Source organism: Mesorhizobium sp. M0051 (genome assembly GCF_040323235.1).
Classification (GTDB): domain Bacteria; phylum Pseudomonadota; class Alphaproteobacteria; order Rhizobiales; family Rhizobiaceae; genus Mesorhizobium.
This window is the reverse complement of sequence record NZ_JAMYUT010000037.1, coordinates 1-57,671: the sequence shown is the minus strand read 5'-3', so window position 1 is coordinate 57,671 and position 57,671 is coordinate 1. Positions and strand designations below refer to the sequence as shown.

At 58.8% G+C, this 57,671-nt stretch carries 50 protein-coding genes and 1 pseudogene (1 of these 51 running past the window's edge); 36 read left to right on the top strand and 15 right to left on the bottom strand.

All coding sequences use genetic code 11. The annotated features are described in order from the left end of the window. The 3 genes from ppdK to NKJ90_RS28715 all read left to right on the top strand — a co-directional run. Positions 1–802, top strand: the 3' portion of a protein-coding gene (gene ppdK / locus NKJ90_RS28725; RefSeq protein WP_023760595.1) for a pyruvate, phosphate dikinase. It extends 1,883 nt beyond the left edge of the window; the window shows 802 of its 2,685 coding nt (coding positions 1,884–2,685); its start codon lies beyond the left edge, outside the window; its stop codon occupies positions 800–802. Positions 803–1,044: 242 nt separating this feature from the next. Further along, positions 1,045–2,148 (top strand): glycosyltransferase family 9 protein, encoded by a 1,104-nt coding sequence (locus NKJ90_RS28720; protein WP_023760594.1) that lies wholly within the window; start codon positions 1,045–1,047, stop codon positions 2,146–2,148. A 164-nt stretch (positions 2,149–2,312) separates the two neighbouring features. Then, entirely contained in the window at positions 2,313–3,059 is a 747-nt protein-coding gene (locus NKJ90_RS28715; RefSeq protein ID WP_023760593.1) for a polysaccharide deacetylase family protein, read from the top strand. A 174-nt stretch (positions 3,060–3,233) separates the two neighbouring features. Here the strand turns inward: NKJ90_RS28715 and NKJ90_RS28710 are convergent, their stop codons facing one another. Further along, complete coding sequence (locus tag NKJ90_RS28710) at positions 3,234–3,623, bottom strand: DUF427 domain-containing protein (protein WP_023760592.1); 390 nt, start codon at positions 3,621–3,623, stop codon at positions 3,234–3,236. A 145-nt stretch (positions 3,624–3,768) separates the two neighbouring features. Further along, a complete protein-coding gene (locus tag NKJ90_RS28705; protein ID WP_023760591.1) occupies positions 3,769–4,125 on the bottom strand; it encodes a hypothetical protein in 357 nt (118 codons plus the stop codon). A gap of 180 nt (positions 4,126–4,305) precedes the next feature. Between NKJ90_RS28705 and NKJ90_RS28700 the strand changes: the two genes are divergently transcribed. Then, positions 4,306–5,934: a fatty-acid--CoA ligase gene (locus NKJ90_RS28700; RefSeq protein WP_023760590.1), complete on the top strand. Its 1,629-nt coding sequence runs from the start codon at positions 4,306–4,308 to the stop codon at positions 5,932–5,934. A gap of 205 nt (positions 5,935–6,139) precedes the next feature. After that, positions 6,140–6,925 carry a DUF1499 domain-containing protein gene (locus NKJ90_RS28695; protein WP_023760589.1) on the top strand — a complete coding sequence of 262 codons (786 nt, stop codon included), beginning with the start codon at positions 6,140–6,142 and terminating at the stop codon, positions 6,923–6,925. Between the two features lie 70 nt (positions 6,926–6,995). Here the strand turns inward: NKJ90_RS28695 and NKJ90_RS28690 are convergent, their stop codons facing one another. Continuing rightward, a complete protein-coding gene (locus NKJ90_RS28690; protein ID WP_023760588.1) occupies positions 6,996–7,994 on the bottom strand; it encodes a LacI family DNA-binding transcriptional regulator in 999 nt (332 codons plus the stop codon). Positions 7,995–8,185: 191 nt separating this feature from the next. Here NKJ90_RS28690 and NKJ90_RS28685 point away from each other — a divergent pair, with 191 nt between their 5' ends. The 5 genes from NKJ90_RS28685 to NKJ90_RS28665 all read left to right on the top strand — a co-directional run bounded on the left by NKJ90_RS28685 (position 8,186) and on the right by NKJ90_RS28665 (position 12,891). Then, positions 8,186–9,226, top strand: a complete 1,041-nt coding sequence (locus NKJ90_RS28685) for an ABC transporter substrate-binding protein (protein ID WP_023760587.1) — start codon at positions 8,186–8,188, stop codon at positions 9,224–9,226. 27 nt (positions 9,227–9,253) lie between these two features. Then, positions 9,254–10,294 (top strand): ABC transporter ATP-binding protein, encoded by a 1,041-nt coding sequence (locus NKJ90_RS28680; protein WP_023760586.1) that lies wholly within the window; start codon positions 9,254–9,256, stop codon positions 10,292–10,294. Then, a complete protein-coding gene (locus NKJ90_RS28675) occupies positions 10,291–11,172 on the top strand; it encodes an ABC transporter permease (RefSeq protein ID WP_023760585.1) in 882 nt (293 codons plus the stop codon). Before NKJ90_RS28680 ends, NKJ90_RS28675 begins: the two co-directional genes overlap by 4 nt. After that, entirely contained in the window at positions 11,165–11,956 is a 792-nt protein-coding gene (locus NKJ90_RS28670) for an ABC transporter permease (protein ID WP_023760584.1), read from the top strand. Before NKJ90_RS28675 ends, NKJ90_RS28670 begins: the two co-directional genes overlap by 8 nt. An 80-nt stretch (positions 11,957–12,036) precedes the next feature. Beyond that, positions 12,037–12,891: a phosphorylase family protein gene (locus NKJ90_RS28665; RefSeq protein WP_245266743.1), complete on the top strand. Its 855-nt coding sequence runs from the start codon at positions 12,037–12,039 to the stop codon at positions 12,889–12,891. A 34-nt stretch (positions 12,892–12,925) separates the two neighbouring features. On the opposite strand, the gene NKJ90_RS28660 is transcribed toward NKJ90_RS28665, so the two are convergent. Next, positions 12,926–13,834, bottom strand: coding sequence for an MBL fold metallo-hydrolase (locus tag NKJ90_RS28660; RefSeq protein WP_023760582.1), 909 nt, complete (start codon positions 13,832–13,834; stop codon positions 12,926–12,928). A gap of 123 nt (positions 13,835–13,957) precedes the next feature. Between NKJ90_RS28660 and NKJ90_RS28655 the strand changes: the two genes are divergently transcribed. From NKJ90_RS28655 to NKJ90_RS28550, 22 genes are all read left to right on the top strand, one after another. Continuing rightward, complete coding sequence (locus NKJ90_RS28655) at positions 13,958–14,548, top strand: biotin transporter BioY (RefSeq protein ID WP_023760581.1); 591 nt, start codon at positions 13,958–13,960, stop codon at positions 14,546–14,548. A 546-nt stretch (positions 14,549–15,094) separates the two neighbouring features. Continuing rightward, positions 15,095–16,372, top strand: a complete 1,278-nt coding sequence (locus NKJ90_RS28650; protein ID WP_023760579.1) for a sugar transferase — start codon at positions 15,095–15,097, stop codon at positions 16,370–16,372. Positions 16,373–16,376: 4 nt separating this feature from the next. Continuing rightward, complete coding sequence (locus NKJ90_RS28645) at positions 16,377–17,249, top strand: nucleotide sugar dehydrogenase (protein WP_023760578.1); 873 nt, start codon at positions 16,377–16,379, stop codon at positions 17,247–17,249. After that, entirely contained in the window at positions 17,249–18,274 is a 1,026-nt protein-coding gene (locus NKJ90_RS28640) for an NAD-dependent epimerase (protein WP_023760577.1), read from the top strand. Before NKJ90_RS28645 ends, NKJ90_RS28640 begins: the two co-directional genes overlap by 1 nt. 46 nt (positions 18,275–18,320) lie before the next feature. Beyond that, complete coding sequence (locus NKJ90_RS28635; protein WP_023760576.1) at positions 18,321–19,214, top strand: glycosyltransferase family 2 protein; 894 nt, start codon at positions 18,321–18,323, stop codon at positions 19,212–19,214. Next, the gene (locus NKJ90_RS28630; RefSeq protein ID WP_156938585.1) at positions 19,211–20,479 is read left to right on the top strand and encodes an MATE family efflux transporter; all 1,269 of its coding nucleotides are present in this window, start codon (positions 19,211–19,213) and stop codon (positions 20,477–20,479) included. Before NKJ90_RS28635 ends, NKJ90_RS28630 begins: the two co-directional genes overlap by 4 nt. Next, the gene (locus NKJ90_RS28625; RefSeq protein WP_198032253.1) at positions 20,427–21,248 is read left to right on the top strand and encodes a class I SAM-dependent methyltransferase; all 822 of its coding nucleotides are present in this window, start codon (positions 20,427–20,429) and stop codon (positions 21,246–21,248) included. Before NKJ90_RS28630 ends, NKJ90_RS28625 begins: the two co-directional genes overlap by 53 nt. Positions 21,249–21,253: 5 nt before the next feature. Next, positions 21,254–22,063 carry a class I SAM-dependent methyltransferase gene (locus tag NKJ90_RS28620; RefSeq protein ID WP_084025512.1) on the top strand — a complete coding sequence of 270 codons (810 nt, stop codon included), beginning with the start codon at positions 21,254–21,256 and terminating at the stop codon, positions 22,061–22,063. Beyond that, complete coding sequence (locus NKJ90_RS28615; protein WP_352487366.1) at positions 22,041–23,198, top strand: glycosyltransferase; 1,158 nt, start codon at positions 22,041–22,043, stop codon at positions 23,196–23,198. Before NKJ90_RS28620 ends, NKJ90_RS28615 begins: the two co-directional genes overlap by 23 nt. Further along, positions 23,195–24,340 carry a glycosyltransferase gene (locus NKJ90_RS28610; protein WP_198032254.1) on the top strand — a complete coding sequence of 382 codons (1,146 nt, stop codon included), beginning with the start codon at positions 23,195–23,197 and terminating at the stop codon, positions 24,338–24,340. The genes NKJ90_RS28615 and NKJ90_RS28610 overlap by 4 nt, the downstream gene beginning before the upstream one ends. Before the next feature lie 1,067 nt (positions 24,341–25,407). Continuing rightward, the gene (locus NKJ90_RS28605) at positions 25,408–25,728 is read left to right on the top strand and encodes a hypothetical protein (protein WP_031260649.1); all 321 of its coding nucleotides are present in this window, start codon (positions 25,408–25,410) and stop codon (positions 25,726–25,728) included. Then, positions 25,709–26,746 carry a polysaccharide biosynthesis/export family protein gene (locus NKJ90_RS28600; RefSeq protein ID WP_245266741.1) on the top strand — a complete coding sequence of 346 codons (1,038 nt, stop codon included), beginning with the start codon at positions 25,709–25,711 and terminating at the stop codon, positions 26,744–26,746. Before NKJ90_RS28605 ends, NKJ90_RS28600 begins: the two co-directional genes overlap by 20 nt. Before the next feature lie 40 nt (positions 26,747–26,786). After that, positions 26,787–29,159, top strand: a complete 2,373-nt coding sequence (locus tag NKJ90_RS28595) for a GumC family protein (protein ID WP_031260647.1) — start codon at positions 26,787–26,789, stop codon at positions 29,157–29,159. Continuing rightward, complete coding sequence (locus NKJ90_RS28590) at positions 29,047–30,306, top strand: tetratricopeptide repeat protein (RefSeq protein ID WP_032907711.1); 1,260 nt, start codon at positions 29,047–29,049, stop codon at positions 30,304–30,306. Before NKJ90_RS28595 ends, NKJ90_RS28590 begins: the two co-directional genes overlap by 113 nt. Then, positions 30,303–31,634: an O-antigen ligase family protein gene (locus NKJ90_RS28585; RefSeq protein WP_031260645.1), complete on the top strand. Its 1,332-nt coding sequence runs from the start codon at positions 30,303–30,305 to the stop codon at positions 31,632–31,634. The genes NKJ90_RS28590 and NKJ90_RS28585 overlap by 4 nt, the downstream gene beginning before the upstream one ends. A 135-nt stretch (positions 31,635–31,769) precedes the next feature. Beyond that, positions 31,770–32,651: a glucose-1-phosphate thymidylyltransferase RfbA gene (gene rfbA / locus NKJ90_RS28580; RefSeq protein ID WP_023760564.1), complete on the top strand. Its 882-nt coding sequence runs from the start codon at positions 31,770–31,772 to the stop codon at positions 32,649–32,651. Beyond that, complete coding sequence (gene rfbC / locus NKJ90_RS28575) at positions 32,652–33,206, top strand: dTDP-4-dehydrorhamnose 3,5-epimerase (RefSeq protein WP_023760563.1); 555 nt, start codon at positions 32,652–32,654, stop codon at positions 33,204–33,206. Between the two features lie 27 nt (positions 33,207–33,233). Then, positions 33,234–34,304, top strand: a complete 1,071-nt coding sequence (rfbB, locus tag NKJ90_RS28570) for a dTDP-glucose 4,6-dehydratase (protein WP_023760562.1) — start codon at positions 33,234–33,236, stop codon at positions 34,302–34,304. Beyond that, a complete protein-coding gene (gene rfbD, locus NKJ90_RS28565; protein ID WP_023760561.1) occupies positions 34,301–35,188 on the top strand; it encodes a dTDP-4-dehydrorhamnose reductase in 888 nt (295 codons plus the stop codon). The genes rfbB and rfbD overlap by 4 nt, the downstream gene beginning before the upstream one ends. An 11-nt stretch (positions 35,189–35,199) precedes the next feature. Next, positions 35,200–39,753: a glycoside hydrolase family 99-like domain-containing protein gene (locus tag NKJ90_RS28560; RefSeq protein WP_352487362.1), complete on the top strand. Its 4,554-nt coding sequence runs from the start codon at positions 35,200–35,202 to the stop codon at positions 39,751–39,753. A 54-nt stretch (positions 39,754–39,807) separates the two neighbouring features. Beyond that, on the top strand, positions 39,808–41,010 hold the full coding sequence (locus NKJ90_RS28555; RefSeq protein WP_352487360.1) for a polysaccharide pyruvyl transferase family protein: 1,203 nt from the start codon (positions 39,808–39,810) through the stop codon (positions 41,008–41,010). A gap of 243 nt (positions 41,011–41,253) precedes the next feature. Next, on the top strand, positions 41,254–41,751 hold the full coding sequence (locus NKJ90_RS28550) for a class I SAM-dependent methyltransferase (RefSeq protein WP_023760558.1): 498 nt from the start codon (positions 41,254–41,256) through the stop codon (positions 41,749–41,751). 110 nt (positions 41,752–41,861) lie between these two features. Here NKJ90_RS28550 and NKJ90_RS28545 read toward each other — a convergent pair. From NKJ90_RS28545 to NKJ90_RS28505, 9 genes and pseudogenes are all read right to left on the bottom strand, one after another. Next, a pseudogene (locus tag NKJ90_RS28545) lies at positions 41,862–41,972 on the bottom strand (IS5/IS1182 family transposase); the annotation flags it as partial. Between the two features lie 31 nt (positions 41,973–42,003). Then, complete coding sequence (locus NKJ90_RS28540; RefSeq protein ID WP_352487358.1) at positions 42,004–43,071, bottom strand: acyltransferase family protein; 1,068 nt, start codon at positions 43,069–43,071, stop codon at positions 42,004–42,006. Between the two features lie 122 nt (positions 43,072–43,193). Further along, positions 43,194–44,705, bottom strand: a complete 1,512-nt coding sequence (locus NKJ90_RS28535; RefSeq protein ID WP_023760555.1) for a glucosyltransferase domain-containing protein — start codon at positions 44,703–44,705, stop codon at positions 43,194–43,196. Beyond that, positions 44,699–45,079, bottom strand: coding sequence for a GtrA family protein (locus tag NKJ90_RS28530; protein WP_023760554.1), 381 nt, complete (start codon positions 45,077–45,079; stop codon positions 44,699–44,701). Before NKJ90_RS28530 ends, NKJ90_RS28535 begins: the two co-directional genes overlap by 7 nt. Beyond that, positions 45,069–45,863, bottom strand: coding sequence for a WxcM-like domain-containing protein (locus tag NKJ90_RS28525; protein WP_280948956.1), 795 nt, complete (start codon positions 45,861–45,863; stop codon positions 45,069–45,071). The genes NKJ90_RS28530 and NKJ90_RS28525 overlap by 11 nt, the downstream gene beginning before the upstream one ends. A 152-nt stretch (positions 45,864–46,015) precedes the next feature. Next, positions 46,016–46,954, bottom strand: coding sequence for a glycosyltransferase family 2 protein (locus tag NKJ90_RS28520; RefSeq protein WP_198032250.1), 939 nt, complete (start codon positions 46,952–46,954; stop codon positions 46,016–46,018). Continuing rightward, positions 46,951–48,057, bottom strand: a complete 1,107-nt coding sequence (locus tag NKJ90_RS28515) for a DegT/DnrJ/EryC1/StrS family aminotransferase (protein ID WP_050589562.1) — start codon at positions 48,055–48,057, stop codon at positions 46,951–46,953. The genes NKJ90_RS28520 and NKJ90_RS28515 overlap by 4 nt, the downstream gene beginning before the upstream one ends. A 158-nt stretch (positions 48,058–48,215) precedes the next feature. Then, a complete protein-coding gene (locus NKJ90_RS28510) occupies positions 48,216–48,956 on the bottom strand; it encodes an ABC transporter ATP-binding protein (RefSeq protein ID WP_023760550.1) in 741 nt (246 codons plus the stop codon). Positions 48,957–48,963: 7 nt separating this feature from the next. Next, on the bottom strand, positions 48,964–49,755 hold the full coding sequence (locus tag NKJ90_RS28505; RefSeq protein WP_023760549.1) for an ABC transporter permease: 792 nt from the start codon (positions 49,753–49,755) through the stop codon (positions 48,964–48,966). Between the two features lie 448 nt (positions 49,756–50,203). On the opposite strand from NKJ90_RS28505, the gene NKJ90_RS28500 reads away from it, so the two are divergent. The 3 genes from NKJ90_RS28500 to NKJ90_RS28490 all read left to right on the top strand — a co-directional run bounded on the left by NKJ90_RS28500 (position 50,204) and on the right by NKJ90_RS28490 (position 53,816). Further along, a complete protein-coding gene (locus tag NKJ90_RS28500; protein ID WP_023760548.1) occupies positions 50,204–52,150 on the top strand; it encodes a nucleoside-diphosphate sugar epimerase/dehydratase in 1,947 nt (648 codons plus the stop codon). A 72-nt stretch (positions 52,151–52,222) separates the two neighbouring features. Then, positions 52,223–53,155, top strand: coding sequence for a glycosyltransferase family 2 protein (locus NKJ90_RS28495; RefSeq protein ID WP_023760547.1), 933 nt, complete (start codon positions 52,223–52,225; stop codon positions 53,153–53,155). A 121-nt stretch (positions 53,156–53,276) separates the two neighbouring features. After that, the gene (locus NKJ90_RS28490; protein ID WP_023760546.1) at positions 53,277–53,816 is read left to right on the top strand and encodes a sugar transferase; all 540 of its coding nucleotides are present in this window, start codon (positions 53,277–53,279) and stop codon (positions 53,814–53,816) included. A gap of 16 nt (positions 53,817–53,832) precedes the next feature. Here the strand turns inward: NKJ90_RS28490 and NKJ90_RS28485 are convergent, their stop codons facing one another. Continuing rightward, positions 53,833–54,780, bottom strand: coding sequence for an NAD-dependent epimerase/dehydratase family protein (locus tag NKJ90_RS28485; protein WP_023760545.1), 948 nt, complete (start codon positions 54,778–54,780; stop codon positions 53,833–53,835). After that, positions 54,777–56,102, bottom strand: a complete 1,326-nt coding sequence (locus NKJ90_RS28480) for an O-antigen ligase family protein (protein WP_023760544.1) — start codon at positions 56,100–56,102, stop codon at positions 54,777–54,779. The genes NKJ90_RS28485 and NKJ90_RS28480 overlap by 4 nt, the downstream gene beginning before the upstream one ends. A gap of 486 nt (positions 56,103–56,588) precedes the next feature. Here NKJ90_RS28480 and cysD point away from each other — a divergent pair, with 486 nt between their 5' ends. Beyond that, positions 56,589–57,494, top strand: coding sequence for a sulfate adenylyltransferase subunit CysD (gene cysD / locus NKJ90_RS28475; protein WP_023760543.1), 906 nt, complete (start codon positions 56,589–56,591; stop codon positions 57,492–57,494). Positions 57,495–57,671: the final 177 nt, after the last annotated feature.

Below are 57,671 nucleotides of genomic sequence, written 5' to 3'. Positions count from 1 at the left end.
GATCCGCTTGCTCGATCCGCCGTTGCACGAATTCCTGCCCAAGACCGAAGAGGAGGTGGCCGAGGTTGCCGCCGCCATGAAGGTGTCGCCGGACAAGCTCAGGCAGCGCACCGAGGCGCTGCACGAGTTCAACCCGATGCTCGGCCATCGCGGTTGCCGCCTGGCCGTCTCCTATCCCGAAATCGCCGAGATGCAGGCGCGCGCCATTTTCGAGGCGGCCGTCGAGGCCGGCAAGAAGGCCGGCGCGCTTGTGGTCCCCGAAATCATGGTGCCGCTGGTCGGCCTGGTGAAGGAGCTCGACTACGTCAAGGCGCGCATCGATGCGGTTGCCAAGAGCGTCATGGAGGAAACCGGCGTCAACATCGAGTATCTCACCGGCACCATGATCGAACTGCCGCGCGCGGCGATCCGCGCCCATGTCATCGCGCAGTCCGCCGAATTCTTCTCCTTCGGCACCAACGACCTGACCCAGACGACGTTCGGTATTTCACGCGACGATGCGGCCTCGTTCCTGGAGACCTATCGCCAGAAAGGCATAATCGACCAGGATCCGTTCGTCTCGCTCGACATCGACGGCGTCGGCGAGCTGGTGCGCATGGCTGCCGAAAAGGGCAGGGCGACGCGGCCCGACATCAAGCTCGGCATTTGCGGCGAACATGGCGGCGACCCGGCCTCGATCCGCTTTTGCGAAGAGGTCGGCCTCGACTACGTGTCCTGCTCGCCCTATCGCGTGCCGATCGCCAGGCTGGCGGCCGCACAGGCGGCGGTGCGGGTCGCGAGAGCAACTCCAGGAAAACTGTGAAACGGTTTTTCCGGGAAAGCGCGCAGCGCTTTCCCTTGAGGAATTGCGTCAAAACAAAGAGTTAGAGCAGTTCGCCGTTTCGTGAAACGGTGAACTGCTCTAAGTCAGGCCGCGGATAGTCTATCCAGGCTGAGCTTACCGTTTTGTAAGCCAAGTCACACGAACGTGCTGAAGGCATTGCATAATCTCGCCACTGTTCCCGCCCAATTTGCGATTATCCCGCCAATTGTCCCCGGAAGCAGATGTTGCAGACCTCACCCGTGCCGTTCCGCTCTATCCTGGTCATCCAAACGAAGTTCATCGGAGATCTCGTCCTCGCCTCGACATTTGCAGAAAACCTGCGGCTCGAATTCCCCGGCGCCAAAGTCGTATTTCTGTGCGAGGCTAGCTTCGAGAGCTTCGTGATCGCTCATGGCATCGCTTCGGAGGTGGTCACGTTTCGGCGCGCCCGTATGCGCGGCACTAACCTCGAGCGCGGGAAAGAGCTTTACGCCATGGTGCGGGCGTTACGCCGGTTCCGTTTCGACCTGACGATCGACCTGACCGATTCAAAGACGTCGCGCATTGTCAGCGGGCTCGTCAACGCAAAGACCCGCGTCGGCTACAATCCTTCCGAAAGACCCTTGCGTATGCTGGAGCGCCAGCCCGCCAATATCTTTGCCAAGCCCTACGGCTTTGATGGCCAGCATTTTCTGTACCGCTACCTCTCGCCGCTCGAAGCGCTCGGCATCGAACTCCGCAAGGTGATTCCGAGCCTTCAGCCGCTGCCGCTGGAGACGGCGAATGCATTGGCGCTGCTGGGCAAGCACCACCTGCGGCCAAACGCCTTCATCGCCGTGCATGCGGGTGCAAGCTTCGAGGGGCGACGTTGGCAGCCGGAGCGGTTTGCCGCGGCGATCGGCGAGATTATGGGCGAAACCGATCTGGACGTCGTCCTGGTGGGCGGCCCGGACGAGCGGGAGATTGCCGAGCGTATCGTCGCCAGGACCGCGCCGTCGGTCGTCAATCTCGTCGGGGACCTGTCGCTCGAAAGTCTGCTGGCGGTGCTGAAGCAGGCCCGGCTGTTTCTCGGCAACGAGAGCGGCCCGATGCACATGGCTGCCGCCACCGGAACCCCGGTTGTCGGGCTGTTCGGTTTGACGCGTCCGTCGCGCTGGGGTCCTGTCGGCGTGCCCAGCATCTCGCTCCAGCCGCCGATGCCTTGCAACTGCCTGGCCAAGGGCCTCTGCCGCGCGCCGGATCCCAGCAAGGCCTGCTGCGTCTGGGGCCTGGAGGTCAAGCCGGTTGTCGACGCGGTGCGCGAGGTTCTTTCGCGCACCGAAATGAAGCTAGGACGCGCCATCTGACATCGTCGTCGCGCAGCCAACCGCTATCGCCGCAATGGCCTTTTCACCACACGAACGGTCAAATTGTCGCGACAGCCACTTTCCTGCTATCCACCATCCCGATTTCCGCCTTCATGCGGGTCTTGGGATGCCGGCTTGAAACGACCGGTCAGGAATTAGGTTTGATGCGCCTGCTGCGAAAAAATCTCTGCATGATCGCCATGTCGTTGGCGATGGTATCCGCCGGCCATGCCGCGCCGCTCGTCGAGCCCACGCTGCACATCAGGGCGGAGACGAGCGGAGCCGGCCGGGTTGCGCTCACGCTCGATGCCTGCGGCGGACAGACCGACAACCGGATTCTTTCGGCTTTAGTGGAAAACAAGATCCCCGCCACCATTTTCGTGACCGGCATCTGGCTGAAGCGAAACGCCGCTGCCGTCGGGATCATGCGCGCCCATCCCGATCTGTTCGAGCTTGAAAATCACGGCGGCCATCATATCCCGGCGGTCGATACGCCAAGGAAGATCTACGGCATCCGCAGCGCCGGCAGCCCGGATGCGGTGCTGGCCGAGGTCGAATCGGGTGCCGCCGCTCTTGCCGGGACCGGCGAGCCGGCGCCGAAATGGTTTCGGGGCGCAACCGCCGAATACAGCCCGTCGGCAATCGCCATGATCCGCAAGCTTGGCTTCAAGATCGCGGGCTTCTCGATAAACGGCGACGGCGGCTCATTGCTTGGCGCCAAGGAGACCGCGCGGCGCATTGCGGCGGCCAAGGACGGTGACGTGATTATCTCGCACATCAACCAGCCGACCCATGCCGCCGGCGAAGGCGTGGTGCAGGGGCTCCTGGCGCTCAAGGCCAAGGGCCTGACCTTTGTGCGGCTCGACGATGCCAATGCCGATGGCATTGGCGATCACGGCACCACCGACTGACCGGTGCATTGATATTCAGGTGATGCCGGCCTGCGAACGTTGGTTTCCTGCGCTTCCGGTACTCACGGACCAAAAGTCCGCTCCGTTCCGGTTCTCGGAACCCACCATTCTCGACTCGGCCTGACCTGAATCTCAACGCACCTCACGCCGAGTTCGCCTGGGTTCGAAAATCGGTCAGTCCGGCTTGGCTTCGATGCTGACCTTGCTGGCATAGAACGCGCCGTGGTTACGGATCTCTGCCATTTCGTCGAAAGGATGCTCGTAGGCCCACATGGCGTTCTGGCCGGTTTCGCCGGCAGGCAGCACGCTCCAATAGCTTGCGTCGCCCTTGTAGGGGCAATGGCTCGAGTGTTCGGCGCCGGCGAGCTTGCCGAAATCGATGTCGGCGAACGGAATGTAGAAGACCGCGGGATAGGGGGGCTCACTCAGCACCTTGGCCCTCGTGGATGAAGCGATGACCGTGTCTCCGGCGCGCACGGTGACTGTGCCGGCAAACGGCTCGATGGTGATGACTTTGTCGGGATTGCGTTGAAAACCGGGGGCGGGGTTGGTGATCTGGTCCATGCGGGTTCTCCTTGCGTCGATTTTCAGATGTGTCGCGCAAGGGCATTGTTCAAGGCCGGCGGTGGCCATGCACCACGCAGGCCCCAATCGGCCGATAAAGACGGATCGTGCCTCCGAAGCAAATTGAAATACCTGTCGCCAGCAATCAGGCGGCGGCCTTGAACACGTCCATGAGACCGGCATAGGCAGCAGCGATGCCGGCGACCGGGTTGCTGCTCCTCGACGCGGTTTCGACCTTCAATGGGCCGCCGCCGGTCGGCAGGGTGAGCAGCAGGAACTGGCGATTGCCGCCGTCGCCGACGGATGCGGCCGCGACATGCTGGCCTTCGCCGCGGTTCTGGACGCACATCTTGAACAGCAGCGTGCCGCCGACCGCTTCGAGCGCGCCGCCGACAACTTCGACGAATTCGTCTTCGGAAACAGTCTTTGTGCCCGGCACCAGATCGGTCAGACTTTCGGCAAGCGTACTCTCGAGGGCTTTGTCGTCGAGTTGCGCGTCCATGCGAACCTCTTTCAGTCGCCACGCCCCCCTGCCCGTTAACGAAGCTTAACGCCGAGGGATGGCCGGATTGTGGCGGTTTTCCACCAATGCAGCACTCGACCGTCCTGGCGGCTGGACAATCCGGCGGTTCGCTCCACAATGGCCCGAAAAGCGCACGCAAAAGCGCGAAGGGAGGATCGAATGCTGGGATTGATGCAGGAATGGCCGCTGCTTTGCCACAAGCTCATCGACAATGCCGAGCGGCAGCATGGCATGCGCGAGATCGTGTCGCGATCGATCGAGGGGCCGATCGTGCGCACCACCTACGCCGACATCCATCGTCGCGCCCTGAAAGTCGCCCAGCGGCTGGAGCGTGACGGCTATCGCCTGGGCGATCGCATCGCCACGCTCGCCTGGAACACCGCGCGCCACATCGAGGCCTGGTATGGCATCATGGGCATCGGCGCCATCTACCACACACTCAATCCGCGGCTGTTTCCCGAGCAGATTGTCTGGATCATGAACCATGCCGAGGACAAGGCTGTCTTCGTCGACCTGACCTTCCTGCCGCTGCTCGAGAAGATCGCCGGCGCCGTCAAGTCGCTGAAACGGGTGATCGTGCTGACCGACAAGGCACACCTGCCGCAGACGACACTGCCCAACGTGGTCGCCTACGAGGACTGGCTAAACGAGGCGGATGGCGACTTCGCCTGGAAGACCTTCGACGAAGGCACCGCCGCCGGCATGTGCTACACGTCGGGGACAACCGGCGATCCGAAGGGAGTCGTCTACAGCCATCGTTCGAACGTGCTGCACGCCATGATTGCCGCCATGCCCGATGCCATGGGCCTGTCGTCGCGTGATACGATCTTGCCGGTCGTGCCGATGTTCCACGCCAATGCATGGGGGCTCGGCCAAAGCGGACCGATGATCGGCGCCAAGCTGGTCATGCCTGGCTGCAAGATGGACGGCGCCTCGATCTATGAACTGCTCGACACCGAGAAGGTGACCTTCAGCGCCGCCGTGCCGACCGTCTGGATGATGCTGCTGCAGCATCTGGAGGAGACCGGCAAGAAGCTTCCCTATCTCAACAAGGTCGTCATCGGCGGCTCGTCCTGCCCGCGCGCGATCATGTCCAAGTTTCAGCAGAACTACGATGTCCAGGTCATCCATGCCTGGGGCATGACCGAAATGTCGCCGCTCGGCACGCTGTGCACCTTGAAGCCGGACTATGCCGGTCTTGAAGGTGATGCCCGGCTCGACGTCCAGCAGAAACAGGGCTATCCGCCCTTCGGCGTCGAAATGAAGGTGACCGATGACGACAACAAGGAACAGCCCTGGGACGGCAAGACATTTGGCCGCCTGAAAGTGCGCGGACCGGCCGTTGCCCGCGCCTATTACGGCGGTGCGGGCCCAGAACAGTTCGACGAGGACGGCTGGTTCGACACCGGCGACGTCGCTCACATCGACGCCGGCGGCTATATGCAGATCACCGATCGCGCCAAGGACGTCATCAAATCCGGCGGCGAATGGATTTCGACCATCGACCTCGAGAACCTGGCTGTCGGCCACCCCGATGTCGCCGAGGCTGCCGCCATCGGCGTTTGCCATTCGAAATGGGGCGAGCGGCCGCTGCTGGTCGTCGTCCGCAAGCCGGGCAAGGAACCGACCAAAGCGGACATTCTCGGCTTCATGGACGGCAAGGTGGCCAAATGGTGGATGCCGGACGATGTCGCCTTCGTCAGCGAAATTCCGCACACCGCCACTGGCAAGATCCAGAAGATCACCTTGCGCCAGCAGTTCAAGGACTATCGCTTGCCGACGGATTGACGGGGTGTCGCGCGTTTCGGCTTCAAGCGGCCGCAAAAAGGCACTAGAGCAATTCCAGGAAAAGTGTGAAGCGGTTTCCCGGCAAAAGCGCCTAGCGCTTTCCCTTGGGAATTGCGTCAAAACAAGGCGATGGAGCGGTTTGCCGGTTCCGCGAAACGGTGAACCGTTCTAAGTCTCCGTTCGGGTAGGGGCAGCACAGAAAACGATGGTTAGCATTCCTGAACGGCAAACGTCGAGGGCGGCCGGCTGGTCGCGGCGCACGGCCGCTTTTTCGGCGGTGCTGCTGCTGACCGTTTTCGTCGGCCACCGCTTCGATCTCGTCGAAACGCCGGCCTTCCTGTGGGTGCTGGGCATTGTCGCGTTGCTGGCGGCCTTGGCGCTGTTGTTTGCCGGATTCGCCTTTTCGCGGCTATGGAACTTCGGCGACCGCGGCGGCCGCGACCTGACGGTCGGCACCCTCCTGGCGCTGCTGGTGCTCGCACCCTACGGCGTCGCCGCCTACTGGGCGTCAATCTACCCGCCGCTCAGGGATATCTCGACAGATTTTGACGAGCCGCCGGCGCTCGACGTGGGTGACCGGACGAAAGAAATGAACGTGCTTTCCCCGTCGACGCCTGGCGAACAGCGGCTGCAGACCGATAGCTATCCGCTGGTCAGTGCACGCAGCTACGCCCTGCCATTCGAGACTGTCGTCAATGCCGTCGAAACCGTCCTTGACCGGCGCGATTGGGATTTGTCCGAACCCTATCCTGACCTCGCCGGGCAAAACGATGTCACCATCACCGCCGTCGCCAAGGGGTTCGTGATCGGTCTTCCGGCCGATATTGCGATCCGCGTGACCGACGATGGCGATGCGGTCATCGTCGACATGCGGTCAGCTTCGCGATACGGCCGCTTCGATCTCGGCGACAACGCCGCGCGCATCGTCGATTTCCTCGCCGAACTCGACCAGGAAGTCGCCGGTCAGGTTGGTGCGGCGCCCGCCGAGTGATGTTTCAGAACTGGTTGTAGTTAGGCCGATCCGCCTCGACCGCGGAGATGCGGCTTGAGCCTGCGGCCGACTATTCGGCGGGCTCGTATCTGCCCTGCAGCAAGATCGCCGCCGCCGGCCCAAGCGGATTGACGATCCGGCTCTCCAGGACTTCGATAAGCTTGCGTCCAACCGCCGCCATATCCACGAAATGAACACCGATCTTTGCCGGCAGGAAGCGTGCCAGCCGCGTGCTGTCGCGACTGACAATGTGGACGTCGTTGCCTGGCACGAGACCTCTTCTGCCAAGAGCATGTAACGCTCCTAGAAGGCCCAGTTCGTTGGCGCATGCCAAGCCTGTCGGCGGATCTGACGACGCCAGCATGCGATCGAACCAGGCTGCACTCAATTCCATCGTGAACATGCCGTGACCGATCAGTGATTGGTCGATTGGGATGCCGGCCTCGGCCATTGCCCTTCCATACCCGGAAAGACGCATGGCACTCGTCTGATCTTCCGGAACGAGAAGTTGCAGTGCAATGCGTCGACAGCCCTTTTCCATCAGCCGCCGGGTCGCCTCGTAGGCGATCTGTTCGTTGTCGATATCAACATAAGGATATGCGACATCCACGTCGGTTCTTCCGAACGCGACAAATGGCATGCGTTGATCCAGCAGCAGCTTGACGCGCGGATCGCCCGACACCATGCGCGTAATGATCAGTCCGTCTGTGCTGCGCGCCTGAAGCTGCCGTTGCACACTCTCAACGGGATCGTCGTCGGGAGTCGTGGAATAAATGGACAAACTATAACCGGCTTGCCGGGCAGCCAGCGTCATGCCTTCGATCAAGGGAAGCTTCAACAGATCGGACAGATGGTCTCGTGTCTCCATCGGGAGCACTGCCGTCAGCGTCAGTGTCCGACCGGTTTTCAGCGCACGACCATGATGATCTGGCACATAGCCAACCCGCTTAGCCACCTCCTTGACGCGGGCTATGGTCGAGGGCTGTACTTCCGGCCCATCCTTCAGAGCGCGTGACACCGTGGTTACCGATAGGGAAAGTTCCGCCGCGATCTGCTTTAGGTTGGCCATTGTTCGCCCGACTTCGAAAGCGCCGGCTGATTGCTGACCTCCATAGCGTTACCGGATTCGACATCCCGGTCAATCCGAACTCCCGTAGAAACCAGCTTGACTCCCTTGCATTAAGGTGAAATCGTAACGTTACGATTACAAATAAACGGGCCTTTCAGGCACCATTCGTAAAAGATTGGGGAGGAGAACCTATGTCTTGGCTACGCATTTCCTTAACAGCATTCGCAGTCTCGGCAGCCTTGCCCGTCTATGCCCAGACAGTCACCATCACGACCGCGGGCGGCGACTATGGCAACGCCATGAAGGAGGCCATGTGGGCCCCTGCTGCAAAAGAGCTTGGCTATGATGTCCGCGAGGAGACCCTAAGCGACGGCTTGGCCGCCCTGAAGATGCAGGTCACCTCGGGTGCGGTCACAACCGACGTCATTCACCTGGGCTCACCGGAAGGCGCGCAGGCCGCCGCACAATCGCTGCTGGAGCCGCTCGACTACAAGATCATCGACCCAAAGGCCGTGCCGGCTGGCGCAAAGTCCGACTACTGCTATCCGTTCGACTCCTATGGCACCGTCTTGTCGTGGAACACCAAGACCTATGGCGAGAACCCGCCGAAGACATGGGCGGAGTTCTGGGACGTTGCCAAATTTCCTGGCCGTCGTGCGCTGCGTGCCAATGCCCAAGACTCGATTGAGATCGCGCTGCTCTCCGATGGCGTGGCACCGGCGGACGTCTATCCCGTTCTCAGCACGCCGGAGGGTCTGGATCGTGCCATCAAGCGGCTTGAAGCAATCAAACCAAATGTCGCCGTGTGGTGGACCTCGGGAGCGCAGTCGGCGCAGTTGCTGAAAGATGGTGAGGCGGATTTGGTCGTTACCTGGAACGGGCGGGCCCAAACCGTGAAAGCGGATGGCGGCGCGGCTGACTACACGTTCAAGGGTTCGGTCATTGGCACCGACTGTCTTGCGGTGCCGAAGGGGGCGCCGAACAAGGAAGCAGCTATGAAGCTCATCGCGGCGATGACACAGCCCGCGCGCGTGGCGAAGCTGACCGACTTCATAGCCTATGGCCCGGTCAATCCTGCTGGCTATGAGGGTGGCCTTATTCCCGAGGACCGTCTGAAGACCCTTGCGACCGCGCCTGAAAATGCCGGCACTTCGGTGTTTTCGAATTCAGAATGGTGGGTCAAGAACGGTGAGGCCGCCCAAAAAGCCTTCGATGAGATGATGGCCCGCTGAGTCTCAGCTGTAAGACTGGAGCAGATGATGGAGTCGCTCCCGATCACCATCGACAGCGTCAGCAAGTCTTACGGGACCTACGTCGCACTGGATGATGTTTCGCTCGACATTCAAGCTGGCGAATTCCTCACGCTGCTAGGGCCATCGGGATCGGGCAAGACCACGCTGCTCATGGCTCTGGCCGGTTTTGTCCGGCCGGATTCCGGCAAACTCTTGTTGGGGGATCGGGACATCACCCGCCTGGCCCCCAACAAGCGGGACATCGGCATAGTGTTCCAGAACTACGCCCTGTTCCCCCACATGAACGTTCTGGCGAATGTCGCGTATCCGTTGGCGCTGCGAAAGATGCCGAAGGCGGAGGCCCGTCGGCGAGCGCTTGACACATTGGCCCGCGTGAAACTGGAAGGTCTGTCGGAGCGCAACATTGCCGCATTGTCCGGCGGTCAGCGCCAGCGGGTGGCGCTGGCACGGGCAATCGTCTTCGAGCCACGCGTGATGCTGATGGACGAGCCGTTGTCGGCGCTCGACAAGAATCTGCGCGAAACCATGCAGTACGAAATCCGGCGTCTGCATGACGATCTGGGGATCACCACGATCTATGTGACGCATGACCAGCGCGAAGCGCTGATCATGTCAGACCGGATTGCGGTGATGAATTCCGGCCGCATCCAGCAGATCGACACGCCGCAGCGGATTTATGATCGCCCATCGACCCGCTTCGTCGCGGAGTTCATGGGTGAGGCCAACATTGTGGCCCCAGGCCTGGTGCGCAGAATCGACGGCGCCGATGCGTCGCGCGCCACTTTGATGATCCGCGCGGAAAGCTTCCATCTTGATGAGAAGCTCGTCGGGCGAGACGGGATAGCGCTCGAAGGAACACTGCGCGCCAAGGCGTTTCGCGGGGAGAACTGGCTTCTTACCCTTGCGCTGGATGGCGGCGGGCAAGAGGTTCTTGTCTGCATTCCGGCAGCCCTGGCCAGCGGCTGCGGCGAGCTTGCCACCGGCCAGCGGGTGACCGCCTATGCGCCGGCAGCGAAAGTTCACCCGTTACCGGAAACGATAGCGTGACCGCGACCGCGGATCCCGCACTCGCGGCAGACGCCCTGCGCGAGCGGCGGTTCTTCCTGTCGCTTTCGCTGCCAGCGTTGTTCATCGTTGGACTGGCGGCGATATTGCCTATCCTGTGGATCATCCGGCAATCCTTCCTGACCACGGGAGGCGAATACACTTTCGGCAATTACGAGAAGGTGCTTTCGAGCGGGCTGACATGGTCGGCACTCGTCACAACCCTTGAGCTATCCTTGGCCACGCTGGCGATCTGCATTCTTCTCGGCACCCCGCTGGCGCTCGCTCTGGCCAGCGCCAGACCAAGGGTCGCCAACGTGCTGATGGCTTTCGTCATGCTGCCATTATGGACCTCGATCCTGGTGCGCACCTATGGCTGGCTAGTGCTCTTGCGGCGCGATGGCCTGATCAACGCGGCTTTGACAGGTTCAGGCCTGACAGCGGAGCCATTGCCGCTGGTCTACAACTTCACGGGAACGCTCATCGGCATGGTTCACTACATGCTGCCGCTCTTTCTGCTGCCCGTTTATGCCGCGATGCGCGATATCGATGCAAACCTCATTCGCGCGTCGTCGAGCATGGGAGCCTCTCTCGGGCAGGTGATCCGCACAGTCATTCTGCCTCTTTCGGCCGGCGGCATCTTCTCGGGTTCGACCATCGTCTTCATCTACACCATAGGGTTTTTCATCACACCGGCGGTGCTTGGCGGCGGCAAGGTAAATCCTCTCTCTACCCGGATCGAGCGCACGCTATCGACCTTTCAGGATTGGGGGTCGGCGAGCGTCCTGGGTATTCTGCTCCTCATTGTCATGGCGATGATCGGGGTGATGTTCCTGGCGGCACGGCGACTGTCGACGCGCAACGGTGCGGCCCATGCTTGAGGCCTATCCGGACAACAGGCTGTCCCGCATTTTTCTGTGGGGCTTTTCCGCACTCGTAATGGCGTTTTTGATGTTGCCAACGCTCGTGGTCGTGCCGCTGTCCTTTTCGGCGTCCAATCTTCTCGAGTTCCCGCCGCGCGCATACTCGTTGCGCTGGTACGAGACTTTCTTCGGTTCGGCGACATGGATGGCCGCACTCAGGACGAGCCTCATCCTTGGGACATTGACGGCGATGGTCGCAGTGCCTCTGGGGCTGCTGGCCTGCATTTCGATAAATCGGCTTGGCGGAAAGGCCGCGGTAACCATTCAGGGCGTCCTGCTCACCCCGTCCATTGTGCCGGGCATCCTGCTTGCGATCGGTCTCTTCTTTGTTCTGGCGGCGCAACGGCTGGTCGGGACGCTGTTCGGTGTGCTGGTTGGACATGTCGTGCTGGCCATTCCGGTCGCATGCATTGTGTTGTTGCCCGCCCTGGCCCGCTTTGACTGGAACCAGGTTCAGGCGGCTCGTAGCCTCGGTGCGAACTGGGCCAGAGCTATTGGCGGAATAATTGTTCCCCAACTTCATATCAGTTTGCTGTCGGCGACATTGATGGCGTTTCTGACTTCGCTTGATGAGTCTGTGATTTCAATCTTCATCTCAAGTGGTCGCAACAGCACGATGCCGAAGCTTATGTTCCTATCGCTGCGCGATCAGATCGATCCGACCATTGCGGCGATCTCGACATTGTGGACCGCCATCGTCGTGGCCGTCGTCCTGATCGTGACCCTTCGCCGAAAATCCTGACCGAGACTGGAAACATGCCTACAAATCATCACCCAGCCGCCGATCTGGCGTATCAATCAACGGACATACCTCAGGTAGGGTTGGCCATCATCACCGGCTCTGCAAACTGGGGGCTTGCCTTCCCGGAAGATGTCGAAGTCGATGGTGTGCGCACTTTGCGGCGCGACATGAGTTTTGAAACGCCTTTCGGTCGCTCCGACAACTGGAAGCTTCTCGAGTTCGATGCGTCGATTACAGCTGAAGGTAAAACGAAACGTGCATTGTGCATGTATTCGCACGGCAATCCCCGAGACCATATCGACCATTCCTGCCATCGCCGCGCGTTCTGGGTCCTGATGAACGCGGGTGTACGACAAGTGCTCGCCTGCTCGACCGTCGGCGCCGTCAACAAGGCGATCCAGCCCGGAGACATGGTGGTGAGCGCCGATATCATCGAACTGTCGCAGACCCCGTTTTCACTGCTGCCTGGCCGCCAGAGCTTCGACTGCTCGGGCAAGCAGATCGTATGTCCAAGATGTGCGGCGTTGCTGGCCGAGACCGCCCGGCGCCATTGGCCTGCCGAATGCCGGGTCCATGGCATCGAACAGCAGTTGGTCGCTGCCCACTGCTACGGGCCGCGATTGACAACCCCCGCTGAAGCTCTGGCGTATCGGAACATGGGAGCGGACGTGCTCAACCATTCAATTGCCCCTGAGGCAACCTTGTCGCGCGAGATCGGCGCGTGTTTCGTGCCATGCGCGTTCGTGACCGCAGGTTTCAACGACTATATGGACCGCAACCGCCAGGAATTGTTGCAGGAGCACGTGTTGCCGAGCCTTTCCATGACAGCCTCGCGGGTTGCGCTGGAGACCGCGGCACGTCTTCCGGCTAACCCTGAATGCTCTTGCCAGGGCTTGAAGTCGCCCCAACCGGCCGCGCGCTCCAGCCGTTTCTAGCGTACGAGAGCACGGATGAACTCGTGCCCGGGTTCTAACCCGCCGGCACAAAGATACCGGTGATAGCCGGGTCGCCGTCAGTGCTGACAAGACTGCGCGCCACCAGGTCCTCGAGATGAGCAAGCACCGACAATCCGGCGGCGCCATGCAGCCGCGGGTCGGTATCGCTGTAGATCGCCTTGACCATGTCCACGATCGTCCGGTCGCCCGCTCTGACCCGCTCCAGTATGGCGCGCTCGCGCATCTTGCGGTGCGTCTTCAGGCCGCGCATGAAAGCGCGCGGTGCGGTCACCGCCCCGCCATGTCCTGGCAACAGCAAACGGTCACCACGTTCGATCAGCCGGTCCAGCGAGGCCATATAGTCGGCCATCGCCCCATCCGGCGGGGCGACGATGGAGGTTGCCCAGGCCATCACATGGTCGGCCGAAAACAGGATGCCGGTTCCTTCCAGAGCGAACACCGCGTGATTGGCGGTGTGGCCCGGGGTCAGAACGGTCCTGATCGACCAGCCGTCGCCGTCGACTACCTCGTCGTCGGAAAGCGTGATGTCGGGGGCGAAAGCCATGTCGGCGCTGGCGTCGAGCGCATTGGTCTCACCGATATGCAGCGGTCTTGCAGGGCGATGCGGTCCCTCTGCCAGCACCACGGCGCCGGTGCGCTCTTTCAGCCGGGCCGCCAACGGTGAGTGGTCGCGGTGCGTGTGGCTGACGAGGATATGACTGACCGGCCGGCCTGCGATCACGTCAAGCAGGGTCTGCAGATGCGCCTCGTCGTCCGGGCCCGGATCGATCACGGCCAGCGTATCGTTGCCAACGATGTAGCTGTTGGTGCCGTGAAAGGTGAAGGGGCTCGGATTGCGGGCCGTGATGCGCTGGATGTCAGGCGCGACGCTTACCCCTTTGCCATAAAGGGGATCGAAGCTGGTATCGAACTTGAGTGCCATGGCGGATGCATCGGTGCCTTGTTTCAGGAACGGCAAAACCGATTGCCGCATAACACGCAAGCCAATATAGGAGAACGTGAGGCCGCGAACATCGGATAGCGGCAACCGGATTGGGGAAATACCATGGCAATTGCAACAACGACGCGTCCGCTTGTTTCTCTGGCTCTGCCGCAAAATGGCGCGGCGCGGCTGGCAACGCAGCTTTTCCTGGCCATCGCCGGAACGCTGCTGCTGACCCTGTCGGCCAAGACCAAGGTGATGCTCGGGCCAGTCGATATTTCGATGCAGACGCTGGCCGTGCTGCTGATCGCCGCCGCCTTCGGCATGCGTCTCGGCGTCGCCACCCTGCTGCTCTACATGGCGGAGGGCGCCATGGGCTTCCCTGTCTTCCAAAGCACCCCGGAGAAGGGCATCGGCATTGCCTACATGCTCGGCTCGACCGGCGGTTATCTCGCAGGCTTCGTCGTCATGGCAGCGCTTGTCGGCTGGGCCGCCGATCGCGGTTGGGACCGCCATCCGATCAAGCTCTTCAACGCCATGCTGGTTGCTGAAATCGTCATGATGGCCATGGGCTTCGCCTGGCTGGCGCTGCTGATCGGCCCGGAAAAGTCGTGGCAGTTCGGTGTCGTTCCCTTCATCGTCGGCGACCTGATCAAGGTGGCGCTCGCGGCAAGCCTTGTACCGGCCGTGTGGACGTTGCTGAAGCGCGGCTGAAACGCGAGCGGGTGCCGGCGGCTTGAGCGGTCAAGCCCGGCTGGAACACGGCACTTGGCGGACTTCGGCCTGGTGTCCGCCAAGTGACCTCACCTAGCTTTCCAGAAACAGCGCATCCTGTTCGTCGGCACATGGCCGATCATCGGCACCTGCCGGCTGGCCATAGGCATCCGACCAGCTCCCGTCAAAGGATCCATGGGTTCGGGAACACAAGATTCCTCGCCCCCGAAAACGATCTGCCCAAGCTCCCGCGCGCCTCGCATGGAGAACTGCACCTTATCATTGCCTCTATAATCCTGGCATCGACGTTCCGTGCAGAGCGGCTTTTCTAAAGCGTAAAAAGCAATGCTGTTGATCAAGACTTCCGCTAACTATTGATATGAAATAGATACTTGCTAGCGGAGACGAAGTGTCGTAGCCATTGCTCTTCGACTATGTCGGATCGCCGGGGGGTGAGATGTTCGATTCGTTCTACGAACGAACGGGTAGGTCAGATGCAGAATCGCGCTGGCCCGTGGCAGCAACTTCGGGGCAAGGGGCAAGGCGTTGAATGTCGCGGCTTCAACTATTGTCGGAAGCCGGCATTTCCTGTTCAGGATTCGATTTCAGCTGCTTGGCGGACTGACATTCGCGATTTTTGCCCCCGCCATTATCCGGATTGTCTTCAATCCTGAGTTTATCTATTCGGCATACCTTCAGGTAACGGTGACTGCCGCGGCGATTGCGCACCTTGCGGGTTTCCTCTCCTATCGCCGCATCGGAAATTTCCCGGGAGTGGCCGCGGCAAGCTACATCTTGCCGACATTTGCCTTGTCCTACGGGGCTGTCTTCCTGACCATCTTCTTTTTCCGGTTCGAGTACAGCCGGTTCCAGGCCGCAGCAAGTTTCACGCAGTCCACGCTCTGGTATTTCGGCCTGAGCCTGTTGACGCGGCATCTCGACCCACACCGGCTCGTCGTGGTTCCCGGCGGAGATGTCGAGCGTCTCAAGACCTTGCCCGGGGTGCACTGGTTCTGGATCAAGTCAACCAGCACGGTCATTGAAACAGCCAGCGGCGTGGTCGTCGATCTGCGTGCCGATCTTGGCGCGGAATGGGAGCGGTACATCGCCGATCGGGCCCTTTCGGGAACGCCCGTATACCATGTCAAGCAAGTCAGGGAATCGTTGACCGGTCGGGTCGAGATCGAGCATCTGTCCGAAAACACGCTTGGCTCCCTCAACCCGAACCAGGCCTATCTTAAGATCAAGCAGGCGGCCGACTGGATTTCCGCGTTTGTCTTGGTTGTCGCCCTTTCCCCCGTGCTGGCGGCGATAGCGCTGCTGATCCGGCTGGACTCAGAGGGTCCCGTGCTGTTTCGCCAGCAACGCATGGGGTACCGGGGCAAGATCTGCACGGTCTACAAGTTTCGCTCGATGCGGCAACATGGCGAGGCCGGTAGCGACAGGGAGGAGGCGATCACCAAGTGCGACGACGATCGCATCACCCGCGTCGGACGTTTCTTGCGAAAATCCAGGCTCGATGAGTTGCCGCAGGCCATCAACATTCTGCGTGGTGAAATGAGCTGGATCGGGCCGCGGCCGGAAGCCGTCGTGCTGTCGCAGTGGTACGAGAATGAGTTGCCGTTCTACCGCTACCGGCACATTGTCAGGCCAGGTATAAGCGGGTGGGCACAAGTAAATCAGGGGCATGTGGCCGCCGTCGATGACGTCATGGAAAAATTACACTACGACTTCTATTACATAAAGAACTTTTCACCCTGGCTTGATGTTCTGATAACGCTCAAGACAACGAAAACAATGCTCACCGGGTTTGGCGCGCGATAGCCCAATGCGAAGCGTGAATCTGAATAACAAACAGGAAGCAGATGAATCTCGCAGGAAGATAGCCATCATCGGACTTGGCTACGTCGGCCTGCCGCTGGCGGTCGCCTTCGGTGCCACCAGGGACGTCGTCGGCTTCGACATCAACCAATCGAGGGTGGACGCGCTGGAGCGCGGCGAGGACCATACGCTGGAAGCCAGCAGCGATGAGATCAGGGCGGCCAAGGTCATCGAGAACACCCAGAGGGACCTCAACATCGCGCTGATGAACGAGCTATCGCTCATCTTCGGCAAGCTGGGCATCGACACGTCCGAGGTGCTGGAGGCCGCCGGCACCAAATGGAACTTCCTGCGCCTTACGCCGGGTCTAGTCGGCGATCACTGCATTGGGGTCGATCCCTACTATCTTACCCACAAGGCTCAGGAACTTGGCTATCATCCGGAGGTGATTCTTGCTGGCCGCCGTATCAATGACGGTATGGGTCAGCATGCGGCGGATCAGACGGCCCGCCTGATGATGCGCAAGGGGATACCAGTTGTCGGCAGCCGGATACTGGTGATGGGTGCGGCTTTCAAAGAAAATTGCCCGGACCTGAGAAATTCCAAGGGCGCCGATATCGTCTCCCGGTTGAAGGAGTATAATGCCGGCATCGACATTTGGGATCCTTGGGTCGACGCGCAGGAATGTGCGCGCGCCTTCGGCATAACGAGCATGAAGGATATTCCCGACGAGCCCTATGACGGCGTCATCGTGGCCGTCGGCCACAGGCAGTTCCGCGCGCTGGGCGTCGATGGCCTGCAGGCGCTTTGCAAGACCCCAGGCGTCATCTACGACATCAAGGGTCTGTTCCCCAGACATGTCACGGATGGGCGCTTCTGATGAAGGTTCTGGTCACCGGCGCCGCCGGCTTCATAGGCTATCACGTATCGAAGCGGCTGCTGGAGCGCGGCGATGAGGTTGTCGGCATCGACAATGTCAACAGCTATTACGATCCGCAGATCAAGGAGGCGAGGCTGGGGCTGCTCGATGAAGCGAGCCGCAAGACCAATGCGGGCTATCATTTCATCCGCGGCAATCTCGCCGACAAAAGCGTGGTTGACGATTGCTTTGCCGACCACGCATTCGACCGGGTGATCCATCTCGCCGCCCAGGCCGGGGTTCGCTACAGCTTGGAAAACCCGCATGCCTATGTCGAAAGCAACATCATCGCCTACGCCAACATGCTGGAAGCCTGCCGCAACAGCGCCGTTGCGCACCTGACCTATGCCAGCACCTCGAGCGTCTACGGCGCCAATACCGACATGCCATTTTCCGAGCACCGGCCGGCCGATCATCCGCTGCAGTTCTACGCGGCGACCAAGCGCGCCAACGAACTGATGGCACACAGCTACAGCCATTTGTTCAGGCTGCCGACGACCGGGCTTCGCTTCTTTACCGTGTATGGCCCCTGGGGGCGCCCGGACATGGCGCTTTTCCTGTTCACCAAGAACATCCTTGCCGGCGAGCCGATCAAACTGTTCAACAACGGCAATCACACGCGCGACTTCACCTATGTCGATGACATCGCTGAGGGCGTCGTGCGGGCCAGCGACAGCCCGGCCACAGCCAACACCGCCTGGAATTCCAGCCATCCGGATTCGGCCACGAGCAGCGCCCCCTGGCGCATCTTCAACATCGGTAACAACAGCCCCGTGAAGCTGACCGCTTATGTCGAGGCGCTGGAAAACGCGTTGGGCAGGAAAGCCATCGTCGAACTGCTGCCGCTGCAGCCCGGTGACGTGCCCGACACCTTTGCCGACACGTCGGCGCTGGAGCAGGCGGTGGGCTATCGTCCGACGACGACGGTGACCGAGGGCGTCGGGCGGTTTGTCGAGTGGTACCTGGCGTATTTTGGACGGGGATAGGCCTGGTCTTGGCGGTTCCCGGCGGATCCGCGCATAGCTGCGTTCCATGACCGCGCAACCAGGGGGAGAGGGGATCGATACGGCTCGCAAACAGGCAGATTGCAATCCATTGCGGTCCCAGGCGCTGTTGAGCGTTTGCATCCCCACGTTCAATCGGCGGGATCGCGTTGCAGCACTGGTTCAGGAGCTGCTGCGCGCGACGTGCCCAGTGCAAATATGTGTCCATGTCGACGGTTCGACCGACGGGACAAGCGAAGCGCTTGCGGAGATCGCGTCACGCGATGCCAGATTGGTGGTCACAGCTGGCCCGAATGGCGGCAGAGGGGTCGCGATGTTTTCGGCGATCGCTTCCGCCACTGGCGACTATTGCATGATTTTCGATGACGACGACGATCTCTTCACCGATCGATTGCCGGAGGTTTGTGAGCGTCTCTCCCGGCAAGGTGCCGATGAGAGGATTGCGGGATTCGTGTTCTCCATGGTTCTCGAGGGACCGGATGCAGCAGCAAACCGGTTCCCGTCCGAGCGCACAAACCTGATCAGGATGCGAGCCGACGAAGGTGTAGTCGGCGACAGGAAAGAGGTCATCAGAACTGCCTTGTTGAAACAGGTTGCCGTGCCCCCTGCGGGGCGGTTCCGCCGCGTTCCAACATCTCTTCTCTGGTCCAGATTGGCGATCGAACACGATGTCATTTGTGTCAACGTCGATGTCGGGCGAAAGAGGTATTTGGCGGAGGGGATGACCGCAAGAATTCGGCTTCTTCAGCGGCAAAATGCGTACCCGATGTTGTTGCTGAACTTGAATTACATCAGGGCATTCTGGCTTGGGCGATATCGCTCGGGCCGGTTCCTGAGCAAGGCGGTCCTTGCCTGCTTGCGCTTTGGTGCGTTGAGTTTTCCCTTCTTGCTCAAGAGGTCACTAGCACGGGTGATCTCATGAACATAACCAGCCTGTGGAAATTCGTGGAGGCCGTTGTCATACGAATTGTGCCGGGCCTTTTGAACATAGTGACTTTACTATACATCGGAAGCCATCTGGAAACTGTGCAGTATGGGATTTTCAGCACGACGATTGCGACCGTTTTATTCATCTCGACGCTTGTTTTTGGAACCGCGACCTATTCGATAATGCCGGTTTCTGCAAAAATGCATGCCGCTGCAATGGGTAGAGAGTACGTATCGTCTGTTTTGGCTGCGCTGGCCATTGTGGCGTTGTTTGTGATCCTGGCTGGATCGGCGCTGGCGTGGTTCGGATTTGGCAACGCCGTCGCCGCAACCATCATCGTTTCGTTCGGCTTGCACACCGCACTTCAAGAGGTCCTGAGGTCGCAACTGCGGTTGTGGGCGTACGGTTGGTCAGCGATCAGCCAGGCTGTCGCATACCAGGCGGGAGCGGTATTCCTGCTTGCCGGAGATGCAAAAGTAGGTTCTGCACTTACGGCCTTTTCGCTCAGCTATTTCGCCGGAGCGCTGATTTCATTTGCCTTGCTGGGACCGATGAATCTGAGGCGGCCGCGCCTTTCCTACCTTGGCGGGTCTCTGGCCACAGGCTGGGCATTTGTGCTGAGCAATCTGGCCGAGAGCGGTGTGTTCGTCGGCATTCGATACATCATCTTGATGTTTGGCTCTCAGGCTCTTCTCGGCGTCTTCTCGTTTTGTGTCGATCTCTCGCAACGCTCCGTCGGCTTCTTCATGAATGCGGCCAGTTTCGTGTTCGTGCCGCGGGCGTTTCTCAATGCCGCAAATGGAGAGGTCAGGGAGTTTCGGCGTGGATTGTTCGAGGGCGCGACCATTGCGCTGATTTTTGCAGTTGCGTCTGCAGTGGGGATAATCGGCGTGTTTTTTTCCGGCTATGCATCCGGATGGCTGGGAAGGTCATTTCACCCAGCGGTCTTCGCGATCGTTTCCTGCGCTGTCCTGGTAAACAGGACGAAAAAGGTGGTCATCGATCCGTTTGCGCTCCGCTCGAACAACGCAAGGACGCTGACCTATTCCTACGCGGCAGGAGCATTGGCTTGCTGCTGTTTGGCGGCACTGAGTCTGTGGTGGCGGCTGCCGCTTGGCAGCGAAATGGCATTCCTGTCCGGCTATGCCATAGCCGCGGCTTGTTCGTTTTTCGCGTTAAGGGGCGTGATTGCGGACAATGGGCCTGATGCAACGCAGCGAGCCGTTTTTTGTGGCCGGTCGGATGCCGGAAATGAATGAGAAGAAGGCATTCTATGACGAGAAGAACGGCCGGATCGTCCATGTCGGCACGATAGCCGACGACGACTATTGGGATTCCCATTGGGCCGAAGGGATTGTCTTGAGGCCGGATCGCTTTGTAGTCGAAACGACCAAGCGATATCTGACAGGATCGGCCAAGGTCCTGGACGCCGGATGTGGCCTGGCCAACACGGTCTACGGCCTGCATCAGGCGGGCTTTTCCGCACATGGAATCGACTTTGCGCGAAAGACCGTGGGGATGGTGAATCGCGCCGCGCCGCATCTACAAGTGACGGTTGGGGATGTTCGGGCAACAGGCTTCGCGGACGAATTCTTCGATGGAGTGTGGTCTCTCGGCGTGATCGAGCACTTCTTCGACGGGTACAGCGAGATCGTACTGGAGATGCGCCGCATCATCCGGCCGGGAGGAATTGCCTTCGTGACGGTGCCGAGCATTTCTCCTCTCAGGAGATTGAAGGCCAGCATGGGTCTCTACCCCAGGTTTTCAGGTGAGCGGGCCGGATTTTACCAGTTCATCCTTGAGCCATCTTCGATTGTTTCCGGGTTCGAGCAGCACGGCTTCAAGCTTCTGGAGACACGACCAAGGGGTGGCTTCAAGGGGTTGAAGGACGAGACTTTCCTCAAAAAGCCGATGCAGGCTTGGTACGACAGCAGGAACAGCATCATGAGAGGTTTGCGGGCTGCTGCCGATCGGTTGCTCGGCCCGTTTTCGCATCATACGCGGCTCTATGTGTTCCACAGGATATAGCGCGGATGTCTGGTCCGAGTGGACACAGACCGGCGAACGAAATTGACGGTGAGGCAGTGTCGATGTTGCGAAAGTTTATGCGCGCGAACGTAGCCGTTTCCGAGTTGCTGGACAGCGTTCTACCCATGCGCCTTCGTATCGACGGCAACCGAACTTTTGCGACGGAGATAGCGCCTGCCTGGCTTGCCTCCGATGCGCTGGTTTACGACCTCGGCGGGGGTGCAAGGCCGTTCGTCGGCCTATCCGAGAAGCGGCGCCTGAGGCTTTTTGTCGTTGGGGTTGATCTGGACGCGCAGGAATTGTCGAAAGCGCCGCGCGGAATATACGACGAGGAGATTGAAGCGGACCTTACCTCGTTTGAGGGCAGGGGCGATGCTGATGTGGTGATCTGTCAGGCGACGCTCGAACACGTCCGCGATGCTGAAGGTGCTTTGCGTGGCATTGCCAGTTGCGCGAAGCCGGGAGGCGTGGTCGCCATTTTCTCGCCCTCGCGCAACGCTGTTTTCGCAAGGTTAAATCGGGTCCTGCCAGAGGGGGTGAAGCGACGGTTGCTTTTTGCGATCTTTCCCGAAAAGGGCAAGGGTCATGACGGGTTTCCGGCTTTTTACGACAAGTGCCTGCCCAGTGAGGTCGAAACAATCGCAAAACGGAACGGCCTGGAACTCATCGAGCGTCGTCTGTTCTGGAAGAGCTCCTATTTCTATTTCTTCGTGCCGGCCTTTCTCGCCTGGCGCATCTGGTTAGGCGTTTCGGCGCTTTTTCTCGGCAAGGATGCTGCCGAAACCTACGCCTATGTCTTTCGGCGAAAACAGTGAATCCCTGCAGCTCATGAAAAGGAAGCTCGCGCTGGTCGCCATTCCGCTCGACATCAGAGGTGGAGCTGAAACCATCCTGAAACTGGTTGCGCAGGCACTTGCGCGCCGTCCCGACTGGGACGTCGAAATCGGCTTTCTGGGCGGCCAGGCGGCGGGGGATGCCGTTGGGCCACTCCAGGATGAAATTCGGCGCAGTTACGGCTTCGGCGGCGGCAAAGCGATGAGCGAGCTTTTGCTTGCCCCGCGGCTGATCCGGCATCGGTACGATTTGGTATTCTCAAGCCACACGCGGGTGAATTCGTTCCTGGCCGCTGCCCGAAGCGTCGGGGTTCTCAAGAGCCGCAGGTTGGTCGCTCGCGAATCCACGGTACTTCTGGATCGCTTCAATGGCCCTCGCGCACTGACTTACAGGGCGCTCTACGCTGCCTATGGCAGCCAGGACATGGTTGTCGCGCAAACGAGCTACATGAATGAACGCCTGCGTGACGTGTTGCCCCGGCGAGCCATCGATAAACTGTGTACGTTGCCCAACCCGGTTGACGAAGATCTCATCGTCAAAATGTCCACCGAAATGTTGGCGGAGGACGACGCGAAGATGATTTCCCGTCGTCCGCAGATTGTCTGGTGCGGCCGGCTGATCGAGGTAAAGCGGCCAACGATCGCGATTGACGTGCTCGCCGAGATCAGGCGAAGAACCGGCGAAGATTATGAGCTTAGCATGGTTGGGGCGGGACCCATGGAAGCGGAGCTAAGAGCCTACGCCGGCAAGTTCGATCTGGACTCTCGAATAAATATGCTCGGCCAGAGAGACAATCCATTTCCGCTGTTTCGTGCATCGCGCGCCGGCCTGCTCACCTCGGCGATGGAAGGATTTCCAAACGTCCTTCTGGAAATGATGGCTTGCCGGATTCCCGGCATCGTCACCACGCCCTGTGCGGGAGATCTGGACACGCTGTCCGGCCTCGAGATTTCAGCCGGATTTGGCGTGTTGGAAATCGCGGATGCACTGCTGAAGGTCATGCACGCCGGCGATCGGTCGGCCTTATATGGGGAGACCCTGTCGGAAAGGTCGCCTGGGCGATTTGCGGATATGCTGTTAGGAGCGCCTTCGCCATATCCGGGCGGGAGCCAATGATGCCGGCTGCTCGCAGCAAGATAATCATTTCGATAAACACGTCCTGGAATGTCGTCAATTTCCGCAAGGGGCTGATCGAGGGCTTGCGGAGCCATGGCTATGACATCGTCATCGCGGCGCCGAGAGACGAATACTCTTCGCTGATATCGGCCATGGGCTGCCGCTACGTCGAACTCGAAATGGACAATTCCGGCATGTCGCCTTTGCGGGACATGGCACTTCTGTGGCGCTTCTGGCTTCTCTTGCGGCATGAGAGGCCGTTGGCGTTTGTCGGGTTTACGATCAAGCCCAACGTGTTCGGCTCCATCGCCGCCAATCTGAACGGCGTTCCGGTCATAAATAACATTTCCGGACTGGGGACAGCATTCGTCCGCGGTGGCCTCCTGCTCAGAATTGCCAAGGCCTTGTATCGGGTGGCGCTGGCCCGTTCCAAAATGGTTTTCTTTCAGAATGACGATGACAGGACGCTGTTCGTCATTGGGAATTTGGTTCGCAAGGAGCAGACCGGGCTTTTGCCCGGCTCCGGCATCGACCTCGTGCGTTTTACTCCGTCGTCCGAAGCACGCACCGGGCCTGGTGCGATTGTGTTTCTTCTGGTGGCCCGGCTTCTCTGGGACAAGGGTGTCGGCGAGTTTATCGAGGCGGCCCGTCTGGTTCGCCAGAAGATGCCCGGTGTGCGTTTCCAGCTGCTCGGCTTTCTCGATGTAGAGAACCGGACCGCCGTGAGCCGGCAGCAAGTCGAGCAATGGGTCAGTGAGGGATTGATCGAATATCTTGGCACCACCGACGATGTGCGGCCTTTCCTGCGTGCCGCCGATTGTGTCGTCTTGCCTTCCTACCGGGAAGGAACGCCGCGTTCGCTGCTCGAGGCGGCCGCAATGGGCAAGCCGCTGATCACCACCGACGTGCCCGGGTGCAGGGAGGTGGTGGACCACGCCGTCAACGGCTTCCTGTGCAAGGTGAAGGACCATGATGATCTGGCAAGCAAGATGATCGAGTTTGCGATGATGGATGATGCCTCCAGGGGCCGGATGGGAGTGGAGGGCAGAAACAAGGTCGAGCGGCAATTTTCGGAGACTATCGTCATCGCGAAGTACATGCAGCAAATAGAAGAGCTGGATGGCCTCGTGGCGAAAGAATGAAAGGGCTTGACGGACAGTTGGGCTGGATGGAGGACGGCCCTCGGAGCGGCGCGCCGGGACTATCAGGGGATGGTCCTGACCTGCAAACCCGTTGCTACCGGAACGCCTTGCGATGGCAAGATCGCTTCGAAGGTTGGCGATATCCTGTTTGTGCAGTGCTCGACAGCCAAGGGGAAGACCTGGCTACCATATTTACGCAGGGTCGAATTCTCTGCGGCGAGTCGGTTCAAGCCGGTCCAATGTGCAAGTCTTGCCGAACGGCCGCGGATTGGATGCTCTTGCGGCGAAATGAATGGATCTGTCCTGACCCCGGCAGACGGTTTTCCTGCATTTGAGTATTTGTGGTCTTCTGCTGGGTAACGTCGCTTTCCGAGATTCTTGGTCGAAACTGTTCATTCGATATAGCTAAAGTACTGTGCTAGGACAGTTACGAATCAGCCTAAATTGCCGCCAACGCGAAATGTGTTGGAATTGTGATCGGAAAACTGCTACGTGCTGATCTGCTTTCTTTGAGTTGGTGCGTCCGAAGGTGGATGCAGAGGGGATCAAAGACGGATGAATCTGTGAGCAAAACTGCGCCTGCCGTATTTGCGCGTCATTGGGGATCGGCGGCTGCAATCTGGGTGTGCCGGGCAATTCGCGTCTCGAAGTCTTTCGCCTCGACGATAACGTTTGCCTCAATCTTGTTGGCTCTGAACAGACGGTCGGCCATTCAGCCGTCCGGTGGTGGGCGGTGGGGTTGACCTGCCGGATTCGATTTTGGCGGCGCGGTTCTGACCGCTGGCGTGCTCGCGGCGACGCAGTGCGACGTTAGCTACTGACGGAGATTGCCGGGGGTGAAGCAGGTGTGATTCGTCCCAAAAGGGTGAGTTGCAGGTTTGGGTGGGGTGAAAATGAGGATTCGTAGTGGGCTGGGGGCTGCTTTCGTTTTTGTTGTATTCGCCGCAGAGGGCATTCTGTTTGCAACGCCCGATGCTTTCGCCCAGGAGGCCTGTTCCTGTCTTGCGACCGTGCCGGCGTCCGCCGGTGCGATAGGTCGCCTTACACAGGTCCATGGAAACGTTCAGATGTCCCAGTCCGGCGGTTATGCTGGCGTCGGTCCCGAAGCGCCAGTGTATTCGGGCGCGCGCATCATGACCGGGGCAGAGGCGTCCGCTTTGCTGGCGGTGGGTGCCAACTGCGCATTCGATATTCCTGGCAACACCACGATCAAGGTCGATCCTGTCGAAGGTGGCATGTGCGTTTCGCTCGATACGCCAGTTGCGACGGTTGTGCCTGCCAGCTCGGAGCCTCTCATGTTGCCAGCTCTCTTGGGCGCCGCCGCGGTTGGTGGCGCCGCCGCTCTTATTACCGGGCTGCAGGACGACGATGACGCTGTCAGCCGATAGCCGAGGTCCGACACCCGCTGTTTTGCGCAATTTTGTCGAATGCGTCATTCGCCTTCGTGCGGGTGGCGCATTTGTGTTTTGTCGTGGCGAGGCTTCTGGCGGTCAACCGTCCGGACGCGATATTACGGGATCGGGCGCTCGTGCCCATTGGAAAGCGGAATGCGAAAAGGTCGGGTGCCAGCAGCGTAAGTCGTTTCGGCGGATTTGGCCGGCTGTTCAAGAGCGGGACCCACTGATCGGCATCTTCGATTCTGCAAGGCGTAATGCAGGCACCGTGACAGCGTTGCTCGCATCGCTGGCGATATCTGCTTGCGCCAGCACCCCGTCGACATCGACGTCATCCACAAATCCTGTCAGCGCCCTTCAGCCGGCTGCGTCCTCCACGGCTCTTTCAGGCGGCGGCACACTGCAGGTGGTGAAGGACCTGCCGCCGCCGCAGAATACGCAGAATGGCGGCGAGCAACCCCTATCTGCCAATGATGTGCTGGAGGTTAGCGTGTTCCAGGTCGACAATTTGAACAGGACTGTTCAGGTCGACGCAGGCGGGCAGATTTCGCTTCCGCTGATCGGAACGATGACTGCGGCCGGCAGAACCTTGCGTCAGCTCGAGAAGGAAATCGAGACTGCCTACGGTGAAAAATACCTGCAAGCGCCTGATGTGACGATTTTCGTCAAGGAATCGATTGGCCGGCGCATCACGGTCGATGGTGAAGTCAACAAGGCCGGTATCTATCCTGTGTCCAGCGGTGCTTATTTGCTGGACGCGATCGCCCTTGCCGGGGGCTTCAATCCGGTCGGTGATGCCGGCAAGGTCTTCGTCTATCGGAATATCGGCCAAAACAAGCTCGTGGCAAACTACAATGTCGAGGAAATCCGGGCCGGCAAAAATCGCAACCCACGCATCTATGGTGGCGATGTGATCGTCGTTTTTGCTTCCAAGTCGAAAATCGCGATGAACAATTTGAAGGATGCCCTGGGCCTCGCGTCCAGCGCGGCCCGCATTGCGGTCATTCCTTAGGACAGGGCACGATACGGACAACCCCAGGGTCACCTCGCACATGCTCGATCGTAACAGGCAGTCCCAACTTGCCGGATCCCGACAGGCCCTGTCTGCGGACCTCCCCTATGACGTGCCGCAAAACTACGGTCCTTATGGTCGTGACCATGGCGGTCGGGATGACGGGTTCAACCCGCTCAAGCTGTTGTTTTACATTGTCCAGTACCGTTGGTTGATCGTCATGATGGCCGCTGCCGGGCTTGTCGCCGGCGTCATCGTGACAATGATGCAGACACCAAAATATCTGGCAACGACGCAACTCGAAGTGCTGGTCCCCTCGGCGAAAGTCTTTCAGGACATCGAAGTTGTTTCCGAAAACAGCGACGTCAGGGCCTTCCTGACCGCCCGTGAAAAGCTGAAGAGCCGCGCGCTGGCTCAGCGCGTGGCCTTCCAGCTAGGGCTTGGCGAAAAGCCGGACTTCCTGTTTCCGACGCCGAGCTTTTCGCTGAGCAACATTGTCTACCGGGCGTTCGGACTTTCGAAGTCGCCTTCCATTGAGGAGAAAACGCCCGAGGAGCGCGAGGCAATCGCCATCAAGCGAATCCTGGACGACCTGACGGTCAATCTGGTCACCAATACAAGCCTGCTGTCGATCACCTTTGTCGATCAGAAGCCGAAATATGCAAGCGACGTAGCCAATCAGGTCGCACAGAGTTTTATCGATCAGCGACTGGACCAGACCAGCGAGACCTCTGATCTGGCAAGGCAATTCATCCAGGAACAGGTTCTGCAGGTGAAGCAAAAGCTGCAAAAATCCGAGGAGGAATTGGTCACCTACGCAAAAGACGCCGGCATCACGGTCACTGGCGACGACAAATCGCTGATCGACTCTAACATCGAAGCCCTGAACACCGCGCTGGCCATGGCGATCCAGGAGCGCCTGGATGCGGGGCGGGTCGTGAGTCAGATAGAAAAGGGACGCGGATCAAGCCTCGGCCCGGTTCTGGAAAGCGAAGGTCTGCAGAAGCTCAGCGAAAAGCTGGCGGATCTGTCCAGCCAGTATCAGCAGAAACTGGGCATCCTGAAGCCTGGTTATCCGGAAATGCAGCAATTGCAATCGCAGATCAAGGAACTGCAGCGGCTCTATGACAATGGCGTTCTTGCGATAACGGATTCGTTGCGACTGAAATACCAGGAAGCGCAAGGCAAGGAGGCCGACCTAAAATCCAAGCTCGCGGAAATGGAGAGACAGCAGGCCGTCTTCAACGACAAAAATATCAAATACACGATCCTGAAGCGTGAGGTCGATTCCAATCGGTCGCAGTACGACAGCCTTATCACCAAGCTGAATGAAGTTGGGGTTAGCTCGGAACTCAAGACGCAAAGCGCCGCGATCGTCGACTTCGCTTCGCTGCCCGTAGCCCCCTATTCTCCACGCCTGAGCATCAATCTTGCAATCGCGCTGGCGCTTTTCATGGCTTTGACTGCATCGATCATCTACATCATCGAGCTCTTGAACAACACCTTCACCAATCCGGAGCAGGTCGAGAAAGAGCTGGGACTGGCGATGCTCGGCATCCTGCCGCTTGTCGACGACCGCGAACTCATAGCCAGCATCGCCGATCAAAAATCCGGGCTCTCGGAGGCCTATCGTTCGTTGCGAACATCGCTGCAGTTCTCCGGTGCGGAGGGTGCGCCGCGATCGCTGCTGGTGACCAGTTCGGAACCTTCGGAAGGCAAGTCGACCACCTCGTTCAAGCTCGGCCAGGATTTCGCGGCGCTCGGCGCAAGGGTTCTGCTGGTCGATGGCGATCTTCGCAAACCGAACCTGCATCGGCTGTTCGGTCTCGACAACGCGATCGGGTTGAGCAACCTTCTGACGAATACCGTTCGCAAGGATGATCTGGCGGGCATTTTCAGGACGACGAAATACCCTAACGTGACTGTACTGACGTCCGGGACCATTCCGCCGAACCCGGCCGACCTTCTCTCTTCGCAGAAGATGGCGCTGATCTTGACGAATCTCGGCAAACGCTTCGATCTGGTCATCATCGATGCTCCACCGGTCGTCGGCCTTTCCGACGGCCCAATCCTCAGCCGGCTGGCGGAAGGCACGTTGATGGTCGTTTCCACCAACCAGGTCACGCGCAAATCAGCCAAGACGGCGCTCAGGCGTCTGCGGGCGGCCGGTGCGAATGTGATCGGAGGGGCGATGTCGAAGTTTGCAGTGAACAAGTTCGACTACAACTATGCCTACAAATATATGAACTACCAGTACTACGACTACGGCGCGAGCACCCCGAAAATCGAAGGCAAAGTCGATGATGGAGCAGGCCAGCCCGCTCACGCGAAATCTCCTGCGGTCAGGCGTTTGGTTCGTCGCCTCCGTTCTAGTGTTGGCCGCTTCGTCGATCGGGCTAAGTCGGCTCCTTGAGGCCGGGACGCCAGCCGTCTCGCTTGCGATCGATCCGCTGAACATAAATGCGTTGATAGGTGACATCACCGGTGACCTGAACGAAACAGGCAGTGGTCCTGATCTGGATGCTTTGGCTGCCAAGGCGAGGGGTGCGCTTCGCTTCAATGTCGCGGATGCCCGGCTCTACAGCCTATTGGGCGAGATCAAGTACCGGCAAGGCGAGAAGGACGAAGCCTTTGAATTCTTCGACCAGGCTCGAAAACTGTCCAAGACGGAAATCCATGCACTTCAGAGATCGATCGACCGTTCGATCGAGTTAGGTGATCTGTCACGCGCGGTCGCCGAGATCGACACATTGCTACGCCGGTGGCCGGACCGCTTTCCAATCATCGCGGCGGGCATGCCGGCGATTCTTTCAAATCCGGACGGATACCGGGCTGTCCTGGCAGCCATAAAGATAAAGGCTCCGTGGAGGTCCAATCTTTTTTCTGCCCTTGGTCAGGATCCGCAAGGCCTGCGCGCGGCAAGTCAACTGTTGCTCGACCTTACCGGATCGAGTTCACCACCGACATCGAAGGAACTGTCTGCGGTGATCAACGGCTACATCAGGCAAAAGGACTACGAGCCAGCCTATCGGCTGTTCCTTTTCAGCCTGTCCGATCAGGAGCGGACGCTGGGTGGCTATATTTTCAACGGCGGCTTTGAACCCGTCCGCAGCGGCAAGCCCTTCGATTGGCAGGTTCACGATCGCTCCGGTCTGGAAATTACCTTTGCCGGGTCGCGCGATGTCGGCGAAAGCGACAGCGGAGCCACCGTTCGATTTTTGAACACGCCGGTGAAGAACGCCGCGCTCCAGCAATATGTCGAATTGCCTCCCGGCTCCTACAGGATTTCCCTGATTGCCTCCGGGAGAAACCTGAAGTTGCCAAAGGGGCTGTTCTGGTCCATCCGCTGCGCAGATCCGGCAAGCGAAATAGCCCGATTCAACATTCCGGCAGGCACATTCAACCGGCAGTATCTGAGCCTTGATTTTGCGATCGGACCGAGCGCGTGTCCGATGCAATTGTTGCGGCTGGAAACAGCCGCCATCGCCGAAAGCTGGCGATTTCGATACGTCGGCACGTTGGTCATGCACAAGCTGAGCATCGAAAGAGTTTCATTGTGAGAGCGCGCTCGAGCCGGTCCACGGAATGGGAAAAGTATCTGCTTGGGTCGGTTCTTTTCCTGTCGATGCTGATTGGCGGCGGCACGGCGAGTGGCCTCTACACCGAAACGCTGATCGAAATTGCAGCGATCGTCTCGGCCGCGGCCATCTTTTCAAGGCCATCGGGGCAGAGCATCCCTCGTCCGGTCTTGTGGCTGCTTGCCCTGACCCTTGTCGTGTTCTGCCTTCAGATCGTGCTGCTGCCTGCGGCCCTGTTGAGCGGATTGCGGCCGGAGCCGCTGCTCGCCACTCCGTGGCTCGCCGGCGAAACCCGGCTGCGCTTCGTCAGTGTCGGCGTCGGGCGCACGATCGAGTGCTTTCTGTATTTTTCGGCGGGGGCAGCATTCTTTCTGAGCGTTATCCGCTTGCGTACGGATCAGGTCTACGGCCTTCTGCCGTTCTTTTTCATGGGTGTCATCTGTAACGGATTGGCTGCCGCGATCCAGTATTCACTCTCCGATACGGTTGCCATAGAAGGGTTGTTGCCGTTCACGATCAATGCGGGACTGTTTGCCAACCAGAACCACTTTTCGGCGTTGCTGTTCGTTTCCATCCCTTTCGTTGTCTGCCACGGCCTTTTCCGCGGGCACCTTCTGTCTGGATCGCTCGGATTGATAATGCTGTTGCTGCTGCTTCTGGCCGCCGGTTCGCGCGCCGGTATCCTGATAGGATTGGCGATCACCATAATATCGGTTGTCTTTCTGTCCGCTCGCTCCAGGCTAAGTCGGTATGGCGTCCTTGCGGTCTTCATCGGCCTTTCGCTCTACACGATAGGCGCGTGGACGAAGATCGATGCGGAGGTGGTTGATCCGGAATTTGGCCGAGCCGAATTCGCCCGCACCACGATTGCGGGGATTGAAGAGAATTGGGCGACAGGTGTGGGTTTCGGCAGCTTTCAGAAGGTCTACCAGATTTACGAAAAGGGCGAGATGATCTTCAAGCCCTACGTCAATCACGCTCATAACGACTATCTGGAGCTGGCACTCGAGGGTGGCGCGCCCGTCGTTCTTCTGATCGCGGCTTACCTGACATTGCTTTTTGCGTCGTCTGTCGGGGTTCGGCGGGAGCCGCTGCAGAAAGCCGCGTTCCTTTCGGTGTCTTTTCTTCTCGTTCATTCGCTGGTTGATTATCCCTTGCGCACAGCGGCGCTTGCGATGGTTTTTGCCTACATGAATGGCATCATCTTTCACAAAGGCTTTGCTGTGCGGTTGAGCCAAAGGGGCGGGTCGACCGAGACCCATCATGACGATTTGCTTGTTCCCGCCAGGCCGTTGACGTTGGCGAAATGAGAGCAGGTGGATTTGCCGGGATTGCCGCCGGACGCGGTCCGGTCGTTTGTCGATTGCCGAGATTGACAAGCCATTGCGTGGAACCTAAGCACAAGCAGCAAGGCCAGGGGGCTTTGGCATGTCAAGGAGAGCTTCTTGAAAGGAATTATCCTTGCCGGGGGCAGTGGAACGCGCCTTTATCCGCTAACATTAGCAATCTCTAAGCAGATTCTGCCGATATACGACAAGCCGATGATCTATTATCCGCTAAGCGTTTTGATGCTCGCGGGTATCCGAGAGATTCTGGTCATTTCAACACCGCGTGACCTGCCGGTCTTTCGCGATCTGCTTGGCGATGGATCGGAGTTCGGGCTCGATCTGTCCTATGCCGAGCAACCGCAACCCAACGGTCTGGCGGAAGCCTTCATCATCGGCCGGGATTTCATCGGCAAGGACAGCGTGTCGATGATCCTTGGCGACAACATCTATTTCGGCGATGGGCTGTCGCAGCTTTGTCGCGCCGCGGCCTCGCGCGAAAAGGGTGCTTCGGTGTTCGCCTATCATGTCGAGGATCCCCAGCGTTATGGTGTCGTATCCTTCGACAAGGCCACCGGGACGGCGCTGACGATTGAAGAAAAGCCGCAGAACCCGAAATCCAACTGGGCTGTCACCGGTCTCTATTTCTACGACAATGATGTCGTCGACATCGCCCCCTCCATAAGGCCCTCGGCGCGCGGCGAGCTTGAGATCACGGCGGTCAACAATGTTTATCTCGAGCGCGGCCAGTTGCATGTGCACCGGCTGGGGCGTGGCTATGCCTGGCTCGACACCGGTACGCAAGACAGCCTGCACGAAGCGTCTTCCTTCGTGCGCACCATCGAGCATCGCCAAGGCATCAAGGTCGCCTGTCCGGAAGAGATTGCCCTTGAACAGGATTGGCTGACGGCGGACCAGGTTCTGCGTCGCGCCGACCGCCTAGGCAAGAACGAATATGCCGCCTATCTGCGCCGGCGCGTCGTGGACCTGTCGGAGGGCTAGATGCTGGAAGTCAGGTCCCTTGGCATCGATGGCGTGCTGGAAATCGTGCCGAAGCGGCATGGCGACGCGCGCGGGTTCTTCGTCGAAACCTACAATGCCGAACGCTTTGCGCAGGCTGGGATAGATCTGCTTTTCGTGCAGGACAATCATTCCTATTCTGCCGCGGCAGGCGTTTTGCGAGGGCTTCACTACCAGCTCGCGCCGCGGGCGCAGGACAAGCTGCTGCGCGTCATCCGCGGCAGTATTCTCGACGTTGCGGTGGACATTCGCCGCGGCTCGAAAACCTTTGGAAAATGGGTCGCGCTCGAAGTGTCGGCCGAAAAGGGCAACCAGATTCTGGTGCCGAAAGGCTTCGCGCACGGCTTCGTGACGCTCGTCGCCGACACCGAGGTCCTGTATAAGGTCACCGACACCTATTCGCAGGCGCATGACCGGTCAATTCGTTTCGACGATCCCGCCATCGGCATCGAATGGCCGTCATTGTCCGGCGGGTTCCAGCTTTCGGACAAGGACCTGAAGGCGCCGCTATTGGCCGCCGCCGAGGTGTTTGCCTGATGATTGCCAAAGGATGAGGACAGTGGCATGAATTTTCTGGTGACAGGCGGTGCTGGCTTCATAGGCTCGGCGGTATGCCGGCATCTGTGCGCCAACCCGGCCTATCGCGTGACCAATCTCGACAAGCTCACCTATGCGGGCAATTTGGCCTCGCTGCGGCCGATCGAGAACGCGCACAATTACCGCTTTGCGCAGGCCGATATCTGTGACGAGAAGGCAGTGCTCGACATCCTGCGCCGGGACGATATCGACATCGTCATGAACCTCGCCGCCGAGAGCCATGTCGACCGCTCGATCGACGGGCCGGGCACGTTTATCGAGACCAACATCGTCGGCACCTACAAGATCCTCAATTCCGCGCTGGAATACTGGCGCGGCCTGCCCGAGGACAGGAAGAGCCGCTTCCGCTTCCATCATGTCTCGACCGACGAGGTGTTCGGCGATCTGCCTTTCGATGGCGGCATGTTCGTCGAGGAAACGCCTTATGCGCCGTCCTCGCCCTATTCCGCCTCCAAGGCGGCGTCGGACCATCTGGTGCGAGCCTGGCACGAAACCTATGGCCTGCCGGTCGTGCTTTCCAACTGCTCGAACAATTACGGACCCTATCACTTTCCCGAAAAGCTGATCCCGCTGGTCATCCTCAATGCGCTCGACGAAAAGCCGCTGCCGGTCTATGGCGCCGGCGCCAATGTGCGCGACTGGCTGTTCGTCGAGGATCACGCGCGCGCGTTGGAACTCGTCGCCACGAAAGGGCAGCCGGGCGAAAGCTACAATGTCGGCGGCAATTCCGAGCGGACGAACCTGGGCGTCGTCGAGACGATCTGCGATCTGCTCGACACCAGGCGTCCCCGGGCCGGTGGCAAGAGCTATCGCGACCTGATTTCCTTCGTCACCGATCGTCCCGGCCATGATCGCCGCTACGCCATCGACGCATCGAAGATCGGCCGTGATCTCGGCTGGGCGCCCAACGAGAACTTCGACAGCGGCCTGGCCAGAACCGTGGACTGGTTTCTCGACAACAAATGGTGGTGGGGGCCGATCCGCGAAAAGCACTATGCCGGTGAAAGACTGGGCGAAGCGCGCAAGGGGGCCGCGTGAGGCTCGTCGTCACCGGACGCGAGGGCCAGGTCGCGGCAAGCCTTCTGGAGGCCGGCCGGCGACGCGCCGGCGTGGAGGTCATTGCCATTGGCCGGCCGGAACTCGATTTGGCAAGACCCGACATGGTGATCGAAGCCATTGCGGCCGCCAAGCCCGACATCGTCGTGTCGGCCGCCGCCTACACGGCGGTGGATCAGGCCGAGGATGAGCCCGATCTGGCATTCGCGGTGAACGCCGTTGGCGCCGGCAAGGTGGCGGAAGCGGCAAGCCGGCTTGGCGTTCCCGTCATCCATCTTTCGACCGACTATGTCTTCGACGGTTCGAAGGACAGCGCCTATGTCGAGACCGACGCGACCGCGCCAGCCAGCGCCTATGGCGCCTCCAAGCTAGCCGGCGAGCAGGCGGTGGCGGCAGCCAGCCCGCATCACCTGATCCTGCGCACGGCATGGGTCTACAGCCCGTTCGGCAAGAATTTCGTCAAGACCATGCTGCGGCTTGCCGCCGACCGCGACGAGATCGCCGTGGTGGCCGATCAATGGGGAAATCCCACATCCGCGCTTGATGTCGCCGACGCAATCCTGCATGCAGCAGCACAGCTCAATGACGGCAAGAGCTTCGCCGGCATCTATCACCTGGCCGGAACCGGCGAAGCCAACTGGAGCGGCTTTGCCCGTCATATCCTGGACACAAGCCGCGTGTCTGGTGGCCCTTGGGCGCGGGTACGGGACATTGCTACAATAGACTATCCAACCAAGGCGCGCCGCCCCGCCAACTCCCGGCTATCGAGCGCGAAATTCGCCTCCGCGTTCGGCTGGGATGCGCCGGACTGGCGGAAGTCGACGGAGACGGTGGTGCGGCGGCTTCTCATCGATGGGACGAAATAGGCATTGATGGCATGAGCAAGCATCCGTCACTCGAAAATATGCGCGATGGTATACCGGCCGGCGAGGTGGCGCCGAAGGCGCGCGCCAAGGCGAAAGCCGCGCGGCCTGGAAAACACGACGGTTCACTTCGTGACCTGTACAACGCGCATCGTGGCAAAGTGTCGGATAAATGGTCAATCTATCTGAGCACATACGACCATATTTTTTCAGAGTATCGAAACAAGCCGGTTCGGATTCTGGAAATTGGAGTTCAGAACGGCGGTTCCTTGGAGATATGGCAAAAATATTTTCCGAATGCGGAAATTATTGTCGGTTGCGACATCAATCTGGCCTGCGGCAATCTGGTTTTTGATAACAAGAAGATTGAAATATCGGTAGGTAATGCCAATACAGATGAAGTAGAGCGCGATATCGTTGCGAGGTCGGAGAAGTATGATATTATAATTGATGACGGATCGCATTTGTCATCGGATATAATCTGCTCGTTCGCTCGATACTTCCCCCATCTTTCTGAAGGGGGGATCTACATAGCGGAAGATCTGCATTGCAGTTACTGGCAGGAATTCGACGGCGGTCTCTATGATCCTCTTTCCTCGATGTCGTTCTTCAAGCGCCTGCTTGACGTGGTCAACCATGAGCATTGGGGACTGGATCGTCGTCGGGTCGATGCCCTGGCCACTTTCGCGGGCAGGCACCAAGCCGCATTCGATGAAGCTTCTCTCGCGTCGGTTCATTCGGTTGAGTTCTTGAACTCGCTTTGCGTTGTTACGAAGCGGCCGATTCCGGAAAATATCCTGGGCGCGCGCAGCGTGCACGGCCTGGCTGCGCTCGCCGACGGGAGCGTGGTGCCTCTCGACGACACGGAGAGCAAGGCGACCGATCAAACCGGAAATCCGTGGTCGTTACGGTCGACGACTATGGAAGAGGAGATCGAAACCAACAGGCAACTGGTAAAACACCATGGAGTGCAGATCGAGGCCTTCTCTAGTGAGATAGTCGAAATGCGCGAACAGCTCCGGAATCGCGAAGACGAAATCGCGCGGGCAAGGGCGCTGGCCATCGCCAGGGCCGAAGAGATCGAAGTCCTGCGAAAAGAACTGTCGGTTGCGCACGTGGCGGCGAGCACGTTGCTTGCGGATCGCGACAATGCATACTCCGAGGAAACCCGTTTGCATGGTGTTCTCGATGCCGTCTATGCCAGTACCTCCTGGCGACTGACCAAGCCTGTGCGCGGGATTGGGAGTGGCATTCGCGCGATCGGCAATACGCCCATGATGGCTCGCCGCTTAGTGGCTCGCGGCGCTTACGCCTGCTGGCACAATCTGCCGCTGCCTATCGACGTCAAGCGAAAGATGAAGAGAGCGATGTTTTCGACCTTCCCTTCGCTGTTTGGCGTTACGAATGCCTACCGCGCCTGGAGAAACATGGAGGCGCCCGACGCGCCCGTGGGCAACAACGAGATGGTCCTGCGCGGGGCGCTCGCCAGTTCTGGCCCGATCTTTGCGCCCGAACCCGTCTATATGCCACGTCTCGAGGCACCGCCGCTGCTCCAGAGGCCGGTGCGCATCATTGCGTTCTATCTGCCGCAATTCCACCCGATCCCCGAAAACGATGAATGGTGGGGACAGGGCTTCACCGAATGGACCAATGTCAGGCCCACAGAGCCGCAATTTGCCGGCCACCAACAGCCGCACGTGCCAGATGCGCTCGGCTATTATGATCTGCGCGATACCGCCGTGCAGCACCGCCAGATCGAACTGGCAAGGCTCTATGGCGTGGAAGCCTTCTGCTTCTATTTTTATTGGTTCGCGGGCAAGCGGCTCTTGGAAAAGCCGCTTGAGAACTGGCTTGAGGACAAGAGCCTCGACATGCCGTTCTGCGTCTGCTGGGCCAATGAGAACTGGTCGCGCCGTTGGGACGGGATGGACCAGGAGATCCTCATCGCCCAGGACCATTCCCCCCAGGACGATCTCGCCTTCATCGCCGAGGTCGCGCCTTATCTTCGCGACCCTCGCTATATCCGCGTCGGTGGCAAGCCGCTGCTGCTCGTCTATCGGCCAAGCCTGCTGCCGGCGGCAATCGAGACAGCGCGGCGCTGGCGGACTTGGTGCCGGGAGAACGGCATCGGCGAGATTTTCCTGGCCTACACCCAATCGTTCGAATCTGTGCCGCCGGACCGATACGGGTTCGATGCCGCTGTGGAATTTCCGCCTAACAATTCCGCACCGCCAAACGTCACGCATACAGTGACGCCGCTGCATGAGGATTTTGCCACGACCGTCTATGACTGGTCGGTTTTCCCGCAGCGCAGCGAGACCTATTCATCCCGCAAATACAAGCTCTTCCGTTCGGTTTGCCCTGGCTGGGACAATACGGCACGCCGCAAGCGCGGCGGCACCGTGTTTATTAACAACACTCCTGCGCTCTACCGCAAATGGCTGGACAATGCCATTGAGGACACCTTGGCCCATGTCGGCGAGCCATCCGAGCGGCTGGTTTTCGTCAATGCCTGGAACGAGTGGGCGGAAGGCGCCCATCTGGAGCCCGATAGCGCCAACGGCCACGCTTACCTGCAAGCGACCCGCGACGCGTTGGAGGCGGCCAACAGGAAATCCAAGTCCCGGATCGTAATCGTTTCGCACGACGCCCATCCCCATGGAGCGCAATTGCTGGCTCTCAATATGGCCAAGGGATTCAAGCTACTTGGCTTTGACACCGATCTCATTGCGCTGGGTGATGGACCGTTACTCGGCCGTTTCGCCCACGCCGCGACCGTGCACAGGATCAACTTACCTGAGCAAGGCGATGCCGATGTGTTGAAACGCTTGGCCACCATCAGAAACAACGGCGCCGAAGTGGCCGTTGTCAACACCACCGTATCGGGTAGGCTCGTGCCGCTGTTGAAGCGGGCGGGGTTCCGCACCGTTAGCCTCGTCCACGAACTGCCCGGAATATTGGCGTCCTATGGTCTTGCTGACGCAGCCGCAGCCATTGTCGAGAGCGCCGACACGGTCGTTTTCCCAGCCGAGATCGTCAAAGTCGGATTCGAAGAGTTCGTTGGCGGGCCGGTCAGCCAGTCGGTAGTCAGGCCGCAAGGACTCTATCTGCGTACGCCCTACCACATCGATGATCGCCAGGGGGTTCGCGAGGCGGTCCGCGCGAAATTACAGCTCTCGACCAACGCCAGCATCATCTTGTGCGCGGGCTATGCCGACCATCGCAAGGGCCTCGATCTTTTCGTTGATGCTTGCCTCAAGGTTATGGCATCCAGATCGGATGCGGTTGCAGTCTGGGTCGGCCATGTCGATACTGTCTTCCACGCCAAGCAAATGCGTCGGGTGAAGGAAGCGGGACTCGAGAACCGCTTCCGCTTTGTCGGATTGGTGGAAAATCCGCAGGAGTACTATTTCGCGGCAGACATCTACGCCTTGACCTCGCGTGAAGATCCGTTCCCCTCGGTGGTGCTCGAGGCGCTTGATGCCACAGTGCCGGTCGTTGCCTTCGAAGGCGCTGGCGGCTTCCAGGATCTGCTGAAGCGTGATTGCGGAATCCTTGTGCAGGCCTTCGACACTGATGAGATGGCCAAAGCTATCGGCAATCTGCTCGACAATCAGGGCGAAGCACGGCGTCTGGGGGGCGTCGGACGTGATATTGTCCGCCAGGAATTCAGCTTCAATCACTACCTGCATGACCTGCTGATTTATTCCGAAAAGCCGTCGCCGCGGGTGTCGGTCATCGTGCCGAACTACAACTACGCCCGATATCTTGGTGCGCGCCTGAGCTCGATCGTCGATCAGACGATAAGACCCTACGAGTTGATCGTGCTTGACGATGCTTCAATCGACGAAAGCGTCGATGTCATTGAGCAGTTTCTGGCCGACTGCGATATTCCGTGCAGGTTGGTCGTGAATGCCGAAAATTCGGGCTCGGTGTTCCGCCAGTGGATGCGTGGGGTCGAAATGGCGCGCGGCGATTACGTCTGGATCGCCGAAGCCGACGATCTTGCCGATCCCGATTTTTTGGCCGAGCTTTTGCCCGCCTTCGAGCGCAAGGAAGTGGTGATGAGCTATTGCCAGTCGCGCCAGATAGACGGCACCGGCCGCGTTCTGTCCGAGCACTATCTCGACTATGTGGCCGATATCGATCGGTCCCGTTGGACGAAGCCCTACATCGTGGACGGCCGCCAGGAAATCGCCGAGGCGCTCTACCTCAAGAACACCATTCCAAACGTCAGCGGCGTTTTGTTTCGGAGGGAGGCGCTCAGGAATGCGTTGGCCAGACACAGCGAAGAGATCATGTCGCTGCGCAACGCAGGGGATTGGGTGACATATTTGCGTCTACTCGAGAATGGCTCGATCGCGTTTTCGCCGCGTTCGCTCAATTCTCACCGCCGGCATCAGTCGAGCGTGACCGTAGGAAATTTCGATCTCAGGCATCTACAGGAGATTAGACAGGTACAGGCCGAGACGATACGGAGCCATGACCTTGGGCCTGTTGCGCTCAAGCGGGCAAGCATCTACGAACGTGAGCTCAGTGAACGATTTGGCATCCCAATTCATGAATGACGACGCTGGCGACCTTCGAAAATCGCATGTCCGTATAGCGTCGAGGAGTATTTAGTGAGAGTTCTTTTTCTCGGAGCGCCAATAGCTCCGCATCTCGACCCGCAGATTGCCTTTGAAAAAAAATTCGAAGTCATTGGATATAACACCGGAAACCTTCTGATAGGGCAGTCCTTATTCGAGGAGCTCCGTTTTGAAGAATTCGGGCAGGGGTTGGGCTATTCCCCACAAGAGGCAAACGAACGTTTCGATATCATCGCCATCTCCGCAGCAAATTTTATCTATAAAGATTTTGATTTATCCTACCTTGCTGATTTTATTGAACCAACAAAACTGCCATGTGTGGTCGCTGGCCTCGGTGCCCAAGCATCGTCCATTGGTAAAAAAGTCACAGATATTCCCGATGGCAGTAAGCGTTTCCTTCGTATCATATCTGAGCGCAGCAAGACCGTGGGCGTGCGTGGCCATTTTACGGCTGAGGTCATGAATGATTTTGGGATAAAAAACGTCACAGAGGTAGGATGCCCAAGTCTGTTTCGCAAATTGCGTCGCAGCTTGAAGATAAAGAGGCCGAGACGAGGCGCTAGGCTGAGAGTTGCAGTGAACGGATCACGCAATGTATTTTTGCATTCGGCCGATCCCGAACCTGCCCGGCGCGTTGAAGCTGATCTTTTGAAGCTATCTGTCCAAAAACAATATCCGTATGTTCTTCAAAACGAAGAACCGGAAATGAAAATGTTGCTTTCCAGAGATGGGCGAGAAAATGATTTGGAGGTCGCCCAGGCAGTGCTCGGGCAGATGGGCATGGACATGGATCCATCGATCTATGTAAAGCATATCATAGAGAACGCAAAAATGTTCTTCGATTTGGCGGAGTGGGATGCGTTCATATCAAAGTTTGACTATTCGGTAGGGACGCGCTTTCACGGAAACCTGATCGCGTTAACCAACGGAGTTCCGGCGACCATAATTTCCCACGACTCAAGGACGACGGAAATGGCGGAACTTATGAGCATCCCGCACGTCCCGGTTGGGAAAGTAGGACAATTAGACGTGGAAGACCTTCTTCATGGTGGTGACTATGATGCCTTTCAGCGCATGTACACCGTCCTGTATGATCGTTTTGCCCAGTTCCTTTCCGAGAACGGGATCAGCCACAGGCTGGAGCAGCAGCACCATGAAGATGGTGCTGCTTCGCCGTTGTCCGACGTCGTAACTAGAGCTGCGTCCTTTTTGCGGCTTCGTTTTGGAAAATCCTAAGGGTGCTCTATGAATTCTGAGTCTCGTCCAGTTTACCGTCGGGCCGGTTACTGTCCGATCTGTGAAGCTAATGTCGAGTTTGCTTCCAACTATGATTGGTATCGCGATCACCTGCTCTGTTCCAGATGTGGATCGATCCCGCGTGAGCGCGCATTGGCTCTTATGCTCACGCGATATATCCCTCATTGGCGTCACCTCGCTATTCATGAATCGTCTCCCACCCCTCGGGGAATTTCTCCGAAGTTGAAGCGCCAATGTGCCGGGTATGTCGAATCACAGTACTTTCCTGGAGAACGCCTGGGCTCGTCGATCAAGGGCTTCCGAAACGAAAATCTGGAAGCGCAGACGTTTGGTGATGCGACGTTCGATCTCGTGGTAACACTTGATGTCATGGAGCATGTGAATATGCCGGAGCAGGTGACAAAGGAGATTGTCCGGACCCTGAAACCTGGCGGCGCTTATCTCTTCACCGTTCCCACCTACAAGGGCAAGACCGACAGTGAGCGCCGTGCGCTCTATGGACCGGATGGTACGATCCAGCATACCGGCGAGCCGGAATATCACGGAAATCCGGTGAGCGACGCTGGTTCGCTCGTGACATTTCACTATGGCTATGACCTTCCGGAACTGATCCACCGATGGTCTGGAATGGATGTCGAGGTGTGCCGTTTTCACGATCACGGGCACGGCATAATAGGCGAATTTACGGAAGTATATCTGGCGCGCAAGCAAGCCCTCTAGGGTGTTTTGTGTGGTGCTGCCGTGAAGAACCTGGTCCATAGTGCCTCCTTCGATTCGGAAGAAGAGGATGCACCATCAAAGCTTGAGATCCACCTAGGTCGTGCGGACATTTATCGCAGCCATAGGACGATTGCGGCGAGAATGACAACGGCTCGGTAGGTGCGAGCGGTTTTCTCGAAGCGGGTTGCGGTGCGGCGGAGCTGCTTGAGCTTGGAGGAACATGCGGTAGTGACAACCTTTATGCAAAAGCCATCAGGCTGGCCGGAGAAGGCTGAAGCGAGCACCCAAGCCCATGCCGGGCCGCTCGATATACCGATAGCTCAGTAACGACACTGGTATCAACGCCACAAAGGTTGCTATCACTGAGGCAAGGAACGGCAAGGACGCTCCATCGAAGGATGCGTAGATCGCCCGGTACAGACCCAAGCGATCCAGGATCACGATAACGACGGGATGCCAGAGGTAAATGCTGAAACTGGCGTTGCCGAGCAGCTTCGCGGCGGGGTTCACGAACCATCTTTGCGGATACAGGGAAACCCCCACGACTGCGCTTGCCAATGTTACCGCCCAAGCGGTTTTGACGCCGGAGCCGCCGCTTTGCCCCAGTATCGTTCCAAAAAATGCAGCGATCTGGCTGGCGAAACAGATCAGGCCGACAATTGTCAGAAGGCTGGCGGCAAAGACTACTCGGCCAATCTGCGGCGAAGTGAGGCGAAGCCTCAACCAAACATAATATCCCGCTATCCCCGCCGCGAAGTAGAACAGGTGAGCCATTAGAGAAAATTGAGAAAAGAGCGCTAATACCCCCTCCGTTCCTTGGAAAGCCAACGCCCAGTTGGCCGCCAAGAATACTGCTACAGCAAGAAACATCACAGAACGAGCAAGACCGGTGATGGCAAACAGCAGGAGCGGCAGGATTGCATAGAACGCCATCTCGACACCGATCGACCATGACGCCATGACGAATCCGGTGACGTGGTTCGGCACAAAGTTGAAGACGAACAGTGCCGAGCTAACGAACTGGGAAAGAGGGATCGTCGTCCCCCACATTGCCCGGCAGAAAGGGATATAGATCAGCATCATAAAGTAGAATAGCGGCGCGATGCGCAGAAAACGTCGAAGGTAAAATTCTCGCAATTCCTGCCGTCTGCCGATCCTTCCACTATACCCAACAAAGAGGCCGAATGCGCTGACTATGTAAAACAGCGGCACTCCGTTGCCAAAATGCGCTGGCACGAACCAAAGATAGCTGGGAACCTGCAGTTGTGGCAGTGCGATCAGATGAACAAGGACAATCGATATCGCCGCGTAGCAGCGCATTGCCAGGAGTCCCGGGAGCTCAACTCGCGAATAGGCATCCTTTAGTACGTGTGTCCCCCCACTCTCGGTGTTCATCCTGCCCTCGACTATCTTGCGGTCTTGCTTCCGACGCTTCGCGATACTCAACGGCTAGCCACCCCCTTAAGGGCTTGCTGATTTGCGTAGCTAGGCGTCTCACCGAGCCTTATCAGGACAATGTCATCTTTGATCTCCAGGCTACCGGGAGCCGGCCAGACAGGCATGGTCGAAAGATGAACGATCGTCTGAAGCACCTGTTCTTGGCTAGAACCACTTAAATTAGAATAGCCGAGCAATTTCATGTAGTAGGCGATTCGCCATGCGTTGCCTCCGTCCCATTCGAAGAAGGAGTAACCGACTGTCGAACCGGGAGGCTTCGGGTAGTTAGTCGCAAATGGCTGTGCGCCAAACACGCTTAAAGCATAGCGGCGCTTTGCGTCAAAACCGGGCGCTGCCGACAGCCTGTCGAAGATAGCTCCCGCCATCAGAGTGTCATGCTTGTCAACCAGGTAACTGGACGCCTGACGATAGTTTTGGACGACCTGGATCTGGAAAAGTGCCACCGCCAGCAAGATGGCCGAGGCTCCGCGGATTCTGGGGCTTCTGCTCGTCACTGCGACATAGGCAAACAGCCATACCGCAATCGGCACCCCGACGAGGCTTCTGACAGGCACGCTGCCTGCAGCAAGGAAATGAAAGGCGAAGGGAACAAGCAACGAAACGAAGGCAACTGCCGTCAGCAGTAATTTTGTGCGGGGCAATTCCTTCAGGAGTGCCCAGCCGCCCAGGAGCAACAAAAGCGGGATTGCCCACAATGCAACTCCGTATGTACGTTGGTCCAGGCCATAAATCCCGCCTATCGCCTCAAGCACGCGCCCGATAACGGTAACAGGGTGTCGAAACAGAAAGTCCGGCTGGGAAAGCGAGTCGAAATATTCGTTTCGACCAGGGACGAAGGATCTGAAAATGACGTTGCCGATGAGGTACAACAATAGGGCACCTGCGATCAGAACACCAATCCGAAGCAGGTCTTTCGGCAACGATTTGCTGCTGCCGGCCCGCTCTTGCAGAATTAAGATCGCAATGCCCAAGATCAGAATTGCCGGCGCGAAACTCTGATAGATCGAGATTGCGAAAGCTCCGACTGCTACGGCGCCGAGAAAACGTGGGCTAAGGGGCGAAACGTCCTCCTTGGCGATCAGCCAAAGCGCAAGGACGGTCGCGAACAGGCCGATACCAATTGCCGCAATGTTCGAATAGAACTCGACGATAAAGAACCAGGTCGGGAAGCTACAGAAAATCGCAAAACATGCATACTCCGCGATGGAGAATTCTTGTTTGTTGATGACGTCCATGACGAGGAGGTAGGCGGCTACGCAACCGGCGCCAAAGACGGCCGGAGCCAAGAAAGGCATGACCGGATGAGGAATAAGGAATCTCTCGATCAGATACGCGCCCCAGCGTCCTTGAATGATCCAGATCGACGCGTCCGTCCTGAAAGCTGCTACTTCTTCATCGATTGACAGCGGAAAGGAGGCCAACTCGGAGAAATACATCGCGATGAAAATCGCAAAGAGATTCATGGCACGTCGTATTGTGGTGGAGGGCGTCAGCATGATCTGCGGAGTATCCATCGAGAAATCACGAAGTTGAGGACGGTCGTGACGGCTAGGGTGACAAAGAAGGCAGCTGCAGTGTTTTGCAGCACGCTTTCGAGCGTTTTAAGAGCTGCCAGTCCGAGCACGAACACGACGGCAATCGAGACGCCGATCGCCAGCCGATCGGCGATGCCCGTGCGACCTCCGGGAAAGACGCGATCGGGATAGAACACCATCACAAGTACAAGGCCTGCCAGCCAGGCGAGCGCGTAAGACAAAGTCGAAGGGAGCACGGAGAGACCGGCGAAGTAGACAAGGCTGGTCAAGGCGGTGTTCAGGCCGCCGGCGACAAGGAACCGGACAGCGTCCCCGCCAATGCGGTCAGCGGCCATCCTGCCTGACCATATCCAGGAAATCCGCATAGTCCCTGATGTAATCGCCAGCATCGTAATTATGCGAAGCCATGACCAGCAATGCGGTATCCGGCTGGAATTTATACTGAATTCCCCAAATGCCCGGCGGCATGTAGAGGCCGATCGACGGTTCGGTCAACGAAACCTCTTTTCTATCATGGCCGTCATCGACCACAACCGAAAGGCGGCCATGGGCCGCGATGAGGAATTGATGGCACTCGCGATGCGCATGCTCACCTCTGACCTTGTCGGACGGCACGCCATAAACCAGGAAGGACCGGGCCGGTTTGAACGGCAGATTCGAACCGAATTCAAGCGGGGCGAGTTCGCCCCGCAGATCGCCAAAATGCGGCAGCCGCCAGAGTTCGCTGCCGCCGACCCCAAGCGACATTTTCTCGCCTACCGTGCCTGGGAAGGTCTGAGTAACCGCGGGCACAATCTGCGGACCTGTCTGGTAGCCGATAATGACGGCAGGATTTCCGATCACAACGGCATTGGCAGGGACATTCTTGGTCACCACGGCGCCGGCGCCGACCATCGCTTGGCGGCCGATGGCAACGCCCGGCAGGATAGTCGCGTTGGCGCCGATGGACGCGCCGTCCTCGACCGTCGTCAGCAGAAATGTCTCGGGATATTCCTTGGAGCGCGGGAAGCGATCGTTGGTGAAAGTCGCATTCGGGCCGACAAACACACGATTACCCAAGCGTACCCCGTCCCACAGCTGAACACCGCTCTTGATGGTCACGTCATCGCCGACGATCACGTCGTTCTCGATGAAGACGTGATCGCAGACGTTGCAGTTCGAGCCGATCACAGCACCAGGCAGCACGTGGGCAAAGGCCCAGATGCGTGTTCCGATCCCGACATCGGTGCTTTCGCAAATACCACGCTCATGGATGAAAAAGGGCATGTCGGTCATTTGGCAGTTCCGTCAACGATGCGGCTGATGATCCTGAGTGGGCGCGACTTGGTGTTTTCAACAGCCCGCCAGAGATAGCAACCAAGAATCCCCTGAACCAGAAGACTGGCCGAACCGAAGCCCGTGATCAGCAGCACCAGTGTCGTATAGCCAGCAGGGTCGATATTGCCAAGCAGCCGCGCAATCACGGTAACGACTGCAAATAGAAGACTTAACACACAGCCCGCAAAACCCACCCAGAGTGTGAGCATGATCGGAAAGTCGGAGAACGAGAAAATGCTGTCCATCATATATCGGAATCGCCGTGCCATGCCCCAGGCGCTTGTTCCGTGCTCTCGTTCGCGCCGTCGATAGGGCACGAATTCCCGCCGGAACCCGACCCAGAACAGTTGCACGACAAGCGAGCTGTTCGGCTCCTCGATTGACAGGATTGCTTCCAGGACCTGGCGATTGCAGGCGAAGATATCTACCCCGCCACTCGGCATGCTGGGCAGGACGAGCCTGCGGTAGGCCGCCCAGAAAGCCCTTGATAGAAATTTGGTCAAGGGCGGATCGCTACGCCCGGTTCGCTGCCCAAACACCACGTCGGCCTCATCCTTTTCCAGCTTCGAAAAGAACTCGACGATCAGTTCAGGCGGCTCCTGCAGGTCGGCGGCCATGGCCGCGACCTGATCACCCGACGCATGTTCGAGCCCGGTTCGAATAGCGGTGAACGAACCAAAGTTCCGGCTATGGAAGATGATCTTGTAATCATAGCCCGAGCCTTTCAATTCCTTGACCAGCAGCGGGCCGGATTCATCTGGCGAGCCATCGACAACGAAAACGAACTCGATGTCGCCTTGATATCTGGACTGGAAATCGGCGACTGCCCGCAGAAGGGAAGTGATGTTCGCCTGATTTCGATAGATCGGGAAAACGATGGAGCGTGTTGTCACATTGTCTCCCATTCGCGGAGGGCCAGGCAGACCTGCTCTACCTCGTCTTCCCTCATATCGGGATAGCAGGGGACCGAGCAGAGACGGCTGACGCTGGCCCTCGAAACGGTGAGATTTTCGCTTCCCATCATCGGTAGGTCCGCCCAGCCGACCTGGTCGCAATCCAGCACAGGGTAGTGAATGTCGGTGTCGATGCCGCGCTCTTTCATGAACGTCCTGAAGGTGTCCCGGTCGTCACAAAGCACGACCGCGAGGTGCGCGACAGCGCCGTCGCCACCTTCCAGGAACTGCAATCGACGCCCGGCAACGGACTTGTATTGATTTAGGATGCCACGCCGCTGACGGTTGCGGCTATCCACATCGCCCAGCAGAACGTCCAGTATCGCGGCTTGAACTTCATCCATGCGAGAGTTGCGGCCATAGGGCACGCCGACATAGTACTTTGAACTCCAGCCATATTGCTGCAGTTGCCGTACATGCGCAGCGGTTACTGGGTCGGAGGTGAGGACGGCGCCGCCGTCCCCCATTGCTCCGAGATTCTTGGTTGGGTAAAAGCTGAAAGTGGAGATATCGCCCAGCGAACCCGCAACGTCGCTTCCGATTCTCGCCCCGTGCGCCTGTGCGCAATCCTCCACAATCGGAATGTGCGACAGGCCAGCCTGGTCAAGTCCGGCCCTGATGGCGCGGACATCGACGACGCCACCGTAGAGGTGGGTGGCGACGATCGCAGCGGTGTCTGCGCTGGCTGCTTTCATCACCGATTGAAGATCTACGAGCTGACTTGCCGGTTCGATATCGACATAGTGCGGAACGAGATCATTGTGCCAGCAGGCGCAGCTGGCATAGCCCCCCGCATTCGCGGCGACTATGACCTCGCGCCCGCGCATATCGTTGCGCTTGGTCACTGCGGCCAATGCGAGTTCGAGCGCATCCGTCCCATTGGCCACAAGAACGCATTCCGAGACACCTATGAACCTGGAAAAATTTGCCGCAAATCTTTTGCCGACCGCGCCATTGAGCCACCATCCTGAACGTAGCGTGTTCAGTACCTCACGCTCGATTTCGACGCGATAGCGCTGATACAGGCGCTTCAGATCATTCATCGGAACAAATTCTTGTCTCGTCATCGGTAACTCAACGGCTCGAGCGCAATTCATTTTAGGAACGTCCGCAGGGCGCAACGTTTGACATGCTCAACTACAGCAGGTGCGACGAATTGGGAATCTGAATTGCGAGCATGTAGTATCCGGGAAGAGTACCTTTAAGACTTAGCTCGCGCTCCAACCCTCTTTGCAGGCTTCGTCGTGAGCGATTCCACCCTTCCGTTCTTAAGCGTCATTCTCTTCGTACATACGCTTTCGAGCAGGCTTTCATTATGGCTCGCCAGGACGATGATGCCCGCCTTTTCCGCCAGCTCATCCATGCGCCGTTTGGCTTTTTCCTGAAACGTAGCGTCGCCAGCGCCGATCCACTCGTCCATCAGCAGAATTTCGGGGTCAAGCGCTGTCGCCGCTGAAAAAGCGAGACGCGCGGCCATACCCTGGCTGTAGGTTTTGAACGGGACATCAATAAAGTCGCCAAGTTCGCTGAAGGCGATGATTTCCGGCATTTTTTCTTGGATCTCGGCCTCCGTCCACCCGCTGATCAAACCTCTCAGAACAATATTTCGCCGTCCCGTCGCCTCGGGGCGAAATCCTATGTTGATGTTGAACAAGGCGTCGACTTTGCCTTCGATGGCTACCGTGCCGGCCGAAGGCTGATAGATACCGTACAATACTTTGAGCAGTGTCGTCTTGCCGGCCCCGTTTGGGCCGACCAAGCCTAACCGGTCGCCCGCTTTGAGTTCAAAACTGACATCTTCGAGCGCTTGTACGACCTGCTTGCCGCCGGAGCGTCCGATCTTGCCTCCAAGGCCACCTAGGCGCCGGTCAGGCGCCGTAAGCGTCAACTTTTCGTAGAGGCGATAGGCGAGGCCGACATTGTCCAGCTTGACGGAAATCATTTTGTACTCAGATCAGGAAAACGACGCGCTTGCGATATCTGCCCAGCAGCAGCAATGCAATCGCCCAAAAAGCCAGAGAGATGTACGCTGTCACAATAAAGGGATGCATTGGGAATTCGCCGCTCGCGATTGGCGCGCGCACGACTTCCAGGAAATATGTAAACGGATTCCAATGATAGGCATAGTTCTGTATGCCTCCTTGTCCATGATAGGCCCAAAAGACGGGCGTAAGGAACGTGCCGACCCGCATGATGTTGCCGACGATGAACTGAGCATCGGGAAAGAAAGCGCCCAGGAACGCGAAGACCGTTACGATTGCTGGTGTCGCGAGCACAATTAGCAACAGCCCTGGGATCGACAAAAGCCACTCCATGCTGATCCCCAAGCCGCTCAGCAGCAGGATGACTATGCAACCCGCCACTGAATAGGCCGCTCGGATAATACATTGCACCGTTAGCCGCATCACATATACGAAGAGCGGCAGCCTCGTGCCTTGAATGAAACTGCCTTCGCGCGAAAACAGGGGCACGCTCAAGCTGATCATTTCCATGAGGTAGAACCAGACAACGAGGCCGATCGATGCATAGGCTGTATACCCGGCCGAGTCCGTGTCTTTAGTCTTGAAAACGAAAATGAAAGTGCCGATGAATAACAGATAATTGACCAGCAGCCAAAGCGGGCCGAGCGTCGTGCGTCTATGCTGGTCGCCGATGTCCTCATGGGCAAGCGCGATCCAGACCCGGTGTAATCTCATGGCTTTTGAGATGTCTTCAAAAGCGCCGTTTAGTGCTGCAATCATAGCTGGGAATATCGCAATCCGTTGTTCTGGCGCATTGTCCGTCGCGGCAATAGCGAACCACCAAGCCCGTATCTAATTGCCATCTCGACGGGCATATGGCAACGCGTAGCGTCGTAACGAGGTCGGGAGCAGAGTCAACTGCGGCAAAACTGGATACACGCTGACGTTGCGGCGTGTGTACATCGCAAGCGCTGGATCGGCAACAGCATCCGGCTACAGGGCGTCAAGATTACTATTATGCGCGCGCTCTACCAAAAAACATCTGGCTATGCCGTCAACCCCGCAGTATGCGATACAGGACGGCGGGGGCCGGGGATAGCAATTTTGAGAAAGTGGACACGCAGCATCTTCGTGTTTGCATCTTGGCGGTGTTCGTATCCGTGAGCCTGGAGTCTAGTGCCTTCCAATGAATTCTTACCTCCAAGCAGTATTGGGACTTCGGCCACAGATGCGGCGCGCGTTCATCATGGTCCAGGACGTGGTCATGGTCCTGGTCGCCGTGGCGCTCAGCCTCGTGCTTTCGCGGTCGGATCTTTCGTTCGAACCGCTGTCCAACGAGGGTTTAGCAACCTGGGCAGCCATTGTTCTCATCAGCCATCTGCTGTTCAGATATTCTGGCCTCTACACGACCGTCTGGCGCTTTGCCTCGACGCCGGACTTTTTCAACATCCTCAAGAGCTGCGGGACTTTGACGCTCGCCCTGTATGCAGCTTCGCGTGTGGTTCGTTCTTTCCAACCGGTGCAGGGTCTCAACGAGCGCCAGTTCATCGTCTTCTTCCTCGTCTCCTTCACGATCATATCGGCGCCGCGGCTGTTCTACCGCTTCCTGCGTGACGGCGCGAGCTGGGGCATTCTGAGCCGCAAGACCGGCGAGACCGAGGTCAAGCGCGCGCTGTTCGTCGGCCGGCTCGGCGAGGCCGACCTGATCATCCGCTTCACGCGCACGGCGCAGCCGGCGGACTATTCCATCGCCGGCATCATGGCGACCGAACGCGGCGCGCCGTTGGGCACGCGCATACAGGGTGTTCCCGTCGTGGCGACCCTGCCGCGTCTGATCGACGTTTTGGAAGACTATGCGAGCGGCACCAAAAGCCTGGACCTGCTGATTTTCGGCAGCGGCGCCGAGCACGAGATCGAGGACTATTCGGAACTCGTCCGCGTCGCCCGGCACGGCGACATCAATGTGGTGCAGTTCTCCGGTCTGTCGGAGCTGGAGCGGCACGGAAAGCTGGTGCTCGACACCGTCGAGATGGAAACGATCCTGCGCCGTCCGACAGTCGCGTCCGATATCGAGCGCATCGGTGCTTTTATCGGCGGCAAGCGCGTTCTGGTCACGGGCGGTGCCGGCTCGATCGGCCGAACTCTGGTCAAACGGTCGCTGGAACTGGGAGCGGAGGCGGTGCTGGTCGCCGACAATTCCGAGTTCGGCATCTTCCAGCTGAGCCAGTATATTGACGAGAACGACCACGACCGCCTCAAGGTCCGTATCGTCGATGTCGCGGACCGGCGCCAGATAACGCGGGTCGTCACCGAATTCCGGCCTGATATCATTTTTCATGCCGCCGCGCTCAAACACGTTCCGCTGCTCGAGGAAAACTGGGAGTCGGCCATCCAGACCAATATTTTCGGAACGCTGGTCTGTGCCGAGGTCGCCGCCAAATGCGGGGTTGCGCAGTTTGTCCTGATATCGAGCGACAAGGCGGTGGATCCCTCGTCGGTGCTTGGCATGACGAAGCGGGCCGCCGAACAGATCGTCAGCGCCTTGCATGGGATGCCGGCGGCCGAGCCGGGCGGGCGTCGCTCCGCCACCAAGTTCATAGCCGTGCGGTTCGGCAATGTCTTTGGCAGCAATGGTTCGGTTGCGACCATATTCCAGGCGCAGATCGAGGCCGGGGGGCCAGTCACCATCACCGACCAGCGCATGACACGCTATTTCATGACCGTGGCCGAAGCCGTCGATCTCGTCATCATGTCGGCGGCCGATGCCGCGTCGCGGCAGAGCGGGGACGATTATGCCGTCTATATGCTCGACATGGGCAAGCCGGTGCCGATTCTTGAAGTGGCCGAAACGATGATCCGCCTGTCCGGAAAGAGTCCGTACAAGGACATCGCAATCAGGTTCACCGGTATAAGGCCTGGCGAAAAGCTCCACGAAACGCTGCATGGCGAAGACGAGGAACTCGTCGAACTCGACATTTCGAAGATTTTTGGCCTCAGCACGGACGTCGTGGAATGGTCGGATGTCCAGGTCGCGCTCACGGCGCTGCAGCAGGCAGCAAAAAATCAGGACAAGGCTGCCGCGCTCGCCGTGCTGGCAGGCCTTGACCGCGCCAAGAAGGCCAGGGGAAGCATTCATCAAGATGCGATCCCGAAAACGGTCGGGCAGGCGGGCTAAGCCGCTCTTCTTCCGACGCGACCATGATATGGGATCCGGAAATCTCTGGCATATGCAAGGTGTTTGACGTTCGTGGATAAAGCAGACCTGCGCATCGCAGTCCTGATGGGCACGAAAGATGGCGCCGCCTTCATCGATGAGCAGCTGCAGTCGCTGCTCGCCCAGTCGCACCGTCTGGTCGACCTGTGGATATCCGACGATGGTTCCATCGATGGTACGACCGCGATTATCGAGGCATGGCAATCCCGCTGGCCCAAGGGTCGAATGACCCTTGTGGAGGGGCCGCGGCAAGGATTCGCGGCCAATTTCCGGTCGATGATCCTTGATCGACGTATCGATGCGGACGGCTATGCCTTCTGCGACCAGGACGATATCTGGGAGCCCGACAGGCTGGAAAGCGCCATCCGCTGGATGCAGGCCCATGACGCAAAAACGCCGCTGATGTTTTGCTCGCGAACCGCGACCATGACGGAAACGGGAAGCCTTGTAGGCCATTCGCCGCTGTTTGACCGGCCGCCGTCCTTTCGCAACGCGCTTGTGCAAAGCATCGCCGGCGGCAACACCATCCTGCTCAACGCCGCGGCACGCAACCTGCTGGCCAGGGCCTGCGCGCGGACCGCGTTCGTCAGCCATGACTGGTGGGCCTATCTCATCGTGACCGCAGCCGGCGGCATCGTCCACTACGATCCGCGGCCACTGGTGCGCTACCGGCAGCACGCGGCAAACCTGGTTGGAGCCAATGTGTCGTGGAAGGCAAGGGCTTCCCGGCTTGGCCGCCTGTTCAAGGGCGAGTTTGCCGGCTGGACGGACCTCAACCTTGACGGTCTTGCCGTCAATCGCGACCTGCTGACCGAGGACGCGGCGGCGTGCCTCGACCTGTTCATCCGCGGGCGGGAGGGCGGTCTTTTCCGCCGCTTGGCTGGCTTGCGCAAAAGCGGTGTCTATCGGCAGACGGTTTCCGGCACCCTGGGGCTCTATCTCGCTTTCATCCTCGGACGCATCTGAGCATCGAACGGCTGCGTGATGCGCTTGGTCAAGAGATGAGCTCATGCTACGTCGACGCGATTGTCAGGCCTCGCCTGTGGCGTCGCCTCGGGACTTTGGCAGGGAGCATGATCGGTCGTTCATGAAGGCAACCAAGCACATCTTCGATCTTGCCGGTGCGGCTCTGCTGCTGGTGGTCACATCTCCCGTTTTGGCGCTTGCCGTCCTTGCCGTTCGGGTCTCGTCGCCCGGTCCTGCCATCTTTTCGCAGACGCGGGTCGGCCGCGACGGGCGGCTTTTTCGCTGTCACAAATTGCGCACCATGTATGTCGGGACGCCGTCATTGCCCTCGCATGAGGCACCACCGAATTCCGTGACATCGGTCGGAAAAGTCCTGCGGAAGTTCAAGCTCGATGAGCTGCCGCAATTCTGGAACGTTCTGAAGGGCGAGATGAGCCTGGTCGGCCCGCGCCCCTGTTTGCCGACCCAAGCGGAATTGATCGAGTGCCGCAGGCGGCTGGGGGTTCTGGCGGCGCTTCCGGGCATAACCGGCCTGGCCCAGATCAAGGGCATCGACATGTCGAACCCGAAGCTTCTGGCTGAAACGGATGCCGCCTATCTCGATGCGGCGTCCTTCTGGCTCGACCTTCGGATTCTGCTTGGAACGTTCTATCGAAGCTGACTGGCCATCATCATGGTCAAACAAGGAGTCGGGATTTACCAAGCCGCGCCAGCTCCGCCAGCCTCTCCAGCGTGTCGGTTTCAGGCGTCCACCCCTGCGATATCAGCAGAGCAGGGTCGCATATCTGTGTCGCGGTCAGACTGTCCCAAAACGCCCGCCTGCCCAGCACGGCCGCCGCCGGTCGTATCAGGCCGGCTGGTATGGCCATCACGCGCATCGGCCGCCCCAAACCTCTGCGAAACGCGGCGATGATGGCCTCGACTGCGACCGGCGGCACATCGGCGCCGACATAGATCGGGTGAAGTGACCCCGAATGGCTCAGCAGGTGCGACACCGCTCGCACTGCCGCCCCGGATGACGTCAGCGAGCGGATTCCCGTCAGGGAGCCGGTCGGCAGCGGCAGCGCCGTATCGGCAAGGCGCATCAGCGTAGCGAGATTGCCCTTCATGCCGTTTCCATAGACCGGGGGCAGGCGCAACACGGCGGCGTCGGAACGGCCTTGCGACGCATAGGCGCCCAAAACCTCGATCTCGCCTTCGCGTTTGGAGCGTCCATAGACGCATTGCGGGGCAGGAAGAGTGTTTTCGTCGATCGTTGCGCTGACGCAAGCACCGATCACGGCCCGGATCGAGGAGAGATGGATGAAGCGTCCGCTTACCTGTGCCGCCGCGGCATGCGCCAGCCGCGCGCTCAATTCCACATTGGCCGCCCAATAGTCGGCTTCGGTGGCATTGCCCCGATCATTATTGAGGCCGGCACAATGGACGACGTGGGTCACATCCCTGGTGAGTGCCAGGAAGGCCGCGGCCGGTGCATCGAAATTGGGCATCAGCACCGCGCCATCCCCCGACCCAAGCCTTTCCGGATGGCGGGAAGCGAGACGAAGCTCGGCGCCGGCTTGGCGAAGTTTTTGCACGATAAGGCGCCCGATGAAGCCCGTCGCGCCGGTGACCAGGACCTTCATTGCCTTGCCCGCAACAGCTCTTGGGTGGCTGCCGGAAGCTCCTGCTCTTCCATTACTGGTGGAGGTGCATGCTTTTCCATCAACGGAGCCTGACGGCCGGAGGCAAGATACGTTCCACACACCAGGAAGATCATCAGCACCGAGTCCAGAATGTCATGGCCGACCAGGATGCCCGTCATTCCGGCCGTGAGATAGGTTATCACCACGACGACAATCATGGTGGCGCCGAACCGTTCGACCGGATCACTGCTGTTTCGTAAGACCCGAGCAGCATTTCCAGCGGCAACGACAAAGATCGCCGCCAGCGTTGCGGCGCCCAGAATTCCTGCTTGCACCAAGGCGGTCAGGAAGCCGTTGTGAAAATGATTGAAGCCTGCGTCCATCGCGAACTGATCATGAAAGCCCTGCTTGATCAAAGACTGGGTCGCACCCACCCCATGTCCGAACAGCGGCATGTCATGGAATGCTTTGAGGCCGATCTCCCAAAGCGCCAAACGTATTCCCAGTGAGCTGTCGTAATTGCCCTGCGCGCCAAGCGCATTCCAATCGGAGTGCAGAAAGGCGACGCGCCCGGATATCGCCTGGAAGCCGAAGGCGGCGACCACGACGCCGACTGCCACCAGCAGCAGAAGCACACGAGCGGCATTCCTGCCTCTGAGCCTCTGATGGTTAATAAGCAAAACAGCGATGCCGGCAATCAGCAGTGCCAGCCAAACGATACGCGAACCGGAATAGATCATGGCGATCGTCCCGGCCAGCGCGGCGTGAAAGATAGGACTCCGGGCTCGCTCTATGCCTGACAAGGCACCGGCCACACAAACCGTTACGGCAAGGCAGAGCACGGTTGCAAAGATGATCGGATTGCCGGCCCCGCCCTCGGCCCTGACCCCAATCCAATATTGCTGGATGACAGCCATCGGCAGCGCGACAAAACAGGCGACCATGCTGCTGAGTACGATGATGCGGGCAAGCGTGGTTTTCTGCGTAATGCTCCAGGTCGAATAGGAGACGGGGAAAAACAGGAAGGTGACGAGCGGGATAAGGTGCGGCGCATCGCGGACGAACGAATTGTTGACGACGGTGGCCAGGAGATTGGCCGCGCAGTAGGCATAGATCGCGACCGTCAGCCAGATCACCGGCCGGTCTGCGTTAAAGCGCCTTTTCCCAGAGGCAATCAGTACGATGGAAGCTAGGGCCCCGCCGTTGAACACAAAGCTGACCACCGATCCCAGAACCGGTGGAAAAAAGAAGCAAAGAATGGAGAAGTAGATATTGATCCACGAAGGCGTGAATTGCTGTCTCAGGGATGAAAGCCGGTTCAATTGTCGGGCTCGCTATTTTTCGGGAAGTTCATGCGGCGGATCTTGTCTGGCGAAGTAGAATGCCTCGCCCCGAATTACCACCCTACATCATGCACTTGCCCGCTTCCCAAGGCTGGTATAGCGGCTGGGTTCGCTTTTCGAAAGTGTGTCGGACCGCTTGCCGCTGAAAAATCGGCAGCCTGCGCCGATCGATCTGGAGAATTCCTGGAAGGGCAGTCGCATGTCTATCCAAGCAATATTTTTCCCGCGGTTTCCCGGACTTCGGACCCACGAGCAGGAATTTCCGGGTTTGGCGGTATCCTTGGAAAATTCATTCCCGAACCGTGCGTCGGCGCGCCAGTCTTGCATTGTTCTTGGCAATGGCGATCTGCTAGAACGCCGGCTTGAGAGAGATTGTCCAGAAGCAGGGCTTGAACCGGGCGCAAAAAGCTCGATGATTTGAGGCGAAGTCTTCTGTTGGAAGGTACGAAAGAACGCTCACAGTCCATGACAACAGAGCTTACGCATCTTCAGCGGCTTGAAGCCGAATCCATTCACATATTCCGCGAGGTTGCGGCCGTCTTTTCCAAGCCGGTTATGCTCTATTCGGTCGGCAAGGATTCATCCGTGCTGATGCATCTGGCGATGAAGGCGTTTTATCCCGCCAAGCCGCCGTTCCCATTTCTCCACGTCGATACGACTTGGAAATTCCGTGAGATGATCGCCTTTCGCGATCTGATGGCGCAAAGACTCGGCTTCGATCTCCTGGTTCACGTCAACGAAGATGGTGTGCGCGATAACATCAATCCGTTCGATCATGGCTCGAACACGCACACCCATGTGATGAAGACAGTGGCGCTGCGCCAGGCGCTCGACAAATACGGTTTCGACGCGGCCTTTGGCGGCGCTCGTCGCGACGAGGAGAAGTCGCGCGCCAAGGAGCGCATCTTTTCCTTCCGCAACGCCCAGCATGTGTGGGATCCCAAGAACCAACGCCCCGAGATGTGGAAGATATTCAACACCCGTGTTGCATCGGGTGAATCGATCCGCGTCTTTCCGCTCTCGAACTGGACCGAACTCGACATCTGGCAGTACATCCTGCAGGAGAGTATCCCGATCGTGCCGCTCTATTTCGCCAAGGAGCGGCCGGTGGTGGAACGCGACGGCATGCTGATCCTGCGCGATGATGAGCGCATGAAACTGCGCCCCGGCGAGACGGTGGAGAACCGGCTGGTGCGTTTCCGCACGCTGGGCTGCTACCCACTGACCGGTGCCATCGAATCGGGTGCCGACACACTGGAAGCCATCGTCGGTGAGATGCTGACCGCGCGCACCTCCGAACGGCAGGGTCGCCTGATCGACCGCGACGAAGCCGGCTCGATGGAAAAGAAGAAGCGCGAGGGGTACTTTTGACCATGCGCCACATCATGGCAAAGAGCCTCGCACCCACCGACGGCGTGCGCGATTATCTGGCGGCGCAGGAGAAGAAGTCGCTGCTGCGCTTCCTGACCTGCGGTTCGGTCGATGACGGCAAGTCGACGCTGATCGGGCGCCTGCTTTCCGACACCAAGCAGATTTTCGAGGACCAGC

Bases quoted from the DNA above. Each gene is read 5' to 3' on its own strand.
- NKJ90_RS28640 (WP_023760577.1), top strand. From the start codon at position 17,249: ATGAAGGTTCTGGTCACCGGCGCCGCCGGCTTCATAGGCTATCACGTA.
- NKJ90_RS28590 (WP_032907711.1), top strand. From the start codon at position 29,047: ATGATGGAGCAGGCCAGCCCGCTCACGCGAAATCTCCTGCGGTCAGGC.
- NKJ90_RS28600 (WP_245266741.1), top strand. From the start codon at position 25,709: ATGACGCTGTCAGCCGATAGCCGAGGTCCGACACCCGCTGTTTTGCGC.
- NKJ90_RS28610 (WP_198032254.1), top strand. From the start codon at position 23,195: ATGATGCCGGCTGCTCGCAGCAAGATAATCATTTCGATAAACACGTCC.
- NKJ90_RS28560 (WP_352487362.1), top strand. From the start codon at position 35,200: ATGAGCAAGCATCCGTCACTCGAAAATATGCGCGATGGTATACCGGCC.
- NKJ90_RS28680 (WP_023760586.1), top strand. From the start codon at position 9,254: ATGGAGTCGCTCCCGATCACCATCGACAGCGTCAGCAAGTCTTACGGG.
- NKJ90_RS28690 (WP_023760588.1), bottom strand. From the start codon at position 7,994: ATGGCCAACCTAAAGCAGATCGCGGCGGAACTTTCCCTATCGGTAACC.
- NKJ90_RS28510 (WP_023760550.1), bottom strand. From the start codon at position 48,956: ATGATTTCCGTCAAGCTGGACAATGTCGGCCTCGCCTATCGCCTCTAC.
- NKJ90_RS28605 (WP_031260649.1), top strand. From the start codon at position 25,408: ATGTCCCAGTCCGGCGGTTATGCTGGCGTCGGTCCCGAAGCGCCAGTG.
- NKJ90_RS28490 (WP_023760546.1), top strand. From the start codon at position 53,277: ATGAAGGCAACCAAGCACATCTTCGATCTTGCCGGTGCGGCTCTGCTG.
- NKJ90_RS28630 (WP_156938585.1), top strand. From the start codon at position 19,211: ATGAACATAACCAGCCTGTGGAAATTCGTGGAGGCCGTTGTCATACGA.
- NKJ90_RS28670 (WP_023760584.1), top strand. From the start codon at position 11,165: ATGCTTGAGGCCTATCCGGACAACAGGCTGTCCCGCATTTTTCTGTGG.
- NKJ90_RS28515 (WP_050589562.1), bottom strand. From the start codon at position 48,057: ATGAATGATCTGAAGCGCCTGTATCAGCGCTATCGCGTCGAAATCGAG.
- NKJ90_RS28660 (WP_023760582.1), bottom strand. From the start codon at position 13,834: ATGGCACTCAAGTTCGATACCAGCTTCGATCCCCTTTATGGCAAAGGG.
- NKJ90_RS28705 (WP_023760591.1), bottom strand. From the start codon at position 4,125: ATGGACGCGCAACTCGACGACAAAGCCCTCGAGAGTACGCTTGCCGAA.
- rfbB (WP_023760562.1), top strand. From the start codon at position 33,234: ATGAATTTTCTGGTGACAGGCGGTGCTGGCTTCATAGGCTCGGCGGTA.
- NKJ90_RS28635 (WP_023760576.1), top strand. From the start codon at position 18,321: ATGACCGCGCAACCAGGGGGAGAGGGGATCGATACGGCTCGCAAACAG.
- NKJ90_RS28715 (WP_023760593.1), top strand. From the start codon at position 2,313: ATGCGCCTGCTGCGAAAAAATCTCTGCATGATCGCCATGTCGTTGGCG.
- NKJ90_RS28695 (WP_023760589.1), top strand. From the start codon at position 6,140: ATGGTTAGCATTCCTGAACGGCAAACGTCGAGGGCGGCCGGCTGGTCG.
- NKJ90_RS28625 (WP_198032253.1), top strand. From the start codon at position 20,427: ATGCAACGCAGCGAGCCGTTTTTTGTGGCCGGTCGGATGCCGGAAATG.
- NKJ90_RS28535 (WP_023760555.1), bottom strand. From the start codon at position 44,705: ATGCTGACGCCCTCCACCACAATACGACGTGCCATGAATCTCTTTGCG.
- NKJ90_RS28720 (WP_023760594.1), top strand. From the start codon at position 1,045: ATGTTGCAGACCTCACCCGTGCCGTTCCGCTCTATCCTGGTCATCCAA.
- NKJ90_RS28620 (WP_084025512.1), top strand. From the start codon at position 21,254: ATGTCTGGTCCGAGTGGACACAGACCGGCGAACGAAATTGACGGTGAG.
- NKJ90_RS28710 (WP_023760592.1), bottom strand. From the start codon at position 3,623: ATGGACCAGATCACCAACCCCGCCCCCGGTTTTCAACGCAATCCCGAC.
- rfbC (WP_023760563.1), top strand. From the start codon at position 32,652: ATGCTGGAAGTCAGGTCCCTTGGCATCGATGGCGTGCTGGAAATCGTG.
- NKJ90_RS28505 (WP_023760549.1), bottom strand. From the start codon at position 49,755: ATGATTGCAGCACTAAACGGCGCTTTTGAAGACATCTCAAAAGCCATG.
- NKJ90_RS28500 (WP_023760548.1), top strand. From the start codon at position 50,204: ATGCGGCGCGCGTTCATCATGGTCCAGGACGTGGTCATGGTCCTGGTC.
- NKJ90_RS28685 (WP_023760587.1), top strand. From the start codon at position 8,186: ATGTCTTGGCTACGCATTTCCTTAACAGCATTCGCAGTCTCGGCAGCC.
- cysD (WP_023760543.1), top strand. From the start codon at position 56,589: ATGACAACAGAGCTTACGCATCTTCAGCGGCTTGAAGCCGAATCCATT.
- NKJ90_RS28645 (WP_023760578.1), top strand. From the start codon at position 16,377: ATGCGAAGCGTGAATCTGAATAACAAACAGGAAGCAGATGAATCTCGC.
- NKJ90_RS28530 (WP_023760554.1), bottom strand. From the start codon at position 45,079: ATGGCCGCTGACCGCATTGGCGGGGACGCTGTCCGGTTCCTTGTCGCC.
- NKJ90_RS28655 (WP_023760581.1), top strand. From the start codon at position 13,958: ATGGCAATTGCAACAACGACGCGTCCGCTTGTTTCTCTGGCTCTGCCG.
- NKJ90_RS28700 (WP_023760590.1), top strand. From the start codon at position 4,306: ATGCTGGGATTGATGCAGGAATGGCCGCTGCTTTGCCACAAGCTCATC.
- NKJ90_RS28485 (WP_023760545.1), bottom strand. From the start codon at position 54,780: ATGAAGGTCCTGGTCACCGGCGCGACGGGCTTCATCGGGCGCCTTATC.
- NKJ90_RS28540 (WP_352487358.1), bottom strand. From the start codon at position 43,071: ATGCGCTGCTACGCGGCGATATCGATTGTCCTTGTTCATCTGATCGCA.
- NKJ90_RS28615 (WP_352487366.1), top strand. From the start codon at position 22,041: ATGTCTTTCGGCGAAAACAGTGAATCCCTGCAGCTCATGAAAAGGAAG.
- NKJ90_RS28595 (WP_031260647.1), top strand. From the start codon at position 26,787: ATGCTCGATCGTAACAGGCAGTCCCAACTTGCCGGATCCCGACAGGCC.